Genomic DNA, 57435 nt, shown 5'->3' with positions numbered 1-57435 from the left:
CTCGGTTACGAGAAATACAAGGACATGCGCGATGAGCTGCGCATCCTACGCCAGAGCGGTATGCCGCTCACCGACAACCGCGATGCGGTGCAGGGCAACACCTTGCTGTCGCGCCACTATAAACAAGAGATGGCCAACCTGACGCAGTGGGTCAACAGCATCGATCCGCAGCAGTTCGGTGAGGTGATTGCGGCGCTGGGCGTGGCTAAACGGGTGTTTATCATCGGCATGCGTAACGCGTATCCGGTGGCGCTGCACCTGCGTCAGCAGCTGATGCAGGCGCGTCCGCAGGTGCATGTCCTGCCGCAGCCGGGCCAGACGCTGGGCGAAGAGCTGGTGGATATAACGCCGGAGGATATTGTAGTGGTGATGGCGTTTCGTCGCCGTCCACGCATCATTCGTCCGCTGATGCAGCAGCTGCAGCAGAGCCACATTCCGGTGCTGGCGCTGTGTGAGCCGCAGGCGCAGGGCATCATTACGCTGGCGAGCTGGCAGCTGTGCGCACCGCTCGACAGCGTTTCCGCCTTTGACAGTTACGCCTCCGCCATGAGCCTGATTAATCTGCTGGCCAACGCCTTGCTGCATGAAATGTTGTCGCAGGGGCGTCAGCGCATCCACCAAATCGCCGATCTTTATCAGCATCTCGACGAGCTGGAACACCGTTAACGGGCGCCATTATGGTGCATTGCACTGTTTTAGATCGTTAACTCCCACGGGCACCATGCCCGTTTTTTTCGCCTTGTATTCAGTAAAACCTCAATTTTTCCGCTTTCTTTCCCTGACGCTGCGGTTGGCACATTAGTTGCAGAATGATTCATCAAGAATCTTTTGTTTCACGTAAACTCACCGGGGTGCATAATGAAAAAAGTATTATTGGCGGTAGCGGGCGCGGCTTTGCTGATGGCGCAGGTCGGTAGCGCGATGGCCGATCAGTTGCAGGATATCCAGAAGCGCGGCGTGATTCGCGTAGCGGTACCACAGGATTTCCCGCCGTTCGGCTCGGTGGGCACCGATTTGCAGCCGCAGGGCTACGATATCGATATGGCGAAGTACCTCGCCAAACAGATGAAACTGAAGTTGCAGCTGGTGCCGGTTTCCAGTGCCAACCGCGTACCGTATCTGCAAACCGATAAAGTCGATCTGGTGATCTCCAGCATGGGCAAAAACGCCGAGCGCGAAAAAGTGATCGATTTCACCCGCGCCTACGCGCCGTTCTTCCTTGGCGTGTTTGGTCCGAAAGGCGACACGCTGAAAGATGCGGCGGCGCTGAGCGGCAAATCCATCGGCGTAACGCGCGGTGCGGTAGAAGACATGGTATTGAGCGATATCGCGCCGAAAGAGGCGCAGGTGAAACGTTATGAAGATAACAACACCACGCTGTCAGCTTATCTCTCTGGCCAGGTGCAGTATGTCGCCACCGGTAACCTGGTAGTAGCCGCGATTGCGCGCCAGAACGCCGATAAAGCGCCGGTTGCTCAGTTCATGTTGAAAGATTCACCGTGCTACATCGGCCTGAAAAAAGATGAGCCGGCGCTGAAAGAGAAAGTGAATGCGCTGATTGAGCAGGGCATCAAAGACGGCACGCTGAACAAGCTGTCGGAAGAGTGGCTGAAAGCGCCGCTGCCAGCCAATCTCGGCGCATAAAACATGGGGCAACTTAACTTTGCCGATCTCTGGCCACATTGGCCAGAGCTGCTGGCCGGGCTGTGGGTCACCGTTCAGATCACCGTGCTCGCCACCGTGGGCGGCGTTAGCCTCGGCATTCTCGGCGCGGCGTTGCGCAGCGGTAAACCGAGCTGGGCGAGCCGCCTCTGGGGCGTGTACGTTGAACTGATTCGTAATACGCCGTTTGTGGTGCAGCTGTTTTTTATCGTCTTTGGTTTGCCCAATCTTGGTCTGAAACTGACGGCGGGCGAAGCCGCACTGCTGGCGATGTTGATTAACCTCGGTGCCTACAGCACCGAAATTATTCGCGCCGGGATTCAGGTAACGCCGCGCGGGCAATGGGAAGCGGGGCGCGTGCTGGGCTTAACCCGTACGCAAACCTTTATACGCGTGGTATTGCCGCCGTCGCTGCAGCGCATTTATCCGGCGCTGGTGAGCCAGTGCATCATTGTTATGCTCGGATCATCGGTGGTATCGCAGGTGTCGTATGAAGAGTTGACCTTCGCCGCCAACCTGATTCAGTCGCGCACCTTTTTGAGTTTTGAAGTCTATTTCGTGACCACGCTGATCTATCTGGCGTTGTCGATTGCCATGCGCCAACTGCTGCTGGCGCTGGGACGTAAATGGTTAGGAGCGCAGCCGGCATGACGACTTTTACCGACTGGGACATCCTGCGTAACCTGCTGCTGGCGGCGCGCTGGACAATTTTACTCTCGCTGGTGGCGTTTTTCGGCGGCACGCTGGTGACCTTGCCGCTGCTGTTTATGCGCTTGCTGAAACGCAAATGGCCAATGCGCCTGGTGCGCGCTTACACCGAGCTGTTTCAGGGCACGCCGCTGCTGATGCAGCTGTTCCTCGCCTTCTTCGGCGTGGGCCTGTTCGGCATCGACGTGGCGCCCTGGACCGCCGCCTCGCTGGCATTAACGCTCTACACCAGCGCGTTTCTGGTGGATATCTGGTACGGCAGCATTCGCGCCTTGCCAAAAGGGCAATGGGAAGCGTCGCGCTGCCTCGGCCTGACCTTTGGTCAAACGCTGTTTCGCGTGGTGGCGCCGCAGGCGATTCGTATCGCCATCGCGCCCACGGTCGGTTTTGCCGTACAGGTGATTAAAGGCACCGCGCTGGCGTCGATTATCGGTTTTGTCGAACTGACCAAAGCCGGCACCATTTTGAATAATGTGACGTATGAGCCCTTCAAGGTGTTTGGCCTGGTGGCGCTCGGTTACTTCCTGATGTGTTATCCGCTGTCGCGTTACAGCCAGTACCTGGAGAAAAAATTCAATGCCGCTCATCACCATTAATCAGGTACAGAAGTACTACGGCGACAACCATGTGCTGAAAGGGGTCGATCTCGACGTCGATCATGGCGAAGTGATCTCGATCATCGGTCGCAGCGGATCGGGCAAAAGTACCCTGTTGCGCTGTATGAACGGGCTGGAAGGCTATCAGGAAGGCAGCATCAAACTCGGCGGCATGACCATTACCGATCGCGAATCACAGGCGCGGGAAATCAGCCGTTCGGTTGGCATGGTGTTCCAGAACTTCAACCTGTTCCCGCACATGACGGCGCTGGAAAACGTGATGCTGGCACCGCGCCGCGTGCTGAAGAAAAGCGAAGCCGAATGCCGTGAGCTGGCGACGCAGATGCTGGAGAAAGTTGGCCTCGGTGAACGTATTAACTATTACCCGGCCAATCTGTCTGGCGGCCAGCAGCAGCGCGTGGCGATTGCCCGTGCGCTGGCGATGCAGCCTAAAGTTTTACTCTGTGATGAGATCACCTCAGCGCTCGATCCCGAGCTGGTAGGCGAAGTGCTGAAAGTGCTGGAGCAGCTGGCTGCCGAAGGCATGACGCTGATTCTCGTCACCCATGAAATGAACTTCGCCCGCGACGTGGGCGATCGCGTGGTCTTTATGCATCAGGGGCGCGTCTGGGAGCAGGGCGACAGCAAAACGCTGTTCGCCAATCCGCAAACGGCGGAGCTGAAGCAGTTTATCTCGACCGTGCGTCTCTGAAGCTCTCAATGAGGAATCAATACCCCATGGATATCAGCCAATTTTCGCAAATCAATCCGCCACAGCGTCTGCTGATGGGACCGGGCCCGATCAATGCCGATCCGCGCGTGCTGCGCGCCATGTCGAGCCAGCTGATTGGTCAGTACGATCCGGCGATGACGCACTACATGAATGAAGTGATGGCGCTGTACCGTGGCGTATTTCGCACTGAAAACCGCTGGACGATGCTGATCGACGGCACCTCACGCGCCGGGATCGAAGCGATCCTGCTGTCGGCGATCCGTCCAGGCGACAAAGTGCTGGTGCCAGTGTTCGGCCGTTTTGGTCATCTGCTGTGTGAAATTGCCCGTCGCTGCCGCGCGGAAGTGCACACCATTGAGGTGCCATGGGGCGAAGTATTCACGCCGGATCAGATCGAAGATGCGATCAAAAAGGTGCAGCCGCGCCTGCTGCTGACGGTGCAGGGCGATACCTCCACCACCATGCTGCAGCCGCTGGAAGAGCTGGGCGCAATTTGCCAGAAATATGGCGTGCTGTTCTACACCGATGCCACCGCGTCACTCGGCGGTAACGCGCTGGAGACCGATGCGTGGGGCCTCGATGCGGTCTCTGCCGGGATGCAGAAATGCCTTGGTGGACCGTCCGGCACCTCGCCGATCACCCTCAGTCCGCAGATGGAAGCGGTGATCCGCAAGCGTAAGTGCGTGGAAGAGGGCATTCGCACCGCCGATCATCAGGATGGCGACGACGAGATGATCTACTCCAACTATTTCGATCTCGGCATGATCATGGATTACTGGGGCCCGGAGCGTCTTAATCACCACACAGAAGCCACCACCGCACTGTTTGGCGCGCGTGAATGTGCGCGTCTGATGCTGGAAGAGGGGCTGGATAACGGCATCGCGCGCCACCAGCTGCACGGCGATGCGCTGCTGAAAGGCATTCAGGGCATGGGCCTCGAAACCTTCGGCGACCTCAAACACAAAATGAATAACGTGCTCGGCGTGGTGATCCCGCAGGGCGTGAATGGCGATCAGGTACGCAAGCTGGTGCTGGAGGATTTCGGCATCGAAATCGGCACCTCCTTTGGTCCGCTGCACGGCAAAGTGTGGCGCATCGGCACCATGGGCTACAACGCGCGCAAAGATTGCGTGATGCAAACCCTGAGTGCGCTGGAAGCGGTGCTGAATCACGTGGGTTACCGCACCACGCAAGGTGCCGCGATGCAGGCGGCGTGGGATCTCTACGGGAGCCGCGCATGACACAAAGCCTGATGAGCGCCAGTGAGGCACAATCGGCCGCCGCGCGCGTCATGGTGCGCTGTGACACGTTAGCGGCGATCAGTGAAAGCGAAGAGGGGCTGACGCGCGTTTATCTGTCGCCGGAACAGCTGCGCGCTAACGCACGCGTTGCTGAGTGGATGCAGGCTGCGGGCATGACGACGTGGCAGGATGCGGTGGGCAACATCTGTGGCCGCTATGAAGCGACGCAGCCGGGCGCGCAGGCGCTGTTGCTCGGTTCGCACCTTGATACGGTACGCAATGCCGGTCGCTATGACGGCATGCTCGGGGTGTTAAGCGCTATCGAAACCGTGCAGTGGCTGCACGATCGTCAACAGCGTTTGCCGCTGGCGATTGAGATTATCGGCTTCGGCGATGAAGAGGGCACGCGTTTCGGCATTACGCTGCTCGGCAGCCGTGGCATGACCGGCAGCTGGCCCGAAAGTTGGGTCACGCATCCCGATGGCAACGGCATCACCGTGGCGGAAGCGATGCAGGATGTCGGTTTCGATGCGGCAAAAATCCTCGACGCGGCGCGCGATGTGAATGACATCGCGGCCTATCTGGAGCTGCATATTGAGCAAGGTCCGTGTCTCGAGCAGGAAGATTTGGCGCTCGGCGTGGTCACCGCGATTAACGGCGCGCGTCGTCTGAACTGCAGTTTTATCGGAGAAGCCGGTCACGCCGGCACCGTGCCGATGACGCATCGCAAAGATGCGCTGGCCGCCGCTGCCGAATGGATGGTGTTTATCGAACACACCACCGCCGAGCACGACCCGCAGCTGGTGGCGACGGTCGGTACGCTGAGCTGTTTACCGGGCGCGGTGAACGTTATCCCCGGCGAGGTACAGCTGTCGCTTGACGTGCGCGGCCCGCAGGATGAGCCGCTAGAGCGCCTGCTCTCGACGCTGCTGACTCAGGCGCAGGCGATTGCGCTGCGTCGCGGCTTAACCTTTAGCGCTAACGAGTATTACCACATTGCCGCAACGGCCTGCGATGCACGTCTGCAGCAGGCGTTGAGCCACGCGGTGGAAACCGTGCAAGGGCGCAGCCTGTCGCTACCGAGCGGCGCGGGCCACGATGCGATTGCCATCGCCGAACGCTGGCCGGTGGGGATGTTGTTTGTGCGTAATCATCGCGGTATTAGCCATCATCCGGCGGAATCGGTGCAGGCTGAGGATGTGGCGCTCGGTGTGCAGGCTTATCTGCAAGCGGTGTGCGACATCGCGCGTGCATAAAGGAGCAGCAATATGGATTTGGTAAGCTTCAATCAGTTGCCACCGGAAGCCGCGCAGGCGGCGATTGCGCACTGCGTGGCGATTCCGGCCTGGCAGCAGGCGCTGGTGGCTGCGCGACCTTTTGCCAATGTGGCGGCGCTGCAGGAAACCGCCGATCGTCTGGCGCAGTTGTGGCAGGCCGATGCGTTGACGCAGGCGCTGAGCGCTCATCCACGTATTGGCGATAAGGTGGCGGGCGCGAATAAAGAGGCGGCGCTATCGCGCAGTGAGCAATCGGCGATGCAGCAGGCCAACGGTGCGCTGCAGCTGGCGATGCTGGCGGGCAATCAAACCTATGAGCAGCGTTTTGGCCGGGTGTTTCTGATTCGCGCCAAAGGGCGCAGCGGCGAGGAGATGCTGGCTGAACTGCAGCGCCGGTTGAACAATGATGCACAGAGCGAACAGCGTGAAGCGCTGACGCAGCTGCGCGAAATTACCCTGTTACGGCTGAAGGAAAGCATCACATGAGCACCATTACTACCCATATTCTCGATACCGCGCTGGGCAAACCGGCGATTGGCGTCGCGGTTTCCCTTGAGCAAAACAGCCCGGAAGGGTGGCTGCCGCTGGTGGAAGGCGAAACTGACAGCGATGGGCGCATCAAAGATCTGACACCCGAACCGCTCGCACCAGGCCACTATCGTTTGACCGCGGAGATTGGCGACTACTTTGCTGCCGAGGGGCGCGATGCGCTGTACGTCAGCGCGCAAATCGATTTCGTGATTGGTACCACGGGCAGCCATTATCATCTGCCGTTTCTCATCTCGCCGTGGTCGTGGTCGACCTATCGCGGTAGCTAATTTGCCGTTTTGCGCGGCACGTCACACGGCTGCGCTTGAAAGCCAGCAACTATCAAAACCTTCGGTTCATCCAAATATATTCTTGGCTTAAGTGCGGCTAATCTTAGTCGCATAATAGAAAGCAATGTGAAGCCAATGGAGCCGAAAAATGAGCACGCACGACAATAACGATAATGCAGCAGCCTCAGGTAAATGCCCCTTTCATCACGGGGCGTCAGAAGAGAAAAGTGTTTTAGCACGCGGTGCCGGTAGCGGGACATCTAACCGCGACTGGTGGCCTAATATGCTGCGTGTCGATCTGTTAAACCAACACTCCAACCGTTCCAACCCGCTCAGTGACGACTTCAACTACCGCGATGAATTCAGCAAGCTCGATTACTCCGCGTTAAAAGCCGACATCCGCGCGATTCTCACCGATTCGCAATCCTGGTGGCCAGCCGACTGGGGCAGCTATATTGGGCTGTTCATTCGCATGGCGTGGCACAGCGCGGGTACTTATCGCACTATCGATGGTCGCGGTGGTTCAGGCCGTGGTCAGCAGCGTTTTGCGCCGCTTAACTCATGGCCGGATAACGTCAGCCTCGATAAAGCGCGTCGCCTGCTGTGGCCGGTGAAACAAAAATACGGTCAGAAAATTTCCTGGGCCGATCTCTATATTCTGGCGGGCAACGTGTCGCTGGAAAACGCCGGCTTCCGCACCTTCGGCTTTGGTGCCGGTCGTGAAGACGTGTGGGAACCGGATATGGATGTGGACTGGGGCCACGAAACCGAATGGCTGGCACATCGCCATCCGGAAGCGCTGGCCAACGCCCCGTTGGGCGCCACCGAAATGGGCCTGATCTACGTTAACCCGGAAGGTCCGGAAGCCAGCGGCGATCCAAAATCCGCTGCACCGGCCATTCGTGCCACCTTCGGCAATATGGGTATGAACGACGAAGAGATCGTGGCGCTGATCGCCGGCGGTCATACTTTGGGTAAAACCCACGGCGCGGCAGCAGCCAGCCACGTTGGCGTTGATCCGGAAGAGTCACCGATTGAAGCGCAGGGCCTTGGCTGGAGCAGCAGCTACGGCAGCGGCGTGGGTAAAGATGCCATCACTTCTGGCCTGGAAGTGGTCTGGACGCAAACGCCAACGCAGTGGAGCAATTACTTCTTCGAGAACCTGTTCAAATATGAATGGGTGCAGACGCACAGCCCAGCTGGCGCGATTCAATTCGAAGCGGTGGATGCCGAAGCGATTATCCCGGATCCGTTTGATCCCGAGAAAAAACGCAAACCGACCATGTTGGTGACCGACCTGACGCTGCGTTTTGATGAAGAGTTCGGCAAGATCTCGCGCCGCTTCCTCAACGATCCGCAGGCGTTTAACGAAGCCTTTGCTCGCGCCTGGTTCAAACTGACGCACCGTGATATGGGGCCAAAAGCGCGTTATATTGGTCCGGAAGTGCCGAAAGAAGATCTGATCTGGCAGGATCCGTTACCGCAGGCCATTCATCAGCCTACGCCGGCGGATATCAGCGACATCAAAGCGCGCATTGCCGCTTCAGGCTTGAGCGTCAGTCAGCTGGTTTCTGCCGCCTGGGCTTCAGCATCGACCTTCCGCGGGGGTGACAAACGCGGTGGCGCCAACGGCGCACGTCTGGCATTAGCCCCGCAAAACGGTTGGGCCGTTAACGCCAGCGTTATTTCCGATGTGCTGCCAACCCTGCAGAAGATTCAGCAGGAATCGGGCAAAGTTTCACTGGCTGACGTCATTGTGCTGGCGGGCAGCGTGGGTATCGAGCTGGCCGCCGCCGCTGCGGGTGTCGCGACACAAGTGCCGTTTACGCCGGGCCGCGTCGATGCGCGTCAGGATCAAACCGACGTCGAGTCGTTCAACTTCCTGCAACCGCTGGCCGATGGTTTCCGTAACTATCGTCGTAGTGCGAAAGGTTCCTCAACCGAAACCCTGCTGCTGGATAAAGCGCAACAGCTGACGCTGAGTGCGCCAGAACTGACGGCATTACTGGGTGGTTTACGCGTATTGGGCACCAACTTCGATGGCGGCCAGCACGGCGTGTTCACCGATCGCGTTGGCGTGTTGAGCAACGACTTCTTCGTTAATCTGCTCGACATGCGTACCGCATGGAAAGCCACCGATGAGAGCGAAGAGCTGTTTGAGGGCCGTGATCGTCTGACGGGAGAAGTGAAGTTCAGCGCTACGCGTGCCGACTTAGTGTTTGGTTCGAATGCTATTTTGCGCGCTCTGGCAGAAGTGTACGCCAGCAGCGATGCCAAGCAGAAGTTCGTGGCCGACTTCGTCGCCGCCTGGACGAAAGTGATGAATCTGGATCGGTTCGAGCTGTAATCAATCAAGCCGCAGCGAAATACGCTGCGGCTTTTGTCTTTAATCTTCGCGAAACGCCTCGAACGGCAGATTGAAACGTTTAGCCAATGCGGCCTTATGTTTATCCGTTAACTTGCGCTCTCCTTTCAGAATACGATTCACATAAGATCGCTGACCAATCTCATTCACAAAAGATGACTGGTTGAGATGATGCTGATCCATTAACACCCGCAATAATGCAACACCGCCAGCCAATGTATTGATACGTTTATTGAATTCTGAAAACTCGGAGGCGGAATCCTCATATTTCGCAACTTTATCAGCCAGCATTTCAATCAGCGGATGGGCAGGATGATGTTCAATCAAATACTCCACCAGCTCCAAAGCCTGCTCGTAATCAGCTTCTGATTGACTTCCACCCAGAAGCGGAACCGCTTTGATCAGATTATTGGAGGCCTGAATGGCTTCGGCGATCATTCTTTATTCTCCCGATAATGCTTAACCACTTTGTCATACTCAGCATGGGTCACTATGTGTTTGATAAAAATCCGTTGGGCAATGAAGTCCGCAAAAAACATCACTCTGAGATTATTCCCGCCGACGTTAATCACCCACCATTTGGCTCGGTATTTCATTCGATCAAGACTTGGAAAAATAGCTTTTAGCGCATCGGGATCGAGGAAAACGTTGCCATTTAAGGTTCTGTAAGTGGCATCCAATGCTGCTGCATCATTTGGAAATCTCCGTGTTGCTTCAGTGAACACTCTCCTTGAGATAACGTGCATCATTCCCTCGACATGTTCCAACATGGAAACATCATAGCGCAGAGCTGCAATGTTTCCAAGCAGGAAACTCGATGGCACATAGATAGCGTTGAGAAGGGGATTTGCCGCGCAGTGTTTACGCGGCAAAGAATTACTTCAAGGTGTAAGCATCCGCATCACGCCACGCCGGGAAGCGTTCGCGGTAGGCTTGTAGCTCTTCCAGTGACAGCTCCGCGTCGAGGCGCGCGCGCGCAAAGGGCTCGCCGGCGGCCAGAATCTCACCCTGTGGCGAAATAATGCGGCTATCGCCGCTGTATTGATGTTTATTGCCATCGCTGCCAACGCGGTTGCAGCCGGCGACGTAAGCCTGGTTTTCAATCGCACGCGCCAGCAGTAGCGACTGCCAATGCAGCGCACGCGGCGCTGGCCAGTTGGCGACATACAGTGCCAGATCGTAATCATTGTGATTACGCGAAAACACCGGGAAGCGCAGGTCGTAACAAATTTGCGGCAGAATGCGCCAGCCGCGCCACTCAAACACTTCGCGCGTTGCGCCCGCCACATAGTGCTGATGTTCATTGGCCATGCGGAACAGATGGCGTTTGTCGTACTGATGCACCGTGCCGTTGGGTTCCACCAGCAGGAAACGGTTTACCGCGCCTTTTTCCGTCTGAATCGCCGCGCTACCTCCCACTAAGGCATTGCTGGATTGCGCGTGCGCATGCAGCCACGCCACTACCTCATCCTGCGGCAGCGAGCTTTCGGCGGCTTCCATGGCAAAACCGGTGGTGAACATCTCCGGTAGCAGAATGATGTCGCGGCCTTCAATCCCCTTCAGCACACCGTCAAAATGGCGCAGGTTGGCGGCGCCATCCATCCAGCTCAGCGTTTCCTGCAGCACGGTAATTTTCAAAGCTGACATAAGCGCTCCGCAGCGGCGTCGAGCGTCGCTTCCTGTTTGGCAAAGCACAGGCGAATCAACTTGTGCGGGAAAGGTTCGGCGCAGAATACCGACAGCGGAATCGCCGCCACGCCAACCTCTTTGGTCAGCAGCTGGCAGAAACTGACATCGTCCAGATCGGAAATCGCGCTGTAATCCACCAGCAGGAAGTAGGTGCCTTCACACGGCAACACCTTGAAACGGCTGGTGGAGAGCGCCTTAATCAGCCGATCGCGGCGTGCGCGATAGAATTCAGACAGCTCGCGATAGTGTTCGGGCTGCTGGCGCAGCATATCGGCAATCGCCAGCTGTGCCGGTGTATTCACGGAGAAGGTCAAATACTGATGCACTTTGCGGATTTCGGCGCTGAGGGCGGCGGGTGCGATGCAATAACCGACTTTCCAGCCGGTCATGTGGAAGGTTTTACCAAATGAGGATACCGCAATCGCGCGCTGGCGCAGGTCGGCATGCGCTAATACGCTGGCGTGGCCCGCTTCGGCGAAGCAGATGTGCTCATAGACTTCATCGCTCAGCACATAGATTTCCTGCTCGGCAATGGCCTGCCAGAGTTCGGCATAATCACTTTTGCGCCATACGGTGGCGGAAGGATTGTGCGGCGTATTCAGAATCACCAGGCGGGTTTTGGCGCTTAGCAGGCTGCGGAATGCTGACCAATCCACGCGAAACTCAGGGGGTTGTAGCGCAATGCGTTTCAACACGCCGCCGGCGAGCTGAACAGCAGGTGCGTAGCTGTCATAGCTTGGGTCGAAGCAGATCACTTCATCACCCTGGCGTACCAGCGCGGTGATCGTCGCATAGAGCGCTTCGGTGGCGCCCGCCGTCACGGTAATGTCGCTGTTAACGTCAGGCGAGTGGCCGTAAAGTTCGGCGGTTTTCTCAACAATCGCCTCACGCAGTGGCAGTGTGCCGATCATCGGTGCATATTGGTTCGCGCCCTGACTAACGTGATAAGCCAGACGCTCTTGCAGATAGCGTGGACCGTCGAAGTCGGGAAAGCCCTGCGAGAGATTGATGGCGTTGTGCTGCTGCGCGAGCGCGCTCATTTGCGTAAAAATAGTGGTGCCGAGCGCCGGTAGTTTGCTCTCGGGGATCAGGTTGTGCTGCGTCATTATTTGTGGCCTTAAGCGCGAATGTCGTTGCGGAGAAACCCTGTGTTGCTGCCACTATAAACAGGATGTTAATATTTGGCAATCGAGACGCTTAGACGTCTAAACTAACCTGCGGAGCCTGTATATCGCTATGACGGATTTTCTCCCACTGGAACATTTAGTGGCCGCCTGTCACTGGATTGGTGGTAAAGGCTGGGCGCCCGCCACCGGCGGTAATATGTCGGTGCGGCAGGATGCGGAATATTGCCTGTTGAGTGCGTCCGGCAAAGATAAAGGCAGCCTGACGCGTGATGACTTTATGCAGGTGGAGATCGCCACCAATGCGGTGCCATCGGGGCGTACCCCATCGGCAGAAACCGGTCTGCATACCTTGATTTATCGTCTCTTCCCCCAGGCTGGCGCGGTATTGCATACCCATAGCGTTAACTCCACCGTGCTGTCGCGCGTTGATCAGAGCGATGCACTGCTGCTCAGTGGCTATGAGATGCAAAAAACGCTGGCTGGTCAGCATTCTCACCTCAATACCGTCGCTATTCCGTTGTTCGATAACGATCAGAATATTGATGCACTAGTCGAGCGTATCGCCGCCTTTGCCGCACACTCGCCGCTGCAATATGGCTTTCTGCTGCGCGGTCACGGTCTGACCTGTTGGGGCAAGGACGTGAACGAAGCGCGCCGCCATCTGGAAGGGCTGGAATTCCTGTTTGCTTGTGAACTGCAACGTCGCCTGCTGGAGGCAAAATGATCCGCGCCATTGTTACCGATATTGAAGGCACCACCAGTAATATCCAGTTCGTCCACACGGTGCTGTTTCCCTATGCACGTCAGCATTTAGCCGCCTTTGTACGCGAGAATGAGGCCGATGCAGGCGTGGCTGCGTCACTCAACGCGGTGCGGGAAGAGTCGGGAAGTGCGCAGGCCTCGCTCGACGAACTCATCACTACGTTAATTGGCTATATCGATCAGGATCGTAAGTCGCCGGGCTTGAAGGCGTTGCAAGGCATGATTTGGCGAGCCGGTTACCTTGAGGGCCAGTTTACCGGCCACCTCTATCCGGATGTGCTGCCAGCTTTGCAGCGCTGGCAGCAGCAGGGCCTTGGCCTGTATGTATATTCCTCGGGATCGATCGCCGCGCAAAAACTGTTATTTGGTTACAGCGATGAAGGTGATTTAACCTCGCTGTTTAGCGGCTATTTTGATACCGGCGTGGGCGCGAAACGTGAAACGCAGTCGTATCGCAACATCGCTGAAAAAATTGGGCTCGCACCCGACGCCATCCTGTTCCTGTCGGATATTCATCAGGAACTGGACGCGGCGGCACAAGCAGGCTGGCACACGGTGCAGTTAATTCGTGGCGCGGCAGATAACGTTAGTCGTCATCATCAGGTAAATGATTTTTCACAGATTAAACCGGAGTCGATTTAACATGAGTGCATTGACCATTTTTACCGATACCGAAGCCAATCAGCCGGTGTGGCACAGTACCGATGCAGCAGCGATTCGCGATCGCCTTAACGCTAAAAACGTGCGTTTTGAGCGTTGGGAAGCGGATCGCGATCTGGGCGTTGATCCCGATTCTGAGACGGTGATTAAGGCTTATCAGCATGCGATTGATCGCCTGGTCGCCGAGAAGGGCTATCAAAGCTGGGACGTGCTGAGCATGCGCGCGGATAATCCGCAGAAAGAGGTGCTGCGCACTAAGTTTCTCAATGAACATACCCACAGCGAAGACGAAGTGCGCTTTTTCGTTGAAGGTTCAGGGCTGTTTTGTCTGCATCTCGATGGCGAGGTTTATCAGATTCTGTGCGAGAAAAATGATCTGATTTCCGTACCTGCGGGCACCGCGCACTGGTTTGATATGGGCTCTGAGCCGCACTTCACTGCAATTCGTATTTTTGACAATCAGGAAGGCTGGGTGGCGAATTTCACCGGTGACCAGATTGCCGATGCGTATCCGCGTTTGGCGTGATTTTGAGTGTACTTTGCGAGCTAGATTGTGCTCGCTGTCCCCCATCCCGACCTTCCCCCATAAATGGGGGAAGGAGACGCTGCCACATGCAGCTTCAGCACTGACATACAGCAGCGTCATCCTCCTCCATTTATGGGGGAGGACCGAGGAGGGGGACAGCGAGCACAATCCAGCCTACCTCAAGGCAAAAATACCCCTTCCTGAACCTGTGCAGGTGTCACCACTCCGGTATCCAGCACCCAACCGCTAATCAGCGCCGCAGGCGTTACATCAAACGCCGGGTTATACACCGCTGCGTTTTCGGGCGCCCACTGCACGCTGCCAAAACTGCCTGACACGCCGGTCACTTCGCTGGCGGCGCGTTGTTCAATCGGTATCGCGGCGCCATTAGGGCATAGACGATCAAGCGTGGTATGCGGCGCTGCCACATAAAACGGAATGCCGTGATACTGCGCCAGCACGGCCAGGCTGTAAGTACCAATCTTGTTTGCTACATCACCATTGGCGGCGATGCGATCTGCACCGACCCAAATGGCATCTACCGCGCCGCGCGCCATTAAGCTGGCGGCCATCGAATCAGTAATCAACTGGTAAGGAATGTTGAGCTCACCGAGTTCCCATGCGGTTAAACGGCCGCCTTGCAGCAGCGGTCGGGTTTCATCAACCCAGACATTTTTCACCAAACCTTGCTGATGGGCATAGGCGATCACGCCCAGCGCGGTGCCCACACCCGCTGTCGCCAGACCGCCGGTATTACAATGGGTTAGCAACTGGCTGCCCGGTTTCACTAGTGTGCTACCGGCGCGGGCAATGTTGTCACACAGCCGTTTATCTTCGGCCACCAGCCGCAGCGCCTCAGCGCTTAACGCTGCGACAAAATCGTTCTCCGCCAGCGCCACTTTCATGCGATCCAGGTTATTCATCAGGTTCACCGCCGTTGGGCGGGCGGCACGCAGAACCTCCAGAGCGGCAGCTAATTCCACCCGCGTTGTCCCCTGTTCGCCAAGCAGCGCCAGCAGCAAACTGGCGGAGAGGCCAATCAGCGGGGCACCGCGCACGCGCAGGGCATGAATATGCTCAACCAGCTGCGCAACGCTGTGCGCAGGCAGCCAGTTTTGTTGTTGTGGCAGCGCCTGCTGGTCAAGGATCCACAGCTGGTTATCGCGGACCTCAAGGCTGGTGGTTCGAAGTGTTTGCATTGTGTGAAATCCCTGTTGCCTTAATGCTGGCTATTGTGCCAACATGCGTAACGGATGTATAGACGTCTGAACGGCTTATTACTGTCGAAACACGAGGAAAAAGCAATGTCGCAATACCGTACGTTCACCGCTGCCGATGCTGTGGAATATGCTAAAAAATTTGGCAGCGTGGACGATCCGTCAGCGCTGGTGAGCGCCGAGGAGATCGGTGACGGCAATCTCAACCTGGTGTTTAAAATCTTCGACAACCAAGGCCGCAGCCGCGTAGTGGTAAAACAGGCGCTGCCGTATGTGCGTTGTGTGGGCGAATCCTGGCCGCTCACGCTCGATCGCGCACGGCTGGAAGCGCAAACGCTGATTGAGCACTACAAACATTGCCCACAGCACACCGTTAACGTCACCCATTACGATGCAGAATTAGCGGTAATGGTGATGGAAGATCTCTCCACTCATCGTATCTGGCGTAGCGAGCTGGTGAACGGCGCTTACTATCCACAAGCAGGGCGCCAGCTGGGGGAGTATCTGGCGCAGACGCTGTTCCATACTTCTGATTTTTTCCTGCATCCGCACCGGAAAAAAGCCGAAGTAGCGCGTTTCATTAATCCGGAAATGTGTGAAATCACGGAAGACTTGTTCTTCAACGATCCTTTTATTGACCACGAGCGCAACAAGTATCCTGCCGCGCTGGAGTCGCTGGTGGTCAGCCTGCGCAGCGATGATGCATTAAAAATCGCTGTTGCGGGCCTCAAGCACCGCTTCTTTGCCGATGCCGAAGCTCTCCTGCACGGCGACGTGCACAGCGGCTCCATCTTTGTGGCTGATGGCAGCCTGAAAGTCATTGATGCAGAGTTCGGCTACTTCGGGCCGATTGGTTTTGATGTCGGCAGTGCGATTGGCAACCTGCTGATTAACTACTGCTGCTTGCCGGGCCTGCTGGCACCGCGTGAAGCGGCAGAAGGGCGCGAACGTCGTCTTAGTGATGTGCAGGATGTCTGTAACCAATTTGCCAATCGTTTCCTTGAGCTGGCCAAAGCGAAAACCAGTGATGTGGCGCTGGCCTATCCGGGCTATGCCGAATCCTTCCTGCGTAAGGTATGGCGCGATACCATTGGTTACTGCGGGACCGAATTGATTCGTCGTACCGTGGGGATGTCGCATGTCGCGGACTTTAAACAGATTAACGATGACACGATGCGCACCGAGTGCATTCGCAGCTGTATAACGCTAGGACGTACGCTGATTTTGGCTGCCGATCATGTTGCCGATGTTGACGCATTAATTGCGCGCATTCGGCAGGCGGGATAAAGCGATCGCCATAAAAAAAGCCTCCGCATGGAGGCTTTTTTATTTTATGCCGCTTCGCTGGTGCGCGAACGGGGTTTACTCTGCGGCTTTGGCACCGCCAGCGCTTCCGGCGCAAAGTCATCGACATTGATGGCTTTCAGGCGACTGGCTTCGGCGCGAATCAGCACCTGTGCTTCGCTCTCATCAATCCAACCCTCCTGCAAAGCACGCTGCGCTAGCGCATCCAGTCGGGTGAACGACAGGTGTTTTTTCTGCTGCTGGCACAGACGATCGTGAATCACTTCAGCCGCCATCACATCCTGCAGCGCTTGCTCCAGTTGACCCGCCGGATTGTGCGCGCTCGGTGCCAGATACTGACCGCGACCTAAACGGGTGCGCGTGGCGGAGGGCAGCTGCAGCAGTTTCGCCAACTGGTGATCGAGCTTGTCAGACGGCGCTGGGCAATGATGTCCACCCGCGAAGATCACCAGACGCAGCGCGCCGGCAACCAGGCGATTTGGGAAGTTGCGCAGCAGATCATCCATCGCCACTTCGGCCTGATGCAAGGCATCCTGCACGCCCCAATGCACCAGCGGCAAGTCGGCGGCATTACGGCCTTCATCGTCATAGCGTTTCAGCGTGGCCGAGGCGAGATACATCTGGCTCAGTACATCGCCAAGGCGCGCGGAGATGCGTTCGCGACGCTTCAGGCTGCCGCCCAATACCGCCATCGATACATCCGACAGCAGCGCGAGGTTGGCGCTTAAACGGTTGAGGTGCTGATAGTAGCGGCGCGTGGCATCGCGGGTCGGCGTGGCGCTGGTGCGGCCGCCGGTTAAGCCCAGCCACAGGCTGCGCACTTTGTTACTGCCGACGTGGCCGATGTGGCTGAACAGCGCGCGGTCAAAGGTCACTAAATCGTTTTTCGCTGCGGCATTCATCTCTTCCAGTACCCACGGATGGCAGCGGATGGCGCCCTGGCCGAAGATGATCATGCTGCGCGTCAGAATATTCGCGCCTTCCACGGTGATAGCGATGGGAGCGCCCTGATAAGCTCGCGCCAGGAAGTTATTTTCGCCGAGCATAATCCCTTTACCGCCGGCAATATCCATCGCATCGATAATGGTGCGCTGGCCGCGATGGGTGCAGTGATACTTCACAATCGCCGACAGCACCGCCGGTTTTTCTCCCAGCATAATGCCGCTGGTGATCAGCGTAGCCGCGGCGTCCATCACATAAGCATTACCGGCAATGCGCGCCAGCGGTTCTTCAATTCCTTCCATTTTACCGATGGAGACTTTGAACTGACGACGAATATGCGCATAGGCACCGGTTGCCAGCGCAATACTTTTCACGCTGCCGGTTGAGTTCGAAGGCAGCGTAATGCCGCGACCCACTGACAGGCACTCCACCAGCATGCGCCAGCCTTGACCGGCCATCGACGGGCCGCCAATGATGAAATCAATCGGCACGAAAATGTCTTTACCGCGCGTTGGACCATTCTGGAACGGCACGTTAAGCGGGAAGTGGCGCTGACCAATCTCCACGCCAGGCGTGTGGGTCGGAATCAGCGCGCAGGTGATGCCGAGCTCTTCAGTATTGCCCAGCAGATGATCCGGGTCGGAAAGTTTAAATGCCAGGCCAAGCACGGTGGCAATCGGTGCCAGCGTGATATAGCGCTTATTCCAGGTGAGACGCATGCCCAGCACCTGCTGACCTTGCCACTCGCCCATGCACACTACGCCGGTATCGGGAATCGCCCCGGCATCGGAACCCGCTTCCGGGCTGGTCAACGCAAAGCAGGGAATCTCATCACCGCGTGCCAGACGCGGCAAGTAGTGATCTTTCTGCTCGTCGGTGCCGTAATGCTGCAGCAGTTCGCCTGGGCCAAGCGAGTTCGGTACGCCAACGGTGATCGCCAGAATGCCGGAGACGCCGGCCAGTTTCTGCAGCACGCGTGCTTGCGCATAGGCTGAGAACTCCAGGCCGCCATACTCTTTCTTGATGATCATGGCGAAGAAGCGATGCTGCTTGAGATAGGCCCACAGCTCCGGCGGCAGATCGGCCATTTCATGGGTGATTTCGAAGTCGTTCGCCATGCGGCACGCTTCTTCTACTGGACCATCAATAAAGGCTTGTTCCTCTTCCGTCAGACGCGGTTGCGGATAGTTGTGCAGCTTCTGCCAGTCCGGTTTACCGCGGAACAGATCGCCTTCCCACCAGGTGGTGCCTGCATCAATCGCCTCTTTTTCAGTGCGCGACATCGGCGGCATCACTTTCTGGAAGCTGCGCAGTGCCGGCTTGGAGAACAGGCTACGGCGCATCGCTGGCAGGTTAAACGGCAGCAGAATGATCGCCAGGGGGACCAGCAGCCACGGCGTCCACACGCCAGCGGCCGCCAGCGCGCCGGTCCACAGCAGCAAAATCACGCTGCTGAGCAGCAGGGAGATTTGGTGATAGAACAAGACGCTAAGCAAAATTAGCGTCGCAATGATTGAGGCAACCAACATAATGAACCACTCCATAAGTAGTAAGAGGTCTGACCTGTTATGGGTGTAGGTTTAGAATATGGGGCAAAATTTATCAATCTGTTTACATCGCAATTACAACACATCTCACAAATTCATTGCGCGAACGGCAACAGCTGCCAAACTTCCTCAACAGGTCGCGCTTTTCCTGATGGCGGGCGCTTTGCGGCTTAGTCCCATTCCGTTAAACTTGCTGCGTCAATCTTTCCTCTAAAAGGACATCCCTATGTACCAGGACATTATTCGCTCAGAGCTCAATGAAGCAGCCGATACGCTCAACAACTTCCTGAGTGATGAAGCTAACATTCACGCGATTCAGCGCGCTGCGGTTCTGCTGGCCGACAGCTTTAAAGCGGGCGGCAAAGTGCTTTCCTGCGGTAACGGCGGCTCGCACTGCGATGCCATGCATTTTGCTGAAGAGCTGACTGGGCGCTACCGTGAAAACCGTCCTGGCTACCCGGCGATTGCCATTTCTGATGTCAGCCATCTCTCCTGCGTGAGCAACGATTTTGGCTACGATTACGTGTTCTCGCGCTATATCGAAGCGGTGGGTCGCGAAGGCGATGTGCTGCTGGGTCTGTCCACGTCAGGTAACTCTGCCAACATCATCAAAGCCGTTGAGGCCGCGCGCGCGAAGGGGATGAAAGTGATCACGCTGACCGGCAAAGATGGCGGCAAAATGGCGGGATCGGCGGATATCGAAATTCGTGTGCCGCATTTTGGCTATGCCGACCGCATTCAGGAGATCCACATTAAAGTGATTCATATCCTGATGTTGCTGATCGAAAAAGAGATGGTTAAGTAATGATGTGTTCCTCTCGCCGCTGGCGAGGGGTGCTAACCTAAGGCGGTTGCTATGTGCGAATTGCTCGGGATGAGCGCCAATGTCCCAACGGACATCTGTTTCAGTTTTACGGGTCTGGTGCAGCGTGGCGGTGGAACCGGGCCGCACAAAGATGGCTGGGGCATTACCTTTTATGAAGGCAAAGGGTGTCGCACTTTCAAAGATCCGCAGCCAAGCTATAACTCTCCGATTGCCCGATTAGTGCAGGAATACCCGATCAAATCGCATTCGGTGGTGGCACATATTCGCCAGGCGAATCGCGGTGAAGTGTCGCTGGAAAATACCCATCCGTTCACGCGTGAACTGTGGGGCCGTAACTGGACATACGCGCACAACGGACAGCTTAAAGGGTATCGCCAGTTGGATACCGGGCCTTTTCGTCCCATCGGTGAAACCGACAGCGAAAAAGCCTTCTGCTGGATTCTGCATAAACTTACCGAGCGCTATCCGCGCACGCCGGGCAACTGGCCGGCAGTTTTCCGCTACATCGCCGAGCTGGCAGCAGAAATGCGTGAGAAGGGCGTGTTCAACATGCTGTTGTCGGATGGTCGCTATCTGATGGCGTTCTGTTCGACCAATCTCTACTGGATTACGCGTCGTGCACCATTTGGCAAAGCGACACTGCTCGATCAGGATGTGGAGATTGATTTTCAGCAGCAGACTACGCCGCAGGATGTGGTGACGGTGATTGCTACGCAACCGCTAACCGGGAATGAAACCTGGCACCGGATAGTGCCAGGCGAATGGGCATTATTTTGCCTGGGTGAGCGCCAGGAATGATTTCGAGGCAGCATCCGGTGTTGAAATCACCGGGGTGCTGTTCACCGCATATTGGCCGGTTGCCGTTACGTTAACCGTTGGCGGCACACGGTACTTCACAAAGTAGGCATAGCCCGGCTGCAGTTCACGCCAGAAGTTAATGTAGGTCGAATATTTATGACGCTGCATGTTGCTGTCTGTCATGCGGAACGGATAGATATTGACCTGAATCTCCTGCTGACCATTACGCAGCGCGGCGTTGGTAAAGGCGAAGATCTCATCCATCGATGCATCGGTCATCGCGTAGCAGCCAACTGACACGCAATCACCGTGAATCATTAAATAGTTACCGTCATAGCCTTTAGCGCGATCGTACTGGTTAGGAAAACCGGTATTAATGGCGCGATAGAAACGGCTATCTGGTTTTAACTGGTTCAGCTTAACGTTATAAAAGCCTTCGGGACTTTTGAAATCGCCCTGACGACGTTTCGGTCCTAAGCCGCCAGAGAAATTACAGATGCGATAGCTGTCCAGCAGACGATATTCATTACCGATTTTGCCGTACAGTTCCAGCGTACGCTCTTCCTTGAAAATCTGAATAAATACAGGTGTACCAATTAATTGTTTCTTTAACTCTTTGCTCACCGGAGCCAGCGGTTGCGCAGGCTCAGGGTTAATTGCCCAGCTAAGGACCGGCATAAGAATCATCGCAAGCAATAATGCGATTCTGCCCATTCTGTAGATACCTTGATGTGAAGAGAGATGATGACGCTAAGCGTCCGGGTATTGCATTATCGGAAATATCCGCTATCGCAGCGCAACATTAACATTGTCTGGCTTTTAATCAAGCCAGTGTCCGAGAAAATGGCGCGTTCCTAAAAGGAATACGACCAGAAATTTGTAAACTTTAATTTGTTGATCAGAAAGTTCGCTTTTTTTCCTGGTTTTTAAAACGCCTTAATCCTGATGATAAACAAGACGCGTCCTGGCTGTTAACGGAATCCGTCTGCCTATACTGCGCCGGTCAATTTCATCAGGTAATAATCCATGGAACACTCCTCTCGCCCGTCCCTTTATCAGGTTGATAACCTGAGCTACATGTTGTCGTCCGGCCCGGATATGATTAATGCGCATTTACGCGGCGGCAAAGCCTGGGAGCCGACAACGCTGCAGATTTCTCAGCTGCTAATCGCAGGTATTGAGCGTCCGATATTGATCGATGTGGGAGCCAATTTAGGCGCCTGGTCGGTGCCGATGGGCGATCATATCCGGGCGAAGGGCGGAAAGTTATATGCTTTCGAACCCCAGCGTCAGGTGTTTTATCAACTTTGCGCCAATCTGTTTAGCAATCAGCTGTTTCATTGTCATGCCATGCAGATGGCAATTGGCGACGTGAATGGTGAAATTGACGTACCGGTACTGGATATGCAAACCGAGGTGAACGTCGGTGCGCTGTCGCTGGATGCTGATATTCGCGCGCAACAGAAGATGCTCAGCACCGCCTTTACAGAGAGTGAATCGGTACGCATCGCGACCTTAGACAGTTTGCACTTACCGGCCGCGCATCTCGTCAAAGTGGATGTGGAAGGGCTGGAGTTAGAAGTGCTGAAAGGTGCACGTCAGTGGCTTGAGAGCTCAGGCTATCCGGCGATTTTGTTTGAAGTGTGGGGCGACTATCTGCCGGCTCTGATCCCGAAACGCAATCGCCTGCTCAACCTGTTAAAACGTGCGCTGGGCTACGAAGTGGAAATGTTTGGCGAACTTGGCATCGCACAGCATCCGCAGAATAAACGCCTGGAGATTAAAAAAACCGATAAAGGCATGGAGATTCGTCGCCTGGTGTAATTGGCGCGCTAACATCAGGGTACTTTTGCATCTGTACAAATATCCAGTATTATAAAGAGGTCTCGATTGAATCTGGGTTAGTTGCAAAAGTGAAAATCATTCATGTCGATATGGACTGCTTCTACGCGGCGGTGGAAATGCGCGATGATCCTTCATTGCGCGATATTCCCATCGCGATTGGTGGCAGCCGCGTACAGCGCGGCGTGATCAGTACGGCTAACTATCCCGCGCGCAAATATGGCGTGCGCAGCGCGATGCCCACCGGTATGGCGCTAAAACTCTGTCCACATCTGCGTTTATTGCCGGGCCGCTTCGATGCGTATAAAGAAGCATCGCGCCAGATCCGCGACATCTTCTCGCGCTACACCGCGCTGATTGAACCCTTATCCCTTGATGAAGCCTATCTGGATGTGACCGACAGCCTGCATTGTCACGGCTCAGCAACATTAATGGCGCAGGCGATTCGGGCGGATATCCTGCGCGAAACCGGTTTGACCGCCTCGGCCGGCATTGCGCCGATTAAGTTTCTCGCCAAAATCGCCTCCGATCTCAACAAACCCAACGGGCAATATGTGATTACACCGGATGCCATGCCAGGTTTTTTACTGACGCTGCCGCTGAGCAAAATCCCCGGCGTTGGCAAAGTGGCGACGAAAAAGCTGGAAGAGATGGGTTTACGCACCTGCGCTGATGTCCAGCAGGCCGATCTGGCGCTGCTGCTGAAACGCTTTGGCAAATTTGGTCGTATCTTGTGGGAACGCAGTAACGGCATTGACGAACGCAATGTGGTGGTGGAGCGTGAGCGTAAATCGCTGGGCGTTGAGCGCACGCTCATGGAGGACATTCACAGCTGGGAGCAGTGTCTGGAGATTATTGACTTTCTCTATGCCGAATTAGATCGCCGCTTAACGGCAATCAAGCCGGATAAGCAGATCGCTCGTCAGGGAGTAAAGCTCAAGTTCAACGACTTTCAGCAGACTACGCAGGAGCATGTCTGGCCGGTATTAAACAAAGACGACATGATCGCGGTAGCGCGTCAGGCATGGGATGATCGTCGGGCAGGGCGCGGAGTGAGGCTAGTGGGATTGCATGTCACTATGGTTGATCCGCAGCTGGAGCGGCAGCTTGTGTTGGGGTTGTGAGGTGATGGTGCGGCCTGGCTCGCACCCACCCAAAACACTACTTCTTAGCGTACTTCGCTTCCAGCGTGGCAAACCACGGCGCGACGAAATCGCTGTTCTCGCCCCAGCCAGGGATAATCTTGTTCAGTGAAGCCACGTTAACCGCACCTTGCTGACTGTTCAGCTGCTGCTGCGAAATGGATGCCGCTTTAAACTCATAGCTTGCAGGCGTGGTTTCGCCGCCAATCTTGTTCGCCACCAGACGCATATTCACCGCGCCAATGGTTTTCGGGTCCACCGCCACGGTCTGCACCCAGGGACTGTTTTTCTCGTGCATCAGCTGCAGATCCTGGTTGGATACGTCGATGCTATACAGCTTGATTTCAGTACGACCATTCTCCTGCAACGCTTTGTAGGCGCCCTGGCTAAATGCATCCCACGAACCCCAAATTGCATCAATCTTGCCTTTCGGGTACTTCGCCAGAATCGCGCCAATCTTGTTGGCGGTATCGCCCTGAACATCAGAGGAGACGGCGCCGATCGATTCCAGTTGATGAATGCCTGGGTTCTCTTTCAGCAACTTCTCATACACCACCTGACGACGATCCATCGCCGGGAAACCGGCCACCCACAATTTGACGATATTCGCTTTGCCATTGAAGTCTTTGATCAGACTGCCGAGTGATTCCTGCGCCAGCGAGGCGTCATTTTGCGCGGTTACGGTCACACCCTTCACTGGCGTATTTACCGGCGTATCAAACACCGACAGCTTAATACCGGCATCGGCGATGCGCTGCACTAGCGCGGTAGAGTAGGGATCTTTGCCATGCGACAGAATAATGCCGTCATATTTTTGGCTGATCGCCTGATTAACAAAATCCTGGAAACGCGCATCATCGCCGTTGCTTAAAAAAGTGCTGACCTTAAAGCCCAACTTGCGGCCCTGCTGAATCGCACCGGCCACAAACTGTGTGGTGTTGTCGTCGGAACCGAGGTTACGGATGATGGCAATGCGCACCGGGCCTTCGTGATTGGCGATGGCTGCGGGCACCGGCGTTGTGGTGTCGGCAAAGGCAGCGCTGACGTTCAGCAGGCTCACTGCCAGCAGCGAAAGGGTAATTTTTTTCATTATGCTCTCTTTCTGAATAACAGCGCTTTAGCGGCGCTGGATGTAAGTGATTGCCAGCGCCAGCGCCAGCACCAGTCCTTTAATGATGTCCATCGCGTAATAGGGCACCGACAGCATCACCAGCCCGTTCTGCAACACGCCGAGGATGACGGCACCCACCAGAGTCCCCAACGCATTAGGTTTGCCTGAACCGGCCAGCGAGAAGCCAATCCACGCCGCGGCGACGGCGTCCATCAGGTAACCGCCGCCGGCATTCACCTGCGAAGAGCCGATGCGCGAAGCCAGCAGAATGCCGCCCAGCCCAGCCAGCAGCGATGAAAGCACATAGGCCAGCACGCGATAACGCGTGGTGCGGATGCCTGATAACCGCGCCGCTTCCGCATTACCTCCGAGCGCATACATGCGACGACCGTGCTTGGTTAGCGATAGCGCCAGCTGCGCCACTATCGTCACCACCAGCATAATAATCACGATAGTTGGCACCTGGCCGAGCAGGCCAAAAGCAGCGGGAATGGTGCCCTCGGCCATGTCACCGCTTGGCAGCACCATATTTTCCGTGATCGACCCGCCGAAGCTGTAGGTCATCGCCACGCCCTGAATCACAAATAGCGTGGCCAGCGTGGCGAGCATGTCGGGAATACGCAGAATCACAATCAAGAAGCTGTTGAATAATCCCACCAGCGTGCACAGCAGCAGCGTGATAATAATGGCTTCGGTGGTGCCAAAGCCGTGCCAGACGAAGAGCGAAATCACCAGCGCATTGGCCAGCGATGCCGTCGATCCGACTGACAGGTCAAAGCCGCCAATCGTCAGTGAAATCGATACGCCGATGGCGATTACCGTCACGATGGCAATCGAACGCAGGATGTTGATGATGTTGGTGGGCTCAAGGAAGCTGTCTGAGGCCAGACCAAACGCGGCAATCAGAATAACCACCGTCAGCAACATGCCCCATTTATAGAGGAAATCGAAGAGCTGGTGGCGCAGAGAAGGCTGCGGGGTTAGGGATAGTTCTTTGCTGCTCACGCAGGTGTTCCTCCGGTGGAATAAAGCAGAAGTGTCTCTTCTGTGGCGTCTGTGCCCTCCATCTCTGCCACAATGCGCCCATCCCAGAGCACACAAATGCGATCGCATAAACCGACCAGTTCAGAAAACTCGCCCGAAGCATAAATGATGCCTTTACCTTCGCGCGCTAAGCCTGCGATCAAACTGAATAGCTCGGTTTTGGCTTTGATATCAACGCCCTTTGTGGGCTCATCAAAAATCAGTACATCGGCGTTGTTGCGCAGCCATTTGCCAATTGCCACCTTCTGCTGATTACCGCCGGACAGACGACGCAGGGTTTGCGCCGGTCCGGTAGTACGTACATTCAGGCGTTGAATCACCTCTTCAGCCCAGCGCCATGCCTTGCGATGACCGAACACGCTCCAGCGCGAAAAACTGTTATCAGCGCTGATACTGAGATTCATGCTGACGGGTTCATCGATGAAAATGCCCTCTTTGCGCCGCTCTTCCGGCACCAGCGCCATGCGGTTCTCGACAGAATCGTGGGGTGAACGCGGTCGCCATGCTTTGCCGTGCAGTTCGCCTTTCTCAACGCGGCTTTTGCTGGCGCCAAACAGCGCTTTGCACAGTTCGGTTTTACCGGCACCGGCTAAACCCGCAATGCCGAGGATTTCGCCCTGGTGCAGCCGCAGCGAAATGTCCTGCAGTAACTGGTCGTCGTGCAAGCCGTCAACCGACAGCAGCAGCGGTCGCGCCTCACGCGTGCGACGGGGCGGAAAGACATCGTTGAGCTGATGTCCCAGCATCTTCTCTACGATTTGCTCGCCGCTCAGCGCGGCCATCGGACAGCTTTCGATCAGGCGTCCGTCACGCAGCACCGTCAGGCGATCGCATATCGCTTTCAATTCGTGAATACGATGCGAGATAAACACCACGCCAATACCGCTGGACTGTAAGCGACGCACCACGGCGAACAGGCGCTCGCTCTCGTGCTGATCGAGCGGAGCGGTAGGTTCATCAAGAATTAGAAAGCGGCAGTGGTGCGAGAGCGCGCGAGCCAGCAGAATTTGCTGCTTCTCCGCTAGCGTGCAGCGTTCAACCAGACGATTGACGTCAATGTTTACTTGCAGCTGCGCCAGCAAAGCACGCGCCTGGCGACGTATATCGCGCCAGTTATAGAGGTGCCCCGGCTCGGCTAAGCGATCGAGCAGAATGTTCTCTGCCACGCTAAGTTGCGGCACCAGCGCCACATCGACTTCCTGCTGGACCAGATGGATGCCCAGCTTTTTGGCATCACGCGGCGAGCGAATCATCACCGGTACGTCGTCCAGCAGAATCTCACCGCTGTACTGCGCATGCGCCCCAGCCAGCACCGCCATCAGCGTTGATTTTCCGGCGCCGTTGGCACCGGTTAAGGCATGTACCGAACCGCCTGCGGTGAGGAAATCGACCTGCGATAGCGCGGCGAAACCGCCAAAGGCGATGGAGATATTACGCATCTCCAGGCGGTTGATCGCAGTCATGAAGCCGGGCCTTTAATTATTTGAGTGGGAGGCATTTTTTCCTGAACCCACACTCTGGGCAACAATCGAAAGGGCATAAGCTAGCACGAAATCTTCTTAGCCGTCCGGACATCTGGACATGATGGCGGCTAAAGCTGAAGAGCAGGTAAGAGTTGGAGGAATCAGGAGGTGGGAAGCAAGATTGTCAGGGCAATATTCTGGGGAAGTCGATCGCCATAAAGGGCAACCCGACGCTATGCCTGCAAAGATTTTGTCGACTGTGCATTAATTTGCGCAAGGCAAAAAAAAACCCGACCGAAGCCGGGTTGCTCGCGAAAGCGCAAACTTACGCTTTTTCTGGCATTACGCTCAGCAGCGCAGTCAGCAGCTTCCAGTACAAACCGACGCTCTCGATGTGTACCTGCTCATCGGGCGAGTGCGGGCCGGTAATGGTGGGACCGATCGAAACCATATCCATTTCCGGGTACGGCTTCTTGAACAGACCACACTCCAGACCGGCGTGAATCACCTGAATGTTTGGCGTTTTGCCAAACAGCGCTTCGTAAGTTTTACGCGTCAGCGCCATAACCGGTGAGTCAGCATCGGGCTGCCAGCCTGGGTAGCCGCCCTTCGGTGCGCCTTGCGCGCCAGCAAGATCGGCCAGCGAGGTCAGCACTTCAACCACCCAATCTTTACCAGTATCGATCAGTGAACGAATCAGGCAGATGATTTCGGCATTATTCTGATCCATGGTCACCACGCCGACGTTCAGCGAGGTTTCCACCACACCTTTAGCGACGTCGGAGTTACGGATCACGCCGTTTGGCGTAGCATTCAGCAGGTTCAGGAAACGATCGCGGCTGTCAGTGCTTAACGCCTGGCCCTGGTGCACCAGCGACTCGGTAACCACCGCAATGTGTTTCTCTTTAATGCCCAGCTCGTTCAGCAGCGTCGCCTGGAAATGTGCCGCAGCAGATTTCAGCGCATCCACTTGATGGCTATCGATGGCCAGCGTCGCGAAGGCTTCGCGTGGAATGGCGTTGCGCAGCGTACCGCCGGTGAATTCGATCAAACGTACGTCGAATTCACGCGCGTGCAACGCCAGGAAACGCGCCAGCAGCTTGTTGGCGTTGCCCAGACCGTGGTGAATGTCGGCACCGGAGTGACCGCCTTTCAGGCCTTTCAGCGTCAGCTTCAGGGTCTCATAGCCCGCCGGGACAGCTTCACGCGTCAGTGGCAGGGTGGTGATGAAGTCGATACCCCCGGCGCAACCCATGTAGATCTCGCCTTCCTCTTCGGAATCGGTGTTGATCAGAATGTCGGCCTGCAGCCAGTTCGGCTGTAAACCAAATGCACCGTCCATGCCGGACTCTTCGGTCATGGTCAGCAGCACTTCGACCGGACCGTGGATCAGGCTGTTATCAGCCAGTACCGCCAGCGCAGAAGCCATACCAATGCCGTTATCCGCGCCCAGCGTGGTGCCGCGCGCTTTCACCCATTCGCCATCAACGTACGGCTGAATCGGATCTTTGGTGAAGTCGTGCACTGTGTCATTGTTCTTCTGCGGCACCATATCGAGGTGCGCCTGCAGCGCCACCGGCGTGCGATTTTCCATGCCAGCCGTAGCGGGTTTACGAATCAGGATGTTGCCAACCTGATCGCGCTCAACCCAAAAACCTTGCTCTTTTGCCCAGCCAACAACGTATTCGGCCAGGGCTTCTTCATGGTAAGAAGGGTGCGGAATGGAACAGATTTTGGCAAAAATATCCCACAGCGGTTGGGGTGAAAGTTGCGACAATTCAGACACCATGCGTCTCCTGTGTCAGCGTGGCGGACATACCGCACGCACGCGGGTTTCCAGTAAAAATCGTCGTCAGAACATCTGACGTGATGGGCCTGAGAATATCACTGTTTCTCGCCGGGTGCGTAATCAGGCGCGCTAAAAACCTGCAACCAGTAAGACAGATGCTGGTTTTTAAGGCGTCAGATCCTTATAATCTCGCGCAACCTTTTCCCCCTTGCATATTTTTTAAGCCAAGTTTCTTGGCCGGGATTCCTTCATATGAGCGAAAAATACGTCGTAACCTGGGACATGTTGCAAATTCATGCCCGTAAACTGGCCCAGCGCCTGCTTCCTGTGGAACAGTGGAAAGGTATCATTGCGGTGAGCCGCGGTGGTCTGGTTCCGGCATCATTGCTGGCGCGCGAACTGGGTATTCGCTATGTCGATACCGTTTGCATCTCCAGCTACGATCACGACCATCAGCGCGAAATGAAAGTGCTGAAGCGTGCAGAAGGCGACGGTGAAGGCTTCATCGTGATTGACGATTTAGTGGATACCGGCGGCACCGCGCAGGCGATTCGCGATATGTATCCAAAAGCGCGTTTCTGTACCATCTTCGCCAAGCCAGCTGGCCGTGCGTTGGTAGACGACTATATTGTCGACATCCCGCAGAACACCTGGATCGAGCAGCCTTGGGACATGGGCGTGGTGTACATCCCGCCAATCGTCAAAAGCTAATTGATGCATCGCAAACAACGCCCGGTTATGCCGGGCGTTGTGCTTTCTGCGCCTCGCGCGCGTATGGCGGGTGCAGTACACTCTTAGCCATCGCCATGACGTTGGCAGGAGAATCACTAAGATGTCTGATAAAAACCTGAGCGAAGAACTCTTCAAACCCCGTTTCAAACACCCGGAAACCTCTTCATTAGTGCGCCGCCAGCATCACGCGGCGGTACAGGTGCATAACGCCCTCGAAGGTGACACCCAGCGCGGCTGGTACCGCATGCTGAATAAGCTGCTGTGGACGTGGCGTGGTCTGTCGCCACAGGAGATCAGCGAGGTGCTGGCGCGTATTGCCGTTAGCGATTTCGAGCGCACCAATGAAGCCCTGCTCGACACGGTGATCGGCTATCGCGGCGGCAACTGGAATTACGAGTGGTCGAAGCAGGCAGCGCTGTGGCAGCAGCAGGCGATGCAAAGCGAGAATCATGAAACCGCCGGTCAACATTGGCTGCACGCCGCCAATCTGTTCAGCCTTGCCGCCTATCCTTATATTAAGGGCGACGATCTGGCCGATCAGGCGCAGGTGCTGGCTAATCGCGCCTATGAGGAAGCCACGCAGCGCTTGCCGGGTGAACTGAAATCGCTGACCTTCCCGATAAGCGGTGGCGCGCCGGTAACCGGCTTCCTGCACATGCCAGCGCAGGCCGAAGCGCCGTATCCAACGGTGCTGCTGTGCGGCGGTCTCGACTCCCTGCAAAGCGATCACTATCGCCTATTCCACGATTATCTTGCGCCGCGCGGCATCGCTATGCTGACGCTGGATATGCCGTCGGTAGGGTTCAGCAGCAAATGGACGCTCAATCAAGATACCAGCCAGCTGCATCAGCAAGTGCTGCGCGAGCTGAGCAACGTGCCGTGGATCGATCATACGCGTGTGGCGCTGCTGGGTTATCGCTTCGGTGCCAATGTGGCGACACGTCTGGCTTATCTTGAGGTGCCGCGCCTGCGCGCCGTCGCCACGCTCGGCGCCATGGTGCACAGCGTGTTTGTTGATGCGCAGCAACAGCAACAGTTACCGGATATGTATATGGATATGCTGGCGAGCCGTCTCGGCATGTCATCCACCTCCGACAGCAATTTGCGCATCGAACTCAATCGCTACTCCTTGAAGGTGCAGGGTTTACTGGGGCGCCGCACGCCAACGCCGATGCTGGCGGCGTACTGGCCGGATGATATTTTTGGCCCGCAAGAGGATGCGCAGCTGATTGCTAACTCATCCTCGCAGGGCAAGATGCTGGCGATTCCCGCCAAACCGGTGTTTGCCAGTTTTGACCAGGCGTTGAACCAAATTTGTGACTGGCTGGAAAAACAGTTGAAAAACTAACTGGCGAAAGCGCGAACCTCTGCTACTACTTATATCCGGGATTTTCCATTTTTAGTTTCATGGGAAGCTAAAAATGCATTTGATACGGTTTATTTGAGGGAGAGTTTGCATGACGTTACCGAGTGGTCACCCCCGTAGTCGCCTGCTTAAGCGCTTCACCGAATTGGGGCCGTATATTCGCGAGGGGAAATGTGAAGAGACGCGTTTCTTCTTTGATTGCCTGGCGGCCTGCGTCAACGTCAAGCCGGCACCGGAACTGCGTGAATTCTGGGGCTGGTGGATGACGCTGGAAGCCCATGAAGATCACTTTACCTATGAGTACCACTTCGGTCTGTTTGATAAAGCAGGTGATTGGGGCGCAGCAACCATCAAGGGCAAAGAGAACAATGCCAAAGTGGAAAGCACACTGCGTAATTTCCATGAGCGCCTGAAAGCCATGCTGCATGAGCAGAAGCTGGATCTGAAACCGGCGGAAGGGTTTAAAGACGAGCCAGTAAAACTGAGCGCCTGATAAAACGTAGCGTGATTGAACAAGAAAGAGCCGGTGATGAGCCGGCTCTTTTTTTATAGACACAATTTATAGACACAACAAGGGTAATACGAAATCAGAACTGGTACGTCAGACCAACGGCCACGATGTCATCGTTGTTAAGTGACAGACGGTTGTCGTCGCTCAGCTGGTTGATTTTGTAATCAACAAAGGTCGACATGTTTTTGTTGAAGTAGTAAGTCGCGCCCACATCGATGTATTTAACCAGGTCCGCATCGCCGATACCTTCGATGTCTTTGCCTTTGGTCTGAACGTAACCGATGGAAGGACGCAGGCCGAAGTCGAACTGATACTGAGCAACCAATTCAATGTTCTGCGCTTTGTTCGCTGCACCAGATACTGATGCGCCGGTAGCGGAATCCGTACCGCTGATTGGCGTCATGTTACGGGTTTCGGTGTAGATGGCCGCCAGGTAAACGCTGTTAGCATCATATTTGATGCCCGCGCCCCATGAATCGGCTTTATCACCGGAACCGTATGCACGCGCTTGCTGCTGGTTAGTACGATCGGAAGAGGTAAGGGCAGACATCAGGCTGATGCCGGTATCACCAAGGGTGTAGCCCAGAGACGCACCGTAACCGTCGCCGTTCTGGCGTGAGGTATCGGTCGCGCTACCGCGTGCGTTGGCGCTGGTCGAATCGTTTTTGCCCTGATATTGCAGCGCGAAGCGCAGGCCATCAACCAGACCAAAGAAGTTGTTGTTACGATAGGTTGCCACGCCGGTCGCACGCGCGGTCATGAAGTTATCGGTACGCGCCGTACCGTCACCGCCAAACTCTGGGAACACGTCCGTCCAGGCCTCAACGTCGTACAGCACGCCGTAGTTACGACCGTAGTCGAATGAACCGTATTGACCAAATTTCAGGCCAGCAAAGCCCAAACGGGTTTTGTTGCCAGTGTTAGCGTCAGAACCTTCAGAGTTGTTGACGTTATATTGATATTCCCACTGACCGTAACCGGTCATCAGGTCATTAATCTGCGTCTGGCCCTTGAAACCGATACGCACGTAAGATTTGTCGCCATCGCTTGACGCATTATCGCTGAAGTAGTGTTCAGCTTTAACACGGCCGTAGAAGTCCAGTTTATTACCGTCTTTGTTATAAACTTCTGCGGCGTTTGCGGTGGAAGCCAGTGCCAGCGCAGAAACAACCAATGCCAGTGTGCTTTTCTTCATTTTGCTATCAATCCCAATGAGTAAAATTTGTTGTACCCGTGAAAGGTTTTGTAAAACACGGGACTTTTTACCGGTTGGCGATGAAAGTTTTATGACAGTTTTTCGGTTTTCTTGTTAATCGCGAACTTTTGGTCTAGCGCATTGTCCGCGGATTTTTGTGCTTTTCCCCTTGCTGCTGTTGGCTTCCTTGCTCACTCCTGATAAAACGTCCCTTCGCAGATTTTTTTCTTACATGGCAGGAAAAACATGAGTGGCAGTCAGACCCTTGTGGTCAAGTTGGGTACTAGCGTCCTCACCGGCGGTTCGCGTCGGTTGAATCGGGCGCACATGGTGGAGCTGGTTCGTCAGTGTGCACAATTGCACGCGGCGGGCCATCGTATTGTTATTGTGACCTCTGGCGCCATCGCCGCTGGACGCGAACACCTTGGTTACCCCGAACTGCCGCCTACCATCGCCTCAAAGCAGCTGCTGGCTGCGGTGGGGCAGAGCCGTTTGATCCAGCTGTGGGAACAACTTTTCTCGATTTACGGCATTCATATTGGACAGATGCTGCTGACGCGCGCCGATATGGAAGATCGTGAACGCTTCCTCTACGCGCGAGACATGCTGCGTGCGCTGCTCGACAACCACATCGTGCCGGTGATTAACGAGAACGACGCGGTGGCGACCGCGGAGATTAAAGTCGGCGACAACGACAATCTGTCGGCGCTGGCCGCGATGCTTGGCGGTGCCGATAAACTGCTGCTGCTGACCGATCAGCAAGGACTGTTCACCGCCGATCCACGCACGAATCCTGAAGCTGAATTGATCAGCGACGTGCACCAGATCGATGACGCGCTGCGTACCCTCGCCGGCGGCAGCGTTTCCGGCCTCGGCACCGGCGGCATGGCGACGAAACTGCAGGCGGCCGACGTCGCTTGCCGCGCTGGCATTGATGTGATTATCGCTGCGGGCAGCCGTCCCGACGTGATCAGTGACGTGCTGTATGGCAAACCGGTTGGCACGCGCTTCCATGCGCAGCAGTCGCCGCTGGAGAACCGCAAACGCTGGATCTTTGGCGCGCCGCCTGCCGGTGAAATCACCATTGATGATGGCGCGCTGGCCGCGATGCTCGAACGCGGCAGCTCGCTGCTGCCAAAAGGGATTCGTGAGGTGCAGGGCAATTTTTCGCGCGGTGAAGTGATCCGCATTCGCAATCTGCAAGGGCGAGATATCGCCCACGGCGTGACGCGTTACAATAGCGATGCCATGCGCATGATTGCCGGTCATCACAGCCAGGAAATTGGCGAGATCCTCGGTTACGAATATGGCCCGGTAGCGGTGCACCGTGACGACATGATCGTCAGTTAAGGAGCGGATGATGTTAGAAGAAATGGGTAAAGCGGCGCGCGCAGCGTCGTACAAGCTGGCGGAGCTCTCCACCGAACAGAAAAATCAGGTGTTGCTGACCATTGCCGATCGTCTGGAAGCGGAAAGCGCCGACATTCTGGCAGCCAACGAGCAGGATCTGGCCGATGCACGGCAAAACGGCATGAGCGCAGCGCTGCTCGATCGTTTGACGCTCAACCCGCAGCGCCTGAAAGGCATTGCCGATGATGTGCGTCAGGTGTGTCGTCTGGCCGATCCGGTTGGCCAGTTAATTGACGGCGGCGTGCTGGATAGCGGCCTGCGCATTGAGCGTCGTCGCGTGCCGCTCGGCGTTATTGGCGTGATTTACGAAGCGCGTCCCAATGTGACCGTCGATGTCGCGTCGCTGTGCCTGAAAACCGGCAATGCGGCCATCTTGCGCGGCGGCAAAGAGACCTATCGCACTAACGCGGCCACCGTGCGGGTGATCCAAAATGCCCTGATGCAGCACGGATTACCGGCGGGCGCGGTGCAGGCGATTGAAAATCCAGATCGCGAACTGGTTAATCAGCTGCTGAAGCTTGATCGCTACGTCGACATGCTGATCCCGCGCGGCGGCGCAGGTTTGCACAAGCTGTGCCGTGAGAACTCGACTATTCCGGTCATCACCGGCGGCATCGGCGTGTGTCATCTCTATCTCGATGAAACCATGGAGACCGAGGCGGCGCTGGAGGTGATCGTCAATGCCAAGAAACAGCGGCCAAGCGCCTGTAACTCACTGGAAACGCTGCTGATTCATCGCGATCAGGCTGAGCGCTTTATCCCGGCATTCCTGCAGCGCATGGCGCAGGAGAAGATTGCGCTGCACGGGGACGAAAACGTGCTGGCGCTGCTGCAAAACGGTCCCGCTGATGTGGTGGCGGTGAAAGCAGAAAATTATGATGACGAATGGTTGTCGAACGATCTGAACGTCAAGCTGGTGGCCGATATTGATGCCGCCATCGCGCACATTCGTCAGCACGGCACGCAGCACTCCGACGGCATCCTGACGCGCAGCATTGGCAACGCCAATCGCTTCGTCAACCAGGTTGATTCATCTGCGGTATACGTTAATGCCAGCACCCGTTTCACCGACGGCGGTCAGTTCGGCCTCGGCGCCGAAGTGGCGGTCAGCACGCAGAAGCTGCACGCGCGTGGACCGATGGGACTTGAAGCGCTAACCACCTATAAATGGATTGGTTGGGGCGACGATACGCTGCGTCGTTAATGTTCGCTCCTGCATGACAATGGGCACCGAAAACGGTGCCCATTTTTTTCGCTTTCGATCCAGTTATTCCAAGAGCTTTTTGATTTATTTCTGTCATCTATGGCGGGGTCGCTGCTTTTCACCCATTTTTTCCTTTAGATGCTGGTCTTACTGCTACAGAACAATCCTGAAAACCCCTGTCAGAACAAGCGATATGGTAATGATCACTGGTTTCGGCTTAACCGAAAGGGATAATGATTGTCCAGCTTCATTGATAAAAGCGGTTGGGTAGTAAACTGACGGTAATATAAAATGAACTGGTAGCAAAAATGAAAATAACATTCAGTCTTTTACTGAAGGCAGATTATTAACTGATGGTTAAAAAAGAAAGTACCAGACAAGCATTTACTGCCAGGCTGATTGCCGCGTGCGAGAGCGCGGGAATTGTCGGACACGGACGGAACAAACAGGTTGCGCTTGCTCTGCAAGAGAGGGGATGCAAGATCTCAACGCCGGGGGTTTGGAAATGGTTTAACGGACAATCAATTCCGGATGATAACAATTTGCTGGCGCTCAGCCAGTTATTAGACGTGCGCGTCGAATGGCTGCAGTTTGGCATGGAAAAACCGGCTGCCTTGCTGACTCAGCGAAGCCTGGTTAATCCACAACATCTGTTTCGCGTGGAGAGTCTGGATATCGGACAACACGGCGTGCGCAGCAGCAGTACGCGTGACGAACTGGTGGAAACCATTCAAGCCATTGAATATGGGCTGGAAGAGGCGCGCGTACTGTTTAACGGCCGTCCGGCCGAAAATATTCGCCTCATCGCCCTCAACAGTGACTCGATGGCCGGCACCTTTGCGCCGCGCGATCAGCTGTTTGTCGATATCAGCGTGCATCGCTTCGATGGCGATGGCATTTATCTGTTTACGCTTGACGATCAGCTCTATCTCAAACGCCTGCAGCTGCAGCACAAGAAGGTGGCGGTGATCTCCGATAACAAGCGCTATGAGACCTGGTATTTAACGCTGGAAGAAGCGAAGACGCTGCAGGTGGTGGCGCGGGTGATCATGAGCCAGGCGCGTGATTACCAAATTCTGGGCTGATCACAAAACGGCAGGTTGCGACAAAAAAATATTTTGGCTGAAATCATAAATTTAACTGATGGTAAATAAAAAATTAACCATTGGTGTTTGCCAATGCATTAGAACCTGTTAATAATTTGAGCATGGATGGACGACATACCTGCTCCCGGATGAGCCCGCTCTTAAACAATTGAGGCGCTGCACAAGCGCGATACATACCATCCAAAGTTAGTGAACTTTGGGATGGGGTGGATACGCACTTTGCAGCGTTGTCAGTTGCCCTCTGTTTTTCACTCTCCTCTACTTCACCCTGGCCGTTAACACTGCCGGGCGAGTTGACGTCGAGTATTTCCAGAGGAACAACCGACGCTTCGGTTTAAGCCGAATCGCCGTGCCTGCCACCCCATCGCCAAAGACTCATTCACAGGAGGAGTTATGGCGATCATCCAGTACGGAAAATCAGTATTCTCAGGCAATGCACGCACGCGCCGTCATCGGCGGCGCCAGTCCCTCAGTCGCCTTAAGCGCAGCATCGACAGCGCACTCGGCATCGAATATGAAAACGTCACCTTACGCACCGCTGAGCGCATCTGCCAGCGCCAGACGCAATCACGCGTCGACAGTGCGGTGTTAGCACCCACACGCGTCCAGCAGACGCAAGCGAGTTTCGATAACTGCTGTTTACCCCACGTTTATTTGTACGCCGTGCGCTAAGTCCTTCTCTCCCTTTCCCCAGTTTTAAGCGGAACGTTTCAATGGTGCTCACTGTTTAACCATTCTTGAGCGTTTCGCTTACCAAACAATGCGCTGAGATCGATAAACGATCAGCGAGATTTATGTGTTTTTGCCATTTTGCGCAGCCATTTTCAGACTATTGCGCCCGTTAAAGAGGAACCAACCACTATGAGCCAGATTATTGCCATCCTGAATTTCGAAGAGGGTTATCGCGAAGCGCCTTACCTCGACACGCTGGGCTTTCCGACGGTCGCTGGCGGTATTCGCATCGGCCCAAAAGGCGCATCGCTTAGCAATTACATTTTCCAGGTGCCACGACCGGTGGGGGATGTATGGAAGCAGTGCATCGTCGAGGGCAAAGTGCTGCAGATGCATCAGCGCGCGCTGGTGCAACAGGCGCTTGCCAAGTGCAATGAGGCGCGTAGCGATGTGCTGATCAGCATGGGGTATCAACTCGGTGTGGATGGCCTCGCGATGTTTCGCGGCATGCTCACCTCCATCACGCAAGGCGACTTTGATGCCGCCGCCAATGCCATGCTCGACAGCCTGTGGGCGCGGCAGACATCCGGCCGTGCACGGCGCCATGCCGAAGTGATGCGCAGCGGCACCTATGACATTTATCGGGGGCTGCTATGAATCTGAAACTGTTGATTTTTGTTACTGCGGTGCTGGCGGTGATCGTCGTGGTGATGGTGATGCAGCGCTTCACCACGCTGGAGTTCGTCAAGCATGCGCGGCTGTTATTCAAAACCTGGTCGGTGTGGCTGGCGTCACTTGGTTCGATGCTCAGCGCATGGGTGCAATCTTTTCCCAGTGCTGCGCTCGATGCGTGGAACAGCATGCCGCCAGATGTGAAAGCGATTCTGCCGCACAACTATCTCGGTTTGATTGGCGCCTTCATGGTGGCGATGGGCGTGATTGCGCAATTCGTTCGCCAGAAAGGTCTCAACCAGCAGAAAACAGCGATGGAGGAAAAAGCATGACATTTCTCATGGCAATGCTCGGCGGCAGCTGGCACTGGCTCGCCGCACTGGCGGGCGTGATTGCCGCGCTGGCTGCCAGTTATTTCGGCGGTAAGAAAATCGGCAAGGTGCAACAACAATCCCAATCCGCCGTGGAAAACGCCGACAAAGCGGCAGCCCAGGCGGTGGCAGTTAATCAGCAGCAGCAACAGCTGCGCGAGGAGGCCAAACGTGTGGAAGCCACCAATCTTAATCTTGATGACGCTGCTGCTCGCGACAAGCTGCAGCAATCGAAATACCACCAGCCCTGAAGCCCCTGTCGTCATCGACTCTGCCTGTACCCTTTTTTCCCCGATTTACACCCACGGCAATGATGCCGAGCGCATGGACGTTCGTACCGTGCGCGCCATCAACAACCACAACGATCTTTGGGATCAGCACTGCGGCCAACCGGCCAAATAACGCTGCTCTCACGCATTTGCATTACCTACCTGAAAAGCCGAGGAGGCTATGATGATCGAAGTTAACTCTTATGCTGAACTGCGCACCACTGCACCATCCAAAAACGGCGATCTGGCATTCTTACGCCGTTACAATCCAGATTCCACCTTCCGTGGCGGCGGTGATTTTACCGGTTTTATCGGTACCACAACGGCCGTTGATGATGGCGGCACGCTGGCGGTAGGAAACGGTTTTTACTGGAAGCGCGTGATTAACAACCCTTCCGATATCAACCTCTATCACTTCGGTGCGAAGGGCGACGGTTATGCCAACGACACCGATGCGTTTAATCGGATGCTGGCGTGGACGCAAAACTACTCGGGGAACATCACCGCATTACCGGTGCGTTTCCCAGGCGGTAAGTTCCTGATTAGCCCAATCGATATCAGCGGTACCGAGCGCGCCTTCTTTGGCTTGCAAGGCGATGATGTTGAGCTGGGTTCTTTGCCGCGTACTACCATCATTTCAGACAAAAGCGCCAATACGGTGTTCAAGGTGAAGGCGCGTCGTACCTCGATCAGAGGTATTGCATGGAATGGCCAGGCGTCGGCCGATATCACCACCAACAAAAGCACCATCACTGCCGATATGTGCAGCAACGTGCAGCCGTTCTTCGAAAACACCTGTATCGAAGGCACCACCGTAAATATTTACTGTTTCCGCGCGCAGAATAATGGCGGCACGGTAATCAAAGTGCTGGATACTCTCGACAGTAAATTCGACCAAATCTACACCCTCTATACCTACGGACGCGTGTTTGATGTCGGCTGGTCGAACTCGCCAAAAGGCGCCTGGGATCACTCCACGGCGATTGAGATCTGTAACTGTAACTTCCAGACCGGTTACGGTGACGCCACGCTCTATATGCCGCGCGTGACGCAGGGGATTTTGCGCAACGTATGGATTGAGCATACGCGTAATCCGGGCGATCTCTCTGACGGCGGCTGGACCATCGATACCCTGAATATTGAGGATTGCGGTAACCCATTCAACCTCAACAATGCGCGCGTCACCATCCGACAGCTGAACCTGCAATCTGGCGCCAAACTCACCACCGATGCCGCCGCAGGACGTTGGTTATCCACCTTTGAATATGGCTATCGCCGTGATGAAAGCTACGGCAGCTTCCTGACCGGTTCGCTGCGTGCGGGCTATTTCAGCGGCTACAAGATCACCAACAATACCGACACCGATAACTGGTATCGCCTGGGACAGCTGTTTTTCCCGAACGCTAACCAGCAGTGGGTGATGGAGTTCATTGGTAAAGCGGATGCCACTCAGCCAACCGGCACCGCCGGTTCCCCGGTCAATGTGGCTGCCACCGGTAAAACCTGGATCAACCTGCAGCGACTGGAAACGGTATGGGCCGATGTTTATCACATGGGGCAACCCGCGGTGCTGGATATCCGCTACAGCCGTGTTGGCACCACCTATGCGGCGGTATGGGTAAAACTGCGGGCTAACAGTGGCGACACCATGATGAACCTGAAATGCACCGGTCCAACGCGTTTCGATAGCGGTTCATGCTCGCTGTTCCAGCAGGACTTCTCGGTGGTGACTGATACCACCAAACTGGGCGGCTTCAAACCCGCCGCGCGCTTCGGTCTGCATAATGGACTGGCAGGTATCGGCGCCAATGAGAAAGGGGTGCTGACCGTCGCGACGGCGGCCGGTACGCCGACCAATAAAACCGCGCCTACGGGCTTTGTGCTGGTCAATATTAACGGTGTCGATCGTAAGCTTCCCTATTACGATTGAGGTCCAGCACCTTTTTGGCGAGGCCTCTGGCCTCGCCTTTTTTTGTTTATAGACCGGAGAAGGATATTTTGTTCTGTAAGCTCTTGCTGAAATGATTTCCGTATAATTTATAAACACAATAATTGATGTACACTTTAAGGTGCATTATTATGTGCTTAATAAAATATAGTGAGAGGTGGTTTATGGAGCGAATTCTCGCGGAAAAATCTATAAATATTACTGAGTTGAGAAAGAATCCGGCAAAGTACTTCATTGATGAGCCGGTAGCTGTTCTTTCCAACAACCGACCTGCGGGTTACATGATCAGTGCTGAGGTATTTGAAGAACTGATCGATCTGTTGGAGGAGAAACAAGGAAGAGTTCATACGGCTGCGCGATTCAGACCCAATGCTAACCGTCTAAGTGACATTGCGGAGAGTGGCGAGAAACTGCTGCAAAGCGCCTCTGACAAGGATCTGACCGAGTTCACCGAATGAGCATTAGGGTTTTTAAATCAACTTTGATTCGTCAACAATTGAGCCAGGCAGAGCTTGATGATTTAGTGGCGGATTTTCTGTCCTATAAAAAAGAGGGGGAGTTGCCAGATACGTTTGGTCGGGATGCGCTCTATGATGACGACCGAACCTATCCATTGGTAAAAGAAGAGCAGGTGGCTCACATTCATCTTGCCGATGCAGATGCACCTTTTCCCAAATTTTTACGTCAGTTCAAGCGGACCAGCGATCAGGCCCACTTGGTTTACTGTCAGGGTGCAATGGATCCCAATGCCTATTTACTGATTATCATCCTGAAGCCCGAAGCGCATAAAATGGCACGCAATAATAACAATATGCATAAGATCGGGATGATGGCCGAAGCATTCAGGATGAAGTATTAAGTTGATCAAAAACCCCTTTTTATAGAGGAGCGGCATAACACCGCTCCTCTATCCGTCACCCTTTTGGGAAAATCCACACATGGTTTTCCGGCAGCGCCAGATGGCAGTGCTGCGGATCGCGTACCTCGGTGCCGTAGGCGCGAATCACAAAATCATCGCCCGCGGTACGGAACAGATATTCCCAGCGGTCGCCGAGATACATGCTGGTGAGCAGCGGCAGTTCCAGCTGATTTTCACCCGGTCCGTCTACCAGTCTCACGCGCTCCACGCGAATCACTGCCGTGGCGTCCTGCCCCTGTTGCACACCTTCTCCCGCTAATCCCCACAATGCCCAGCCTTTCCCTTCGATACGCGCTTTACCGGCGCGCAGCTCGGTGATTTTGCCGTGCAGCCGGTTGTTGCTGCCCATAAACTCAGCGGTAAACAGGGTTTTCGGCGAGCCGTACATCTCCTGCGGCGTACCCTGTTGCTCGATCTTGCCGTTATTGAGCAACAAAATACGGTCGGAAATTGCCATCGCCTCATTTTGATCGTGTGTCACCATCAGCGCCGACAAGCCCAGCTTGATGATCAGTTCACGCAGGAACACCCGCGCCTCTTCACGCAGCTTGGCATCCAGATTTGATAACGGCTCATCCAACAGGATCACCGGCGGGTTATAAACCAGTGCGCGGCCAATGGCTACGCGTTGCTGCTGTCCACCGGAAAGCTGATGCGGGTGGCGTTTGCCGAGATGACCTAAGCCCAACTGCACCAGCACATCCTGCACGCGCTGGGTAATTTCAGCGGAGGCCACTTTGCGCAGCTTTAACGGATAAGCCACGTTCTCAAACACGGTTTTGTGTGGCCATAACGCGTAGGACTGGAACACCAATCCAAGGTTGCGCTCTTCCGCCGGGATCTCGCTGCGCGGCGTGCCGGCGTAAACGGTGTTGTTGCCAATAACAATGGTGCCCTGCGTCGGCTTCTCCAGCCCAGCGACCGCGCGCAGCAGCGTGGTTTTACCGCTGCCGGATGGCCCCAATAGAGAAACCACCTCACCGCGCTGCAGGTTCATGGAAACGCCTTTCAGCACCGGATTGTCGCCGTAGGTTAAGTGCAGGTTCTCGACCGATAATTCAATCATGTAATTTCACTCCAAATCGCAGGGCAATACCCAAACCGACGACCACCAGCAGGATGTTAATAAAGGAGAGGGCGGCAACGATATCAATCGCGCCCGCCGCCCACAGGGAAACCAGCATTGAGCCGATGGTTTCCGTGCCGGGTGACAGCAGATACACGCCGGTGGAGTATTCGCGCTCGAAAATCAGGAACATCAGCAGCCATGAGCCAATCAAGCCGTAGCGTGACAATGGAATCGTGACGTGGCGCGTAATCTGTCCGCGCGTGGCGCCAGTGCTGCGCGCCGCTTCTTCCAGCTCCGGCCCCACCTGCAGCAGCGTTGAGGAGATCAAACGCAGACCATACGCCATCCACACCACGGTATAGGCCAGCCAGACGCTGAAGATGGTGCTACGCAGCGAACGCAGCCAGACGATCAGGTTATCGCGCAGCCATTGCGACCAGGCGAAATCAGAAAGCCAGCCCGCTTTGAGGGAGTTATCCAGCCACATCGGCAGGAACAGGAATACCCAAAGAAATGCCAGACCGGCCAGCAGCCCTGGCACCGCGCGCGGCACCAGCACGCTGTAGTCGAGGAAGCGCGTAGTGTTGTCCGGTTTGCGGTGCATGGCGATGCCAATAAACAGATAACATCCCACCGCCAGCGCGCCGCCAATGACGCCGATCGCCATGGAGTTGACGATAGCGCGCAGCAGGTTGGGTTGCGCCCAGATGGTCTGGAAGGTTTTGATCGACAGTTCATCCCACAGCGAGACGCCAACGCCCCAGTTGGAGATAAAGGCGCGCAGCACCACGCCGAGCAGCGGTACGCCAATGGTGACGGTTAGCCAAAAAGCGACCACCGCACCGGCAACCCAGCGCCATTTGCCCAGCGGCAGGGCGCGCGCCTGCGACGCTTTCCCTTTCACAGTGACGAAGCGGTTGGCGGTGCGCATCAGGCGGCGTTGCAGCATCACCAGCGGAATGGTGATGCAAATCAGCACCACCGCCACCGCGGCCATCAGGTGATAGGACGGCGTGCCGAGTTTATTGGTCAGCTGATAGAGATAGGTGGCCAGCACCATGTTGCCTTCGGGATCGCCCAGCACCAGCATCAGACCGAACACCTCCAGCCCGAGGAAAAACAGCAGTACGATGGCGTATAGGATCGAGGGACGTACCATCGGCAAACTGACCGCCGTCATCACCTGCAGCGGCGATGCACCTGCGATACGCGCCGCTTCTTCCACATCCGAACCCACGCTGCGCAGCGCCGAGGAGATATAGAGATAAGCGTGCGGCACGTGCGTCAGACCGGCGATCACCACGATGCTCGACATGTCGTAGATATTCCACGGCACAAATCCCAGCAGCGACTGCGCCCACAGCGAGAAGAATCCCACCGGGCCCGCCGCCACCACATAACCAAATCCCAATACCATCGGCGAGACAAAAATCGGCACCAGGATCAGCGGCTCAATGAGGCGTCTGCCCGGTAGATCGGTGCGCACCATTAAGAATGCCAGAATGCCGCCCAGTGGAATGGCGATGATCACCAGGCCGAATGCCAGAATGAATCCGCTTCTCAATGCCTTATAGAAGTCGGGATCGGTAAAAATAAATGCGAAGGACTCCAGGCTCCACTCTTTCGACGGAGAAAAGAACGGGGCGGAGAGGAAACTTTGAATGACGATAAACGACAGCGGAACGTAGATAACCAGCGCGGTTATCAGCACCACGACGCCGCGCGGCAGGCTTTGCCACTTTCTGCGCAATGTACTCATAGTGAGACCCTGAATGGCGAAATCAGATAAGAGAAAACCAGCGCGACGCAGCGGGTCGCGCTGGCTTAATGCCCTTATTTACCGGCGGCGGTGCGCCACTGTTTGATGTAATCGAGGCGTTTTTTCGGCTGCAAATACTCCAGCAGGCTTTCATCCACCGGGATCGGTTTCAGCGCCGTGCCTAACATTTTGGTCATGCCATCAATGTCGTTTTTGCCTTCAATATCGTTGCGCAGGGAAGGGATGTCGGCCTGATTGGCCAGAATGCTTTGTCCTTTCTCAGACAGCACGTAATCCAGCCACAGTTTGGCGGCATGGCTGTTACTCGCTTGCTGGCTGATAAAGGAGACGCGCGACAGTACTAGCGTGTAATCCTTCGGATAAGCGATCCCCAATGAAGGATCGGTTTTGGCGCGAGCTTCGGCATAAGAGCCGAGGATGTTGAAGCCGATCAGGTTTTCACCGGATGAGACCCGCTCCATCATGGTGCCAGTTGATGACTGCACCGCTAAGCCGCCTTTTGCTACGTCGGCCAGGGTTTTGAAATAGTTGGGATCGGCTTTCGCATCCTGCACCGAGAGCATGAAGCCGAGGCCCGATTTCTCAATATCGTAGGTGGTGACTTTGCTCTTGAACTTGTCGGTCTGACTGGCGATCAGCTTGGCCAGCGCGGTGTGTGAATCAGGCACATCAGCGGCGGGAATCAGGCGTTTGTTGTAGATGAAAACCACCGGTTCGTAGGTGGTGCCGTAAGCTTTGTTATTCCACACCGCCCATTTGGGGATCTGGCTCAACTCTGGCGATTTATACTCCTGCGCATAGTCGGTAGCCAGCTTCAGGCCGGTATCCATTGAGGAGCTCCACACCACATCGCCGCTGGTGCCGCCCGACGCCTGTTCGCTGATAAAACGGTTGTACAGCTCGGTGCTGTTCATATCGTTATATTCAACTTTGATGCCGGGATAGGTTTCTTCGAAGCCTTTGATCAGCGGACCGGCGGCTTTGGTGTCGGTGGTGGAGTAGACCACCACTTTGCCCTCTTTCGTTGCGGCATCAATAACGCTTTGGTAGTCCGCCGGATAGCCCTGCGGCGGGGCGGCAAAAGCAGAGCACGACATCAGGACAGTAGCGGTAACCAGAGAGAGATGAAATGTGTTCGACATTATAATTAACCTTTTAGTTACATTTGAGGAACTAAGGGTCAACATAGCCGATCGTCTTTGCCAGACAAGAGGTGACCGAACGTTATCTTCACGAAGTGTGATTGTCGGCGCTGTTTAGCCAATTAACACCATTAAAACCACGCAGGCCGCGGCACGGCATTTGCGCTCGGTCACACTATTGCGCGTCGGTTATTTTACGGTACAGCCGACGCGGATGGCCGATATTGCCATACTGCATCTCCACGCCAATAAAGCCGATCTCGACACAATATTCCAGATAACGGCGCCCGGTGGTTTTGCTGATTCCCACGCTCTCTACCACTTGCTCCACTGACCAGCTGTCCGCGGGCGCCGCGCTGAAAACGCGTTTAACCCGTTCCAGAGTGATTGCTTCAATGCCTTTGGTTGAGGGCGCGGCAGGCATATCGCTGGTGGGCAGATTAAACAACTTATCCAGCACCTGCTGATCAACACTCTTCATCTGGCGCAGGGTCTGCACCAGCAGCATAAAGCGTTCCAGCGAGGCGCGCAGACGATGAAAAAATACCGGTTTTAACAGGTAATCAAACGCGCCACTGCGCATCGCGTGGCTACAGGTTTGCATGTCGCTGGCGGCGGTAATAAAAATCACCGAACACTCAAAACGTTTTAGCAGCGGATCGTCAATCAGCGTGACGCCCTGGCCGTCCGGCAAGTAATTATCCAGTAGCACCAGCCTTGGCTGATGCTCGCGGATAAGATGACGCGCCTGCTCCAGCGTGGCGGCAATGCCCACCACACGTAGGTGAAAGTGCTGCTCAATAAATTCGCGATGCAAATCGGCGAGATGCGGCTCATCTTCGACAATCACAACATCAAGCGCCCTGGCACTATTCATGGCAACCTCCTGGCGAAACTGCGGGCTGGAACGGGATGAAAACCGAGAAGATGGTGCCCTGCGGCGCATTGTCGCTGATCTCGATGCTGCCGCCGGCCTGCTGAACATAACCTGCCGCCAGATAGAGGCCAATGCCGTGTTCCGCTCCCAGCACGTCGTCGTTGCTGGAGGGTTTACTGGTGACGCCCTGCTCAAACAGATACGGTTTAATGCTGTCATCTACGCCGCCACCCTGATCGGCGACTTCAATGAGCAGCTCCTGATTACGATCGGAAATATACAACTCCACCGGCGTAGTGGGCGTTCTGGCGATGAGCGTGGCATCGACGGCGTTATCCAGCAAATTCCCCACCACAGACATCAATGCAGTTTCGCTAATGCCGGCGGGAATACGGTTGAGCTGGCAGGCGGGATCAAATTTTAGCTCGACGCCTTTTTCACGCGCGCTGACATATTTCCCCAGCAGCAATCCGCACAGCGCCGGTGAGGTGAAGCGTGCAGAGACAAAATCCAGCACCTGCTGCGCCCCGGCAGATTGCGCGTGGATATAGCGCATCGCATCGTCATAGCGCTGCATTTGTAATAAGCCCACCAGCGTGGCGGTCCAGTTCAGCTGCTCATGACGCATAATGCGCAAATTATCCGCATATCGCTTTACCTGGCTCAGCTGGCTGCTCAGGGTATTGATGTCATTTTTATCGCGAAAGCTGCACACCCAGCCGCTTGGCTCGCCGGGCTCCAGCTCGATCGCCACCCGGTTGACGATCACCTGACGCTGATTCAGCACGGTGATGTGATCGTGGTGACGACCACTCGGTTGCTCCGCGTGTTGGCTGAGAAACCCCGGATGAATCTGTAGCGCCTCATGCAGCGGTTTACCCAGCAGTTCGCTCTCGCTCTGCTGAATATCCAGCAGTTCTCGGGCGGCGCGATTAATTAAAATCAGCTGCTTCTCCGCGTTAACGGCAAATACCCCTTCATACATCGCTTCCAGTAACGCTTTTTGTTGCAGCACCAGCAGCGCGATATCTTTCGGCTCCAGCCAGAACATCTGTTTCTTCAGGTTGCGGGTAAACACCCATGAAAAAATAAACAGCAGCAGCAGCAGAGCGAGGCCATACAGGCTTGCTTGCCACAGCAGGCTAACGTTGATATTGGCGATATAGGAGGTGAGATAGCCCACCGACACAATACCAATCACCCGATGCTGCGCATCAAAGATCGGCGCTTTGCTGCGTAGCGATACGCCGATGCCGCCTTTACGTACGGAGATGATGGTTTTCCCCTGCAGCACCTCCGCGTTGTCGCCACCAATTAACGGCAGGTTGAGGCGTTCGGGCGATTCCGAATGATAGAGGTGCTGCTCATGGACGTCGCCGATGACGATATAACTGGCATCGCTTTGATTACGCAGTGGCTGGATCAATCCAGCAATGCCCGCAATATCCCGGTGTGCCACTCTCTCCGCCAGGCCCGGCATCAGCGCGATTTCACTGGCCTGCACCCGCGCGCGCTGGCCCAGATCGTGATGCAGTTGTCGGTCTATAAAATGGAACAGGATGGTGCCCAGCAAGGCTAAAAGCAGGCAGGAAAAAAGCACCAGAGAGAGAAAGAGTTTCACCTGAAAAGGTAATCGGCGTTTCATACAACCTGCAGTAAGGAAAACTGGAGTGAGGCGTGAGGGGAGACTAGCACGCGAAAATGCCGCCCGGCATCGGTTGAAGCCAGAGTTGTGAGCTGGCTACAATCTCTCAGCGGCTTGGGCGCTGGTGAGTGCTGGTACGCCGAACAAACGCTTTCCCTCCTTATTCCTGGCATTCTCTCCCTGCGGCGCTAATCAATTGCTTAAATGCCAATTCATCGCGGCTAATCTATGCGCATCATTTTTATTAACGCGCAGCCTGAGTAAATTCCGTTTTGGTCTGGCAACCATTGACCTTATAACCACTAGTGGTGAGAATGCCGCTATAAGTTTTGAACCAGATCGCAAATTTTGGGCATTAAGCCCGTTGCAGTGCGGCTGCGAGAGCCGCACTGAATTAACGCCACTTGCACGCATCGGCTAGCGAAAGACGCGCCGAAGTAATAAAAGTGCAGGGCATACAGCAAATATCGTTAATGTCGTGACGTTCGTTGAGAAGGCCCGTCTATTGATGCACCTTTTCAGCCCCGGTCGGCATTTCTTGTTTTCCGTGATGAGTGCGATAAAGCGCCAGCGCTTTTTTATTCTCATTAGGAAGTAGATAAAAATTTAATTTAAGTTCGGATTGAAAAGGCGGTCACTGCGTAAAGCATACTCCGCAGCTGAAAAAAACGTAACTAGCTGAAATTACACTGAACTCTCATGAGTGCAGCGCAGCCTTTTTACGCCAAAAATAGTGCTTTGTCTGTTTTCAGTACACTGGTAGCTGTAAGCCAGGGGCGGTAGCCTGCCCATTTTGTCGAGTGAAAACAGAATTAAATTGCTCAGTTTATTTGGCGATTATCTTATTACGCTTGCTGTGTAGTCAGAATTAACCGGCATTTTTAATTCGCCTGAGGAAACTCTGAAATACACAGCCAATAAATGTTAAGCAGGGCGAAAGCAACGCACAGCAATGGTTATCGATTATTTACTGTGACGTTCATCGATCTTTTTTTACGCCCGCAAATTTTACTCCGACAGAGTCCAGAGGTCCTATGCAAAATCCCGTTAACGACGTTTTAATCAGCGTCATCGTGCCGGTGTATAACGCCGCGGCGTATCTGGAGCGATGCATTGATAGCCTGCTACGGCAGGATGAAACCCGTTTTGAAGCCATCTTCATTAACGATGGTTCCAGCGATAACTCGCTCGCCATTTTACAGCGTTACGCCCATTACCCGCATTTTCACATCATCGACAAAAGCAACGGCGGCGTCTCTTCAGCACGTAATCAGGGGATTAACGCATCGCGTGGCAAGCTGCTGTGCTTTTTAGATGCCGATGATTTTCTGCCAGCCAGCGCCTTCGCCACCTATGTGCGCCTGATGCAAAACCCGGTGGCGATGGTGGTGGGGGAGTCGCAGCACTTTACGCCGCAGGGGCAGCCACTCGATTTTCCGGCCAATTCGAGTGATGCGCGCCAGCTGGCAGCCTCAGCGGCCATCAATGATTTGCTCTACTTCAATCCGCGTCACGGCATCTGCGACAAGGTATTTCGTGGCGATGTAATCCGCCAGCATCAGCTCCGTTTTAACGAAGAAATTTATAACTTCGAAGATCTGCTGTTCGTGATTAATTACCTGCATCTGCAGCAGGATCGCCAGGTGATATTTACCCAACAGGTGGTTTATCACTATGTGGTATCAGATAACTCTGCCACGCGCTCGGCACTGCGGGAAAAACACTTCTCGTTTGCACGCTCCTTTAATGGCATGCAGGCGTTTTTATCCACGCAGCACAAGCGTTGTTATTACCATCTCTATTTAAAAGTCACCTCATCTTATATCTATAAAGCGCTGCACAGCGATGGATTCAGCCGTGCCTTTATTGATGAATATATCTCGCTCTACCGTCGCAGCTTTAAGTCCTATTTCACCTCTGGATTGATGTTCAATCCGTGGAGTTTGTACTTTGCGCTGTTTTTCGTCAGTCCACGACTGGTATCGCGTCTGCGCCGCCTGGCACAGAAATAAACGCTGAGGTTGAGTTGTGAAAGATAAATTAAAAAACTCGATGTGGATGATCGCGGAAAAGCTGATTGCAGTATTTGGCCTGATATTTGTCACCTCCTATGTGGCGAAATATGTTGGGCCCACCACCTTCGGCATCATCTCGATCTCCATGCTGGTGTTCCAGTTTATTCAAAGTATTGCCCTGATGGGCAGCGATGTGATTCTGCTGAAACGCTTATCGCAAAATCATCACTCCGGTATGCGTTTAATGATGGCGACATTCCTGCTGGTGTTACTGATTTATGGCGTGTTATCCGTCACTGGCATGCTGATTATGGGCGAAGAGTGGAGCGCTGATGCGTTGATATTTATTTGCGCTGCGGCGATTGCCTGCCTGTTTTCCTCACTCGATTTGGTCAATATCTACAATGAGGCGATGCTGAATGCGCGCCTGAATGTGATAGCCAACCTGGCTGGCCTGGCAATCAGTTTGACGGTGCGCTTCTTTATTTCCTATTACGGTTTTGACCCGCACTATTTGGCGATTCCCATTGTACTGGCGACCTTTATTCCGTTTGTCATCAAGCTGACGATATTCCTTAAATACCATCGCCAGGTGCCGATTCCCGCGATACGTCAGATGAAGAAATACTCCCGCTATATGGTGGCCTCGGGTATTTCACTGGTGTTTTCGGTGATAGCGGTAGCGATTTATACCCGCGTGAATCAAATCAGCGTCTCTTATTTCCTCGGCGTGAAAGAGGCGGGGATATTCTCCGTCGCGCTAACGCTGGCTACCGCGTGGGTATTTTTACCCAATGCCTTACTGGCTTCCTTTTTCCCAGCGTTCTTTGCCGAGCGCGATGATGAGCAGTCGATCATCAAGGCGCAGAAATTACATCTGCTGGTGATTGGCGTTTCATCAATGGTGATTCTGGCTATTTGGCTATTGTCCGGATGGTTTATCCGTGACTTTTACGGCGCCGAGTATCTCGATGCGGTCGCGCCAACGCTATTACTCAGCGTTGGCGCGATGTGTGCCGTGCTCAGCAGCGTGATGGATCGCTTTATTATTAAGTACAACGGTTACCGTTATTTGGTGAAGAAAACCTTCGTAGTGTTATTAATCTGTGTGGCGTCATCACTGTTATTGGTGCCGTATTTTGGTTTAAACGGCGCGGCCATGAGCGTGGTATTAACCGAGTTCCTCTCCTTCTCGCTACTTAATTACTTTTTCCCTGCTCAGCCAGTTATGCGTATTCATCAAGTGTTTATCAACCCCAGGAAACTATGGCTGTTATTTAGCAATATCAAAACCTCAGACAGTAAAGAGAGTTTATCATGAATGAAAAACCCCTATTTAGTCTTATCATTCCCGTCTATAACTCACAAAAAACCATTCAACGTACTTTGCTGAGCGTACTTAAACAGACGTTCAGCAATTATGAGGTTATTGTCGTTAATGATGGCAGCAGCGATTCAACCCCGAAAATACTGGAGGAGTTTAGCGCTTATTCGCAAGTCACCGTTATTCACCAGATTAATGCCGGTGTTAGCGCGGCGCGAAATAGCGGGATGCAACAGGCCAAGGGCGACTATGTACTGTTCCTTGATGCGGATGATTGGGTGGATGATAACTTCCTGATGATCTTCAAACAGAATCTCGATGCCTGGCCAGCGGAAACGGTGGATCTGATGGTTGGCAACCTCAACGACAGCCGGGTGGGGAAGGTGTCGCAGGCGGGCTTCTTCAGTAATGAGGATATTCCCTATGTGCTCGGTGAGTTGGAGATGAGTGACAACATTGGTTATCTGCATAACAAATGTTATCGCCGGCAGATTATCGAAGAGCTAAATCTGCGCTTTTTGGAAGGTATCTCCATGAGCGAGGATCTGCTGTTTAACCTTAAATTCTTCAGCTGCATTAGCAATTTCCTGGTGACACCGGGCGCGGCTTATCACTATGAAGATGTCGAGGCGTCACTTTCCAAAAGAAAAGTGCAATACAGCGAACTGAAAGTGAGAAAACAGTTTCTGACGGCGCTTTATGACTCAATTATTAGTAAGTATCACGCCAGCGATCTCGATTATTTTCTTAAAGGTATCTCCAAGCGCGTATTGGCGTTGGATATGCAAATCGTCACCGCCATGTATCACTCTTCATTTTCACCTGCTGATATTGCCCAGGAAATTAATGAAATAAAGCGAGGAAAATACTCCAAAGGTATTTTCATTCTGCTGAATAAAAATGAAAAACTGAAGTACATGATTATGAATTTGAATACTCTCACAGCGTACTATTTTCTTTATGCACTCTACCGGATGCGCGCATTCTGATTCTGCCTTCATACTTCAAGTTGCAGGTGCGTTGGCTGCGTGGATTCGCCCCGGTCACTTACTGATGTAAGCTCCCGGGGACTCATCCACTTGCCGCCTTCCCGCAACTTGAATTATTTGGCAGAACCGTTATCAGTGGCAACAGAGCAGCGTTGCCACTCCTTTCCACTCTCGCCACGCCTTTCTGCTTCCTCACTGTGACTCCTTCTTGCACTCCTCTCGCGTCTCATGTCAAATAGCGCCCCAGGCAATCGATTGCGCGCAAGTTTCGTGCATTTCCTGCCCTTAAAAACATCAGGGTGCGTGAATTTGATCCATTAAAACGTCATCCTTTGCGTTACGGCGGCGCTGCAGAGCCCGCGCCATGATTGGCAGCCATCGTTCTGGCTGCATTTTTGTTCAAGCTTGAATGTGTGGAGAGACAGATGGACAACTCACAAACCAGTACGCTTAGTACCGTTGAAACAGCGGCTAAGGGCTGGCGCAAGAGTGATACCGTGTGGATGTTGGGTCTATACGGTACGGCGATTGGTGCGGGTGTACTTTTCTTACCGATCAATGCCGGTGCAGGCGGACTGGTCCCGCTGATTATCATGGCGATTCTTGCCTTCCCCATGACCTATTACGCGCACCGTGCGCTGACGCGCTTTGTGCTCTCCGGGAAAAATCCCGGTGAAGACATTACCGAAGTGGTGGAAGAGCACTTTGGTGTGGGTGCCGGCAAGATCATCACCTTGCTCTACTTCTTTGCCATCTATCCCATCCTCTTGATGTACAGCGTGGCGATCACCAACACCGTCGATAGTTTTATCGTGCACCAGTTGGGCCTGGTTTCGCCGCCGCGCGCATTGCTGTCGCTGATTTTGATTATTGGCATGATGACGGTGGTGCGCTTTGGCGAGCAGATGATTGTCAAAGCGATGAGCGTGCTGGTGTTCCCGTTTGTCGCGGTGCTGATGCTGTTGGCGGCTTATCTCGTGCCGCATTGGCATGGCGCGGCGCTGGAAACCTTGTCACTGAGCCAGAGCGTGAGCGGTCACGGCATCTTAATGACGCTGTGGCTGGCGATCCCGGTGATGGTCTTCTCCTTTAACCACTCGCCGATCATCTCGTCATTTGCGGTTGCCAAGCGCGATGAATATGGCGCGGGCGCTGAGAAAAAGTGTTCACGTATTCTCGCCAACGCGCATTTGCTGATGGTTGTGACGGTGATGTTTTTCGTGTTCAGCTGCGTGCTGAGTCTCTCGCCAGCCGATTTGCAGGCGGCGAAAGATCAGAACATCACCATTCTCTCCTATTTAGCCAACCACTTTAATGTGCCGATGATTGCCTGGATGGGACCGATTGTGGCGATGGTGGCGATCACTAAATCATTCCTCGGCCACTATCTTGGCGCGCGTGAAGGTTTCAACGGCATCGTGGTGAAATCCCTGCGCAGCCGCGGAAAAACCGTGACGCCGCAGCGCCTGAATCGACTGACTACCGGCTTTATGCTGCTGACAACCTGGCTGGTGGCGACGCTGAATCCGAGCATTCTGGGGATGATTGAAACGCTGGGCGGGCCGATCATTGCGATGATTCTGTTCCTGATGCCGATGTACGCCATTCAGAGAGTGCCGGCGATGCGTCAGTACAGCGGTAAGATCAGTAACGTATTTGTGGTGATGATTGGCGTGCTGGCGATTTCTTCTATCGCCTATTCATTGGTGAATTAATCATCGTCATCAACAAGGTGCGCATTAATGCGCACCTTACGATTTTGTAGGGTCGCCATTTATGGCGACCTGGCAAACATTACACCGCAGCCGTTTTAAACACGCTCATTGATTGTGCCAGGCGATCCGCCTGTTCCTGCAACGCCTGCGAAGCCGCTGAGGCTTCCTGCACCAACGCGGCGTTCTGCTGCGTTACTGCTTCCATCTGCGTAATCGCCGAATTAATCTCGCTAATTCCGCTGCTCTGTTCGCTGCTGGCGATGGTGATTTCGCTCATGATATCCGCCACGCTTTTCACGCTATTGACCACTTCGCCAATGGTGGAACCCGCGTGCGTCACCAGACGGCTGCCTTCGTCGACCTGCGCCACCGAATCCTCAATCAACACCTTGATTTCTTTCGCTGCAGAAGCCGAACGTGCCGCCAGATTGCGCACTTCGGTTGCCACCACGGCAAAACCGCGGCCCTGTTCGCCGGCGCGCGCTGCCTCAACGGCCGCATTAAGAGACAGAATATTGGTTTGGAAGGCAATGGAGTCGATCACGCTGATAATATCGACGATCTTCTTTGATGAGAGCGTAATGGCTTCCATCTTCTCGATCACCTGCTCCATCACCACGCCGCCCTGTTTCGCCACGTTAGAGGTATTAGCGACCAACTGATTGGCTTCACGCGCATTCTCGGCGTTATGTTTGACGGTGGCGGTCATCTGCTCCATCGCCGATGCGGTCTCTTCCAGCGAGCTGGCTTGCTGTTCGGTACGGGAAGAGAGATCGATGTTGCCACTGGAGATCTGATTCGATGCCACGGCGATGGTATCGGAGCCCGCGCGCACATCGGAAACGATGGTCAGCAGATTGTCATTCATCGCCTGCAGCGCCTGCATCAGCACGGCGGTTTCATCTTTGCCAGTGATCTCAATGTGCGAACTCAGGTCGCCCGCGGCCACTTTCCCGGCGATTTCCACCGCTTCGTTGAGTGGGCGCACAATTGAGCGCGTCAGCATAAAGCCCAGCACGATGGCCGCCGCAATGGCGATAGCGGAGAAGATCAGCGTCATTTCAATCGCCGATGAGCCGTTATCGATAATTTTGGCGCCTTCCTGCTCCAGCTGTTGTGACTGTGAGTCGGCAAACGCCACGGCGCTCGCGAGGAAAGCATTTTGCGTATCGGTAATGGATTTCAGCACAAAGGTGCTGGCCGCTTCGGCATCGCCAGCACGCACCAGCGCAATCAGCTGGTTTTTTTCCGCTTCAAACTTGTCACTGGCGGCAAGCAGTCCGGCAATTTTCTTTTTACCCACCTCAGTCACCTGCAGCGCTTTGATTTTATTCATCGCGTTATTGGTATGTTCGGTGGCTTCCGCTAATTGCTGGTAGCGCTTCTCGTTATATTGCGGACGCGTGGTATCAATCACGATGCCGCGCAGATATTTAATTTGATCGTTAACGCCATCGCGCACGTCAAAGCCCAGGCGCACTTTTACATAACGATCTTCCACGATCGACGTGATGCCGGTTTTGATGTTGTTAATTTTGGTAATGGATGTCACGCCAACAATCACCAGCAGTGCCACCACTAAACCAAAGGCGATGCCCAGACGGACGCCGACCTTCATATTCTTTAAGCTCAACATTGGATCTCCCCGTAATGCCAAAAATTGATGTTATCAAGACGGAAAAGCAGGCAAGACGCCCGCAGCAGGTTGATGTTTTTTAAGGTGAAAAAAGTTACGCAGCGTGACAAAACTGGTATGGCAGCACCGGCGCAAGCGCTATCAGTTATCGGTTGTTAATGTTTTAACTTTAATTTTTTAGAGGTGCGTCACAGTTTGGTGAATGGCGATGACGTTGATTTTTGGCTGGGCGGGGAGAGGTGTATCTGGTCGCCATGAATGGCGATTCTACGATGGCGATTCGTAGGGTGCGCATTTCTGCGCACCGGGATAACGATGTCATTAACGCGGTTTTTTCAGTACGCCGTGAATCACGCTGGAGAGTTCGTTAATTTCGAATTTCGCCACGTAACCATCGGCACCGACTTTGCGCACGTGATCTTCGTTGGCGCTGCCGGAGAGCGATGAGTGGATCACCACCGGAATCTGGCGCAGGTTGTTATCGCGCTTGATATTGCGCGTCAGGGTAAAGCCGTCCATCTCCGGCATTTCCAGATCGGTCAGCACCAGCGCGATCTTGTCGTGAATCGACTCGCCGTTGGCTGCGGCTTCTTTCTGCATCTCGTTAATCTTGATCCAGGCTTCCAGACCGGTGTTGTGCATGATGGCCGGAATGCCCATGCTCTTCAGGCCCTGTTCCAGCAGCTGACGCGCGACTTTAGAATCTTCCGCCACAATCGCCACCTGGCCCGGCTTCAGATTGAAGTCTTTGGCGGTTTCTGCGCTTGGCTCAACGCCGCGCACCGAGGGAATGATGTCATACAGAATCTGCTCAACGTCCAGCACCATCGCCAGATTGTTACTCTGGCCGTCGGTATCGAGGCAGGCGATGCTGGTAATATTGCGGCTACCGATGCCCGCTTCCGCGGTATGTACCTGGCTCCAGTCGAGACGCACAATGTTCTCCACCGACTCCACCGCAAACGCCTGCGTACTGCGCGCATATTCGGTTACCAGCAGCAGATTAAGGCCGGTTTCCGGTTTGCAGCCGGTGACGGCGGGCAGATCGATAACCGGAATAAACTGTCCGCGAATGCTCGCCATGCCAAGCAGCGGCGATTGCATACCGGCAGCGCGGGTGATGGTCGGCATCGGCACGATTTCACGCAGTTTAAACACGTTGATGCCGTAGAGCTCAGATTTGCCTTTCAGCTGATCGGAACCCAGGCGGAACAACAGCAGTTCGAATTTATTGGAAAGCGCAAGGTTAGCGCGTTCATCGATCTCTTTCTGAAAATTATCCATCATGGCCTCGGGGCAGATCTGGGCTGGGAAAAGGGCAGGGCAAAATCGCCATGATTAACTTATCGGCAGCAGAGAAAAAAAATGAAGGGAGATAACGGAAATTTTAGCGTGAGAGCGATCGCCCTCACGCGAGAGTCGATTACTTCAGCAGGATGGCGCGTACGCTTTTGCCTTTGATCTTGCCCTCTTTCAGCTTGATCAGGGCTTTCTTCGCCTGCGCGGCGTCGATGGCGACGTAAGCGTGCGTGGCCGTCATATCGATCTTGCCGATCTGGTCGCCACTGAAACCGGCTTCACCGGTCAGCGCGCCGAGGATATCGCCCGGACGGATTTTGGCTTTGCGGCCGCCATCAATGCACAGCGTCATTTTGGTCGCCGGCAGCGACTTCGCGCT

At 54.7% G+C, this 57435-nt stretch carries 55 protein-coding genes (2 of these 55 cut by a window edge); 35 read left to right on the top strand and 20 right to left on the bottom strand.

Annotated elements, in window-relative coordinates; genetic code table 11:
* From hpxU to katG, 10 genes are all read left to right on the top strand, one after another.
* Window positions 1-666, top strand: the 3' portion of a protein-coding gene (gene hpxU / locus WFL93_RS05185; protein ID WP_049851199.1) for a MurR/RpiR family transcriptional regulator HpxU. The gene continues 174 nt to the left of window position 1, outside the view; only the last 666 of its 840 coding nucleotides appear in the window; the start codon falls outside the window, past its left edge; the stop codon is at window positions 664-666.
* A 192-nt stretch (window positions 667-858) separates the two neighbouring features.
* Window positions 859-1644: a transporter substrate-binding domain-containing protein gene (locus WFL93_RS05180; protein ID WP_007887188.1), complete on the top strand. Its 786-nt coding sequence runs from the start codon at window positions 859-861 to the stop codon at window positions 1642-1644.
* A 3-nt stretch (window positions 1645-1647) separates the two neighbouring features.
* Entirely contained in the window at window positions 1648-2313 is a 666-nt protein-coding gene (locus WFL93_RS05175; RefSeq protein ID WP_007887186.1) for an amino acid ABC transporter permease, read from the top strand.
* Complete coding sequence (locus WFL93_RS05170) at window positions 2310-2966, top strand: amino acid ABC transporter permease (RefSeq protein WP_007887184.1); 657 nt, start codon at window positions 2310-2312, stop codon at window positions 2964-2966. The genes WFL93_RS05175 and WFL93_RS05170 overlap by 4 nt, the downstream gene beginning before the upstream one ends.
* Window positions 2947-3678 (top strand): amino acid ABC transporter ATP-binding protein, encoded by a 732-nt coding sequence (locus WFL93_RS05165; protein ID WP_007887180.1) that lies wholly within the window; start codon window positions 2947-2949, stop codon window positions 3676-3678. Before WFL93_RS05170 ends, WFL93_RS05165 begins: the two co-directional genes overlap by 20 nt.
* Window positions 3679-3704: 26 nt before the next feature.
* Window positions 3705-4940, top strand: a complete 1236-nt coding sequence (locus WFL93_RS05160) for a pyridoxal-phosphate-dependent aminotransferase family protein (RefSeq protein ID WP_007887177.1) — start codon at window positions 3705-3707, stop codon at window positions 4938-4940.
* Window positions 4937-6196 carry an allantoate amidohydrolase gene (gene hpxK / locus WFL93_RS05155; protein ID WP_336777383.1) on the top strand — a complete coding sequence of 420 codons (1260 nt, stop codon included), beginning with the start codon at window positions 4937-4939 and terminating at the stop codon, window positions 6194-6196. Before WFL93_RS05160 ends, hpxK begins: the two co-directional genes overlap by 4 nt.
* Before the next feature lie 12 nt (window positions 6197-6208).
* Window positions 6209-6703, top strand: a complete 495-nt coding sequence (uraD, locus tag WFL93_RS05150; RefSeq protein ID WP_007887174.1) for a 2-oxo-4-hydroxy-4-carboxy-5-ureidoimidazoline decarboxylase — start codon at window positions 6209-6211, stop codon at window positions 6701-6703.
* Window positions 6700-7035, top strand: coding sequence for a hydroxyisourate hydrolase (gene uraH, locus WFL93_RS05145; protein WP_007887173.1), 336 nt, complete (start codon window positions 6700-6702; stop codon window positions 7033-7035). The genes uraD and uraH overlap by 4 nt, the downstream gene beginning before the upstream one ends.
* 148 nt (window positions 7036-7183) lie before the next feature.
* Window positions 7184-9382 (top strand): catalase/peroxidase HPI, encoded by a 2199-nt coding sequence (gene katG, locus WFL93_RS05140; RefSeq protein ID WP_336777382.1) that lies wholly within the window; start codon window positions 7184-7186, stop codon window positions 9380-9382.
* A gap of 39 nt (window positions 9383-9421) precedes the next feature.
* Here katG and WFL93_RS05135 read toward each other — a convergent pair whose 3' ends face one another.
* The 4 genes from WFL93_RS05135 to WFL93_RS05120 all read right to left on the bottom strand — a co-directional run bounded on the left by WFL93_RS05135 (window position 9422) and on the right by WFL93_RS05120 (window position 12195).
* The gene (locus tag WFL93_RS05135; RefSeq protein WP_007887171.1) at window positions 9422-9838 is read right to left on the bottom strand and encodes a helix-turn-helix domain-containing protein; all 417 of its coding nucleotides are present in this window, start codon (window positions 9836-9838) and stop codon (window positions 9422-9424) included.
* The gene (locus tag WFL93_RS05130) at window positions 9835-10146 is read right to left on the bottom strand and encodes a type II toxin-antitoxin system HigB family toxin (protein ID WP_336777406.1); all 312 of its coding nucleotides are present in this window, start codon (window positions 10144-10146) and stop codon (window positions 9835-9837) included. The genes WFL93_RS05135 and WFL93_RS05130 overlap by 4 nt, the downstream gene beginning before the upstream one ends.
* Before the next feature lie 130 nt (window positions 10147-10276).
* Window positions 10277-11047, bottom strand: coding sequence for an amidohydrolase (locus tag WFL93_RS05125; protein WP_049850752.1), 771 nt, complete (start codon window positions 11045-11047; stop codon window positions 10277-10279).
* Window positions 11035-12195: a pyridoxal phosphate-dependent aminotransferase gene (locus WFL93_RS05120; RefSeq protein WP_336777381.1), complete on the bottom strand. Its 1161-nt coding sequence runs from the start codon at window positions 12193-12195 to the stop codon at window positions 11035-11037. Before WFL93_RS05120 ends, WFL93_RS05125 begins: the two co-directional genes overlap by 13 nt.
* A gap of 130 nt (window positions 12196-12325) precedes the next feature.
* Here WFL93_RS05120 and WFL93_RS05115 point away from each other — a divergent pair, with 130 nt between their 5' ends.
* The 3 genes from WFL93_RS05115 to WFL93_RS05105 are packed head-to-tail and all read left to right on the top strand — an operon-like array spanning window position 12326 to window position 14164.
* Entirely contained in the window at window positions 12326-12940 is a 615-nt protein-coding gene (locus WFL93_RS05115; protein ID WP_049850754.1) for a methylthioribulose 1-phosphate dehydratase, read from the top strand.
* Window positions 12937-13620: an acireductone synthase gene (gene mtnC, locus WFL93_RS05110; RefSeq protein ID WP_336777380.1), complete on the top strand. Its 684-nt coding sequence runs from the start codon at window positions 12937-12939 to the stop codon at window positions 13618-13620. The genes WFL93_RS05115 and mtnC overlap by 4 nt, the downstream gene beginning before the upstream one ends.
* Before the next feature lies 1 nt (window position 13621).
* Window positions 13622-14164 carry a 1,2-dihydroxy-3-keto-5-methylthiopentene dioxygenase gene (locus WFL93_RS05105; protein ID WP_049850756.1) on the top strand — a complete coding sequence of 181 codons (543 nt, stop codon included), beginning with the start codon at window positions 13622-13624 and terminating at the stop codon, window positions 14162-14164.
* Between the two features lie 179 nt (window positions 14165-14343).
* On the opposite strand, the gene mtnA is transcribed toward WFL93_RS05105, so the two are convergent.
* Window positions 14344-15363 (bottom strand): S-methyl-5-thioribose-1-phosphate isomerase, encoded by a 1020-nt coding sequence (gene mtnA, locus WFL93_RS05100; RefSeq protein WP_336777379.1) that lies wholly within the window; start codon window positions 15361-15363, stop codon window positions 14344-14346.
* A gap of 105 nt (window positions 15364-15468) precedes the next feature.
* Here mtnA and mtnK point away from each other — a divergent pair, with 105 nt between their 5' ends.
* Entirely contained in the window at window positions 15469-16668 is a 1200-nt protein-coding gene (gene mtnK, locus WFL93_RS05095) for an S-methyl-5-thioribose kinase (protein WP_336777378.1), read from the top strand.
* A gap of 44 nt (window positions 16669-16712) precedes the next feature.
* Here the strand turns inward: mtnK and fadE are convergent, their stop codons facing one another.
* Window positions 16713-19157, bottom strand: coding sequence for an acyl-CoA dehydrogenase FadE (gene fadE / locus WFL93_RS05090; protein ID WP_336777377.1), 2445 nt, complete (start codon window positions 19155-19157; stop codon window positions 16713-16715).
* 244 nt (window positions 19158-19401) lie between these two features.
* Between fadE and lpcA the strand changes: the two genes are divergently transcribed.
* Both lpcA and WFL93_RS05080 read left to right on the top strand, forming a co-directional pair.
* Window positions 19402-19980, top strand: coding sequence for a D-sedoheptulose 7-phosphate isomerase (gene lpcA, locus WFL93_RS05085; RefSeq protein WP_061717531.1), 579 nt, complete (start codon window positions 19402-19404; stop codon window positions 19978-19980).
* 51 nt (window positions 19981-20031) lie between these two features.
* A complete protein-coding gene (locus WFL93_RS05080; RefSeq protein WP_007887151.1) occupies window positions 20032-20799 on the top strand; it encodes a class II glutamine amidotransferase in 768 nt (255 codons plus the stop codon).
* Here WFL93_RS05080 and dpaA read toward each other — a convergent pair.
* Window positions 20770-21513, bottom strand: a complete 744-nt coding sequence (gene dpaA, locus WFL93_RS05075; RefSeq protein ID WP_007887150.1) for a peptidoglycan meso-diaminopimelic acid protein amidase — start codon at window positions 21511-21513, stop codon at window positions 20770-20772. The genes WFL93_RS05080 and dpaA overlap by 30 nt on opposite strands.
* Before the next feature lie 312 nt (window positions 21514-21825).
* Between dpaA and WFL93_RS05070 the strand changes: the two genes are divergently transcribed.
* Both WFL93_RS05070 and dinB read left to right on the top strand, forming a co-directional pair.
* A complete protein-coding gene (locus tag WFL93_RS05070) occupies window positions 21826-22623 on the top strand; it encodes an FkbM family methyltransferase (protein WP_336777376.1) in 798 nt (265 codons plus the stop codon).
* Between the two features lie 89 nt (window positions 22624-22712).
* A complete protein-coding gene (gene dinB / locus WFL93_RS05065; protein ID WP_255351258.1) occupies window positions 22713-23765 on the top strand; it encodes a DNA polymerase IV in 1053 nt (350 codons plus the stop codon).
* A gap of 37 nt (window positions 23766-23802) precedes the next feature.
* Here dinB and WFL93_RS05060 read toward each other — a convergent pair whose 3' ends face one another.
* From WFL93_RS05060 to pepD, 4 genes are all read right to left on the bottom strand, one after another.
* Window positions 23803-24873: a sugar ABC transporter substrate-binding protein gene (locus tag WFL93_RS05060; RefSeq protein ID WP_007887141.1), complete on the bottom strand. Its 1071-nt coding sequence runs from the start codon at window positions 24871-24873 to the stop codon at window positions 23803-23805.
* A gap of 27 nt (window positions 24874-24900) precedes the next feature.
* On the bottom strand, window positions 24901-25899 hold the full coding sequence (locus tag WFL93_RS05055) for an ABC transporter permease (RefSeq protein ID WP_007887140.1): 999 nt from the start codon (window positions 25897-25899) through the stop codon (window positions 24901-24903).
* Window positions 25896-27401, bottom strand: a complete 1506-nt coding sequence (locus WFL93_RS05050; RefSeq protein ID WP_336777375.1) for a sugar ABC transporter ATP-binding protein — start codon at window positions 27399-27401, stop codon at window positions 25896-25898. Before WFL93_RS05050 ends, WFL93_RS05055 begins: the two co-directional genes overlap by 4 nt.
* Before the next feature lie 325 nt (window positions 27402-27726).
* Window positions 27727-29187 (bottom strand): beta-Ala-His dipeptidase, encoded by a 1461-nt coding sequence (gene pepD / locus WFL93_RS05045; protein WP_336777405.1) that lies wholly within the window; start codon window positions 29185-29187, stop codon window positions 27727-27729.
* Between the two features lie 255 nt (window positions 29188-29442).
* Between pepD and gpt the strand changes: the two genes are divergently transcribed.
* From gpt to crl, 3 genes are all read left to right on the top strand, one after another.
* Window positions 29443-29901: a xanthine phosphoribosyltransferase gene (gene gpt, locus WFL93_RS05040; RefSeq protein ID WP_007887137.1), complete on the top strand. Its 459-nt coding sequence runs from the start codon at window positions 29443-29445 to the stop codon at window positions 29899-29901.
* Window positions 29902-30022: 121 nt separating this feature from the next.
* Window positions 30023-31270: an esterase FrsA gene (frsA, locus tag WFL93_RS05035; RefSeq protein WP_336777374.1), complete on the top strand. Its 1248-nt coding sequence runs from the start codon at window positions 30023-30025 to the stop codon at window positions 31268-31270.
* Between the two features lie 109 nt (window positions 31271-31379).
* On the top strand, window positions 31380-31781 hold the full coding sequence (gene crl, locus WFL93_RS05030) for a sigma factor-binding protein Crl (RefSeq protein WP_007887135.1): 402 nt from the start codon (window positions 31380-31382) through the stop codon (window positions 31779-31781).
* A gap of 94 nt (window positions 31782-31875) precedes the next feature.
* On the opposite strand, the gene ompC is transcribed toward crl, so the two are convergent.
* Window positions 31876-32994, bottom strand: coding sequence for a porin OmpC (ompC, locus tag WFL93_RS05025; RefSeq protein WP_007887134.1), 1119 nt, complete (start codon window positions 32992-32994; stop codon window positions 31876-31878).
* Window positions 32995-33240: 246 nt separating this feature from the next.
* Here ompC and proB point away from each other — a divergent pair, with 246 nt between their 5' ends.
* The 10 genes from proB to WFL93_RS04975 all read left to right on the top strand — a co-directional run bounded on the left by proB (window position 33241) and on the right by WFL93_RS04975 (window position 41505).
* Window positions 33241-34344 (top strand): glutamate 5-kinase, encoded by a 1104-nt coding sequence (gene proB, locus WFL93_RS05020; protein WP_007887132.1) that lies wholly within the window; start codon window positions 33241-33243, stop codon window positions 34342-34344.
* A 10-nt stretch (window positions 34345-34354) separates the two neighbouring features.
* Complete coding sequence (gene proA, locus WFL93_RS05015) at window positions 34355-35608, top strand: glutamate-5-semialdehyde dehydrogenase (RefSeq protein WP_007887130.1); 1254 nt, start codon at window positions 34355-34357, stop codon at window positions 35606-35608.
* Between the two features lie 353 nt (window positions 35609-35961).
* Entirely contained in the window at window positions 35962-36693 is a 732-nt protein-coding gene (locus WFL93_RS05010) for a S24 family peptidase (RefSeq protein ID WP_007887129.1), read from the top strand.
* Window positions 36694-37107: 414 nt separating this feature from the next.
* Window positions 37108-37386, top strand: coding sequence for a transcriptional antitermination N peptide (locus tag WFL93_RS05005; RefSeq protein WP_007887128.1), 279 nt, complete (start codon window positions 37108-37110; stop codon window positions 37384-37386).
* Window positions 37387-37575: 189 nt separating this feature from the next.
* Complete coding sequence (locus tag WFL93_RS05000; RefSeq protein WP_007887127.1) at window positions 37576-38043, top strand: hypothetical protein; 468 nt, start codon at window positions 37576-37578, stop codon at window positions 38041-38043.
* Window positions 38040-38390, top strand: a complete 351-nt coding sequence (locus WFL93_RS04995; protein WP_007887126.1) for a DUF7940 domain-containing protein — start codon at window positions 38040-38042, stop codon at window positions 38388-38390. Before WFL93_RS05000 ends, WFL93_RS04995 begins: the two co-directional genes overlap by 4 nt.
* Window positions 38387-38680, top strand: coding sequence for a hypothetical protein (locus WFL93_RS04990; RefSeq protein ID WP_336777373.1), 294 nt, complete (start codon window positions 38387-38389; stop codon window positions 38678-38680). The genes WFL93_RS04995 and WFL93_RS04990 overlap by 4 nt, the downstream gene beginning before the upstream one ends.
* A gap of 202 nt (window positions 38681-38882) precedes the next feature.
* On the top strand, window positions 38883-40628 hold the full coding sequence (locus tag WFL93_RS04985; protein ID WP_049850765.1) for an amylovoran biosynthesis protein AmsF: 1746 nt from the start codon (window positions 38883-38885) through the stop codon (window positions 40626-40628).
* A 182-nt stretch (window positions 40629-40810) separates the two neighbouring features.
* Window positions 40811-41104 (top strand): type I toxin-antitoxin system antitoxin YafN, encoded by a 294-nt coding sequence (gene yafN / locus WFL93_RS04980; RefSeq protein ID WP_007887121.1) that lies wholly within the window; start codon window positions 40811-40813, stop codon window positions 41102-41104.
* Window positions 41101-41505 (top strand): type II toxin-antitoxin system YafO family toxin, encoded by a 405-nt coding sequence (locus tag WFL93_RS04975; protein ID WP_336777372.1) that lies wholly within the window; start codon window positions 41101-41103, stop codon window positions 41503-41505. The genes yafN and WFL93_RS04975 overlap by 4 nt, the downstream gene beginning before the upstream one ends.
* Before the next feature lie 55 nt (window positions 41506-41560).
* Here the strand turns inward: WFL93_RS04975 and WFL93_RS04970 are convergent, their stop codons facing one another.
* From WFL93_RS04970 to WFL93_RS04950, 5 genes are all read right to left on the bottom strand, one after another.
* A complete protein-coding gene (locus WFL93_RS04970; protein WP_007887119.1) occupies window positions 41561-42631 on the bottom strand; it encodes an ABC transporter ATP-binding protein in 1071 nt (356 codons plus the stop codon).
* A complete protein-coding gene (locus tag WFL93_RS04965; protein WP_180823138.1) occupies window positions 42624-44393 on the bottom strand; it encodes an ABC transporter permease in 1770 nt (589 codons plus the stop codon). The genes WFL93_RS04970 and WFL93_RS04965 overlap by 8 nt, the downstream gene beginning before the upstream one ends.
* 74 nt (window positions 44394-44467) lie before the next feature.
* Window positions 44468-45556 (bottom strand): ABC transporter substrate-binding protein, encoded by a 1089-nt coding sequence (locus WFL93_RS04960; protein ID WP_007887116.1) that lies wholly within the window; start codon window positions 45554-45556, stop codon window positions 44468-44470.
* 175 nt (window positions 45557-45731) lie between these two features.
* The gene (locus WFL93_RS04955; RefSeq protein ID WP_336777371.1) at window positions 45732-46433 is read right to left on the bottom strand and encodes a response regulator; all 702 of its coding nucleotides are present in this window, start codon (window positions 46431-46433) and stop codon (window positions 45732-45734) included.
* Window positions 46426-48078, bottom strand: a complete 1653-nt coding sequence (locus WFL93_RS04950) for a sensor histidine kinase (RefSeq protein ID WP_336777370.1) — start codon at window positions 48076-48078, stop codon at window positions 46426-46428. The genes WFL93_RS04955 and WFL93_RS04950 overlap by 8 nt, the downstream gene beginning before the upstream one ends.
* A gap of 1034 nt (window positions 48079-49112) precedes the next feature.
* Between WFL93_RS04950 and WFL93_RS04945 the strand changes: the two genes are divergently transcribed.
* The 4 genes from WFL93_RS04945 (at window position 49113) to WFL93_RS04930 (ending at window position 54121) form a co-directional block, all read left to right on the top strand.
* Window positions 49113-50090, top strand: a complete 978-nt coding sequence (locus WFL93_RS04945) for a glycosyltransferase family 2 protein (RefSeq protein ID WP_180823141.1) — start codon at window positions 49113-49115, stop codon at window positions 50088-50090.
* Window positions 50091-50106: 16 nt separating this feature from the next.
* Complete coding sequence (locus WFL93_RS04940; RefSeq protein WP_007887108.1) at window positions 50107-51414, top strand: oligosaccharide flippase family protein; 1308 nt, start codon at window positions 50107-50109, stop codon at window positions 51412-51414.
* Window positions 51411-52406: a glycosyltransferase family 2 protein gene (locus WFL93_RS04935; protein WP_049850774.1), complete on the top strand. Its 996-nt coding sequence runs from the start codon at window positions 51411-51413 to the stop codon at window positions 52404-52406. Before WFL93_RS04940 ends, WFL93_RS04935 begins: the two co-directional genes overlap by 4 nt.
* A gap of 425 nt (window positions 52407-52831) precedes the next feature.
* Window positions 52832-54121 (top strand): HAAAP family serine/threonine permease, encoded by a 1290-nt coding sequence (locus tag WFL93_RS04930; protein WP_007887104.1) that lies wholly within the window; start codon window positions 52832-52834, stop codon window positions 54119-54121.
* A 79-nt stretch (window positions 54122-54200) separates the two neighbouring features.
* On the opposite strand, the gene WFL93_RS04925 is transcribed toward WFL93_RS04930, so the two are convergent.
* The 3 genes from WFL93_RS04925 to dbpA all read right to left on the bottom strand — a co-directional run.
* On the bottom strand, window positions 54201-55757 hold the full coding sequence (locus WFL93_RS04925) for a methyl-accepting chemotaxis protein (protein WP_007887102.1): 1557 nt from the start codon (window positions 55755-55757) through the stop codon (window positions 54201-54203).
* 321 nt (window positions 55758-56078) lie between these two features.
* Complete coding sequence (locus WFL93_RS04920; protein WP_007887101.1) at window positions 56079-57041, bottom strand: chemotaxis protein; 963 nt, start codon at window positions 57039-57041, stop codon at window positions 56079-56081.
* Window positions 57042-57180: 139 nt separating this feature from the next.
* On the bottom strand, window positions 57181-57435 hold the 3' end of the coding sequence (gene dbpA, locus WFL93_RS04915) for an ATP-dependent RNA helicase DbpA (protein WP_008105991.1). It continues 1125 nt past the right edge of the window; 255 of the gene's 1380 nt are visible here — the last part of the coding sequence; its start codon lies beyond the right edge, outside the window — the gene reads right to left on this strand; the stop codon is at window positions 57181-57183.

The organism is Pantoea sp. USHLN256 (assembly GCF_037149875.1).
In the GTDB taxonomy this organism is placed as follows: Bacteria; Pseudomonadota; Gammaproteobacteria; order Enterobacterales; family Enterobacteriaceae; genus Pantoea; species Pantoea nemavictus.
This window is presented reverse-complemented; position numbering and strand designations above follow the sequence as displayed.

Bases quoted from the DNA above. Each gene is read 5' to 3' on its own strand.
- WFL93_RS05180 (WP_007887188.1), top strand. From the start codon at position 859: ATGAAAAAAGTATTATTGGCGGTAGCGGGCGCGGCTTTGCTGATGGCG.
- WFL93_RS05175 (WP_007887186.1), top strand. From the start codon at position 1,648: ATGGGGCAACTTAACTTTGCCGATCTCTGGCCACATTGGCCAGAGCTG.
- WFL93_RS05170 (WP_007887184.1), top strand. From the start codon at position 2,310: ATGACGACTTTTACCGACTGGGACATCCTGCGTAACCTGCTGCTGGCG.
- WFL93_RS05165 (WP_007887180.1), top strand. From the start codon at position 2,947: ATGCCGCTCATCACCATTAATCAGGTACAGAAGTACTACGGCGACAAC.
- WFL93_RS05160 (WP_007887177.1), top strand. From the start codon at position 3,705: ATGGATATCAGCCAATTTTCGCAAATCAATCCGCCACAGCGTCTGCTG.
- hpxK (WP_336777383.1), top strand. From the start codon at position 4,937: ATGACACAAAGCCTGATGAGCGCCAGTGAGGCACAATCGGCCGCCGCG.
- uraD (WP_007887174.1), top strand. From the start codon at position 6,209: ATGGATTTGGTAAGCTTCAATCAGTTGCCACCGGAAGCCGCGCAGGCG.
- uraH (WP_007887173.1), top strand. From the start codon at position 6,700: ATGAGCACCATTACTACCCATATTCTCGATACCGCGCTGGGCAAACCG.
- katG (WP_336777382.1), top strand. From the start codon at position 7,184: ATGAGCACGCACGACAATAACGATAATGCAGCAGCCTCAGGTAAATGC.
- WFL93_RS05135 (WP_007887171.1), bottom strand. From the start codon at position 9,838: ATGATCGCCGAAGCCATTCAGGCCTCCAATAATCTGATCAAAGCGGTT.
- WFL93_RS05130 (WP_336777406.1), bottom strand. From the start codon at position 10,146: ATGCACGTTATCTCAAGGAGAGTGTTCACTGAAGCAACACGGAGATTT.
- WFL93_RS05125 (WP_049850752.1), bottom strand. From the start codon at position 11,047: ATGTCAGCTTTGAAAATTACCGTGCTGCAGGAAACGCTGAGCTGGATG.
- WFL93_RS05120 (WP_336777381.1), bottom strand. From the start codon at position 12,195: ATGACGCAGCACAACCTGATCCCCGAGAGCAAACTACCGGCGCTCGGC.
- WFL93_RS05115 (WP_049850754.1), top strand. From the start codon at position 12,326: ATGACGGATTTTCTCCCACTGGAACATTTAGTGGCCGCCTGTCACTGG.
- mtnC (WP_336777380.1), top strand. From the start codon at position 12,937: ATGATCCGCGCCATTGTTACCGATATTGAAGGCACCACCAGTAATATC.
- WFL93_RS05105 (WP_049850756.1), top strand. From the start codon at position 13,622: ATGAGTGCATTGACCATTTTTACCGATACCGAAGCCAATCAGCCGGTG.
- mtnA (WP_336777379.1), bottom strand. From the start codon at position 15,363: ATGCAAACACTTCGAACCACCAGCCTTGAGGTCCGCGATAACCAGCTG.
- mtnK (WP_336777378.1), top strand. From the start codon at position 15,469: ATGTCGCAATACCGTACGTTCACCGCTGCCGATGCTGTGGAATATGCT.
- fadE (WP_336777377.1), bottom strand. From the start codon at position 19,157: ATGTTGGTTGCCTCAATCATTGCGACGCTAATTTTGCTTAGCGTCTTG.
- lpcA (WP_061717531.1), top strand. From the start codon at position 19,402: ATGTACCAGGACATTATTCGCTCAGAGCTCAATGAAGCAGCCGATACG.
- WFL93_RS05080 (WP_007887151.1), top strand. From the start codon at position 20,032: ATGTGCGAATTGCTCGGGATGAGCGCCAATGTCCCAACGGACATCTGT.
- dpaA (WP_007887150.1), bottom strand. From the start codon at position 21,513: ATGGGCAGAATCGCATTATTGCTTGCGATGATTCTTATGCCGGTCCTT.
- WFL93_RS05070 (WP_336777376.1), top strand. From the start codon at position 21,826: ATGGAACACTCCTCTCGCCCGTCCCTTTATCAGGTTGATAACCTGAGC.
- WFL93_RS05060 (WP_007887141.1), bottom strand. From the start codon at position 24,873: ATGAAAAAAATTACCCTTTCGCTGCTGGCAGTGAGCCTGCTGAACGTC.
- WFL93_RS05050 (WP_336777375.1), bottom strand. From the start codon at position 27,401: ATGACTGCGATCAACCGCCTGGAGATGCGTAATATCTCCATCGCCTTT.
- gpt (WP_007887137.1), top strand. From the start codon at position 29,443: ATGAGCGAAAAATACGTCGTAACCTGGGACATGTTGCAAATTCATGCC.
- frsA (WP_336777374.1), top strand. From the start codon at position 30,023: ATGTCTGATAAAAACCTGAGCGAAGAACTCTTCAAACCCCGTTTCAAA.
- crl (WP_007887135.1), top strand. From the start codon at position 31,380: ATGACGTTACCGAGTGGTCACCCCCGTAGTCGCCTGCTTAAGCGCTTC.
- ompC (WP_007887134.1), bottom strand. From the start codon at position 32,994: ATGAAGAAAAGCACACTGGCATTGGTTGTTTCTGCGCTGGCACTGGCT.
- proB (WP_007887132.1), top strand. From the start codon at position 33,241: ATGAGTGGCAGTCAGACCCTTGTGGTCAAGTTGGGTACTAGCGTCCTC.
- proA (WP_007887130.1), top strand. From the start codon at position 34,355: ATGTTAGAAGAAATGGGTAAAGCGGCGCGCGCAGCGTCGTACAAGCTG.
- WFL93_RS05010 (WP_007887129.1), top strand. From the start codon at position 35,962: ATGGTTAAAAAAGAAAGTACCAGACAAGCATTTACTGCCAGGCTGATT.
- WFL93_RS05005 (WP_007887128.1), top strand. From the start codon at position 37,108: ATGGCGATCATCCAGTACGGAAAATCAGTATTCTCAGGCAATGCACGC.
- WFL93_RS05000 (WP_007887127.1), top strand. From the start codon at position 37,576: ATGAGCCAGATTATTGCCATCCTGAATTTCGAAGAGGGTTATCGCGAA.
- WFL93_RS04995 (WP_007887126.1), top strand. From the start codon at position 38,040: ATGAATCTGAAACTGTTGATTTTTGTTACTGCGGTGCTGGCGGTGATC.
- WFL93_RS04990 (WP_336777373.1), top strand. From the start codon at position 38,387: ATGACATTTCTCATGGCAATGCTCGGCGGCAGCTGGCACTGGCTCGCC.
- WFL93_RS04985 (WP_049850765.1), top strand. From the start codon at position 38,883: ATGATCGAAGTTAACTCTTATGCTGAACTGCGCACCACTGCACCATCC.
- yafN (WP_007887121.1), top strand. From the start codon at position 40,811: ATGGAGCGAATTCTCGCGGAAAAATCTATAAATATTACTGAGTTGAGA.
- WFL93_RS04975 (WP_336777372.1), top strand. From the start codon at position 41,101: ATGAGCATTAGGGTTTTTAAATCAACTTTGATTCGTCAACAATTGAGC.
- WFL93_RS04970 (WP_007887119.1), bottom strand. From the start codon at position 42,631: ATGATTGAATTATCGGTCGAGAACCTGCACTTAACCTACGGCGACAAT.
- WFL93_RS04965 (WP_180823138.1), bottom strand. From the start codon at position 44,393: ATGAGTACATTGCGCAGAAAGTGGCAAAGCCTGCCGCGCGGCGTCGTG.
- WFL93_RS04960 (WP_007887116.1), bottom strand. From the start codon at position 45,556: ATGTCGAACACATTTCATCTCTCTCTGGTTACCGCTACTGTCCTGATG.
- WFL93_RS04955 (WP_336777371.1), bottom strand. From the start codon at position 46,433: ATGAATAGTGCCAGGGCGCTTGATGTTGTGATTGTCGAAGATGAGCCG.
- WFL93_RS04950 (WP_336777370.1), bottom strand. From the start codon at position 48,078: ATGAAACGCCGATTACCTTTTCAGGTGAAACTCTTTCTCTCTCTGGTG.
- WFL93_RS04945 (WP_180823141.1), top strand. From the start codon at position 49,113: ATGCAAAATCCCGTTAACGACGTTTTAATCAGCGTCATCGTGCCGGTG.
- WFL93_RS04935 (WP_049850774.1), top strand. From the start codon at position 51,411: ATGAATGAAAAACCCCTATTTAGTCTTATCATTCCCGTCTATAACTCA.
- WFL93_RS04930 (WP_007887104.1), top strand. From the start codon at position 52,832: ATGGACAACTCACAAACCAGTACGCTTAGTACCGTTGAAACAGCGGCT.
- WFL93_RS04925 (WP_007887102.1), bottom strand. From the start codon at position 55,757: ATGTTGAGCTTAAAGAATATGAAGGTCGGCGTCCGTCTGGGCATCGCC.
- WFL93_RS04920 (WP_007887101.1), bottom strand. From the start codon at position 57,041: ATGGATAATTTTCAGAAAGAGATCGATGAACGCGCTAACCTTGCGCTT.